Source organism: Faecalibacterium longum, from assembly GCF_040094125.1.
Lineage (GTDB): Bacteria > Bacillota > Clostridia > Oscillospirales > Ruminococcaceae > Faecalibacterium > Faecalibacterium longum.
Genome location: NZ_JBBNIH010000129.1, coordinates 1 through 57,671 on the forward strand (window position 1 = coordinate 1; position 57,671 = coordinate 57,671).

Annotated in this window: 50 protein-coding genes, 1 tRNA gene and 1 pseudogene (1 of these 52 running past the window's edge); 38 read left to right on the plus strand and 14 right to left on the minus strand. The window is 58.6% G+C overall.

The features are described from left to right. Nucleotides 1–269 precede the first annotated feature (269 nt). From AAAU26_RS06485 to AAAU26_RS06535, 11 genes are all read left to right on the plus strand, one after another. Nucleotides 270–1,268 carry a deoxyguanosinetriphosphate triphosphohydrolase gene (locus tag AAAU26_RS06485; RefSeq protein ID WP_227619084.1) on the plus strand — a complete coding sequence of 333 codons (999 nt, stop codon included), beginning with the start codon at nt 270–272 and terminating at the stop codon, nt 1,266–1,268. 21 nt (nt 1,269–1,289) lie between these two features. After that, nucleotides 1,290–3,068: a DNA primase gene (gene dnaG / locus AAAU26_RS06490; protein ID WP_227619085.1), complete on the plus strand. Its 1,779-nt coding sequence runs from the start codon at nt 1,290–1,292 to the stop codon at nt 3,066–3,068. A gap of 36 nt (nt 3,069–3,104) precedes the next feature. Further along, nucleotides 3,105–4,184 carry an RNA polymerase sigma factor RpoD gene (rpoD, locus tag AAAU26_RS06495; protein ID WP_158397028.1) on the plus strand — a complete coding sequence of 360 codons (1,080 nt, stop codon included), beginning with the start codon at nt 3,105–3,107 and terminating at the stop codon, nt 4,182–4,184. Between the two features lie 389 nt (nt 4,185–4,573). Continuing rightward, nucleotides 4,574–8,401, plus strand: a complete 3,828-nt coding sequence (gene rpoB, locus AAAU26_RS06500) for a DNA-directed RNA polymerase subunit beta (protein ID WP_227619086.1) — start codon at nt 4,574–4,576, stop codon at nt 8,399–8,401. Between the two features lie 133 nt (nt 8,402–8,534). Beyond that, nucleotides 8,535–12,110, plus strand: a complete 3,576-nt coding sequence (gene rpoC, locus AAAU26_RS06505; RefSeq protein ID WP_149794319.1) for a DNA-directed RNA polymerase subunit beta' — start codon at nt 8,535–8,537, stop codon at nt 12,108–12,110. Between the two features lie 308 nt (nt 12,111–12,418). Beyond that, on the plus strand, nt 12,419–12,847 hold the full coding sequence (gene rpsL, locus AAAU26_RS06510; RefSeq protein WP_015564943.1) for a 30S ribosomal protein S12: 429 nt from the start codon (nt 12,419–12,421) through the stop codon (nt 12,845–12,847). 163 nt (nt 12,848–13,010) lie between these two features. Next, the gene (gene rpsG / locus AAAU26_RS06515; RefSeq protein WP_005930552.1) at nt 13,011–13,481 is read left to right on the plus strand and encodes a 30S ribosomal protein S7; all 471 of its coding nucleotides are present in this window, start codon (nt 13,011–13,013) and stop codon (nt 13,479–13,481) included. A gap of 24 nt (nt 13,482–13,505) precedes the next feature. Beyond that, nucleotides 13,506–15,632: an elongation factor G gene (fusA, locus tag AAAU26_RS06520; protein WP_158397031.1), complete on the plus strand. Its 2,127-nt coding sequence runs from the start codon at nt 13,506–13,508 to the stop codon at nt 15,630–15,632. A gap of 171 nt (nt 15,633–15,803) precedes the next feature. Then, nucleotides 15,804–17,009: an elongation factor Tu gene (tuf, locus tag AAAU26_RS06525; RefSeq protein WP_149794321.1), complete on the plus strand. Its 1,206-nt coding sequence runs from the start codon at nt 15,804–15,806 to the stop codon at nt 17,007–17,009. A 275-nt stretch (nt 17,010–17,284) separates the two neighbouring features. Further along, complete coding sequence (locus AAAU26_RS06530) at nt 17,285–17,902, plus strand: GyrI-like domain-containing protein (RefSeq protein ID WP_207677185.1); 618 nt, start codon at nt 17,285–17,287, stop codon at nt 17,900–17,902. 71 nt (nt 17,903–17,973) lie between these two features. Then, nucleotides 17,974–18,318, plus strand: coding sequence for a cupin domain-containing protein (locus AAAU26_RS06535; protein ID WP_227619087.1), 345 nt, complete (start codon nt 17,974–17,976; stop codon nt 18,316–18,318). 64 nt (nt 18,319–18,382) lie between these two features. Here AAAU26_RS06535 and AAAU26_RS06540 read toward each other — a convergent pair whose 3' ends face one another. Continuing rightward, the gene (locus tag AAAU26_RS06540) at nt 18,383–18,664 is read right to left on the minus strand and encodes a hypothetical protein (protein WP_227619088.1); all 282 of its coding nucleotides are present in this window, start codon (nt 18,662–18,664) and stop codon (nt 18,383–18,385) included. A gap of 331 nt (nt 18,665–18,995) precedes the next feature. Here AAAU26_RS06540 and AAAU26_RS06545 point away from each other — a divergent pair, with 331 nt between their 5' ends. Both AAAU26_RS06545 and AAAU26_RS06550 read left to right on the plus strand, forming a co-directional pair. Beyond that, nucleotides 18,996–19,955 (plus strand): ketopantoate reductase family protein, encoded by a 960-nt coding sequence (locus AAAU26_RS06545; protein WP_227619089.1) that lies wholly within the window; start codon nt 18,996–18,998, stop codon nt 19,953–19,955. A gap of 14 nt (nt 19,956–19,969) precedes the next feature. Then, nucleotides 19,970–20,506 (plus strand): LOG family protein, encoded by a 537-nt coding sequence (locus AAAU26_RS06550; protein WP_149794325.1) that lies wholly within the window; start codon nt 19,970–19,972, stop codon nt 20,504–20,506. A 50-nt stretch (nt 20,507–20,556) separates the two neighbouring features. Here the strand turns inward: AAAU26_RS06550 and AAAU26_RS06555 are convergent, their stop codons facing one another. The 9 genes from AAAU26_RS06555 to AAAU26_RS06595 form a co-directional block, all read right to left on the minus strand. Beyond that, the gene (locus tag AAAU26_RS06555; protein ID WP_227619090.1) at nt 20,557–21,927 is read right to left on the minus strand and encodes a sodium-dependent transporter; all 1,371 of its coding nucleotides are present in this window, start codon (nt 21,925–21,927) and stop codon (nt 20,557–20,559) included. A 167-nt stretch (nt 21,928–22,094) separates the two neighbouring features. After that, nucleotides 22,095–23,027, minus strand: coding sequence for a carbohydrate kinase family protein (locus AAAU26_RS06560; protein WP_227619091.1), 933 nt, complete (start codon nt 23,025–23,027; stop codon nt 22,095–22,097). A gap of 49 nt (nt 23,028–23,076) precedes the next feature. Continuing rightward, nucleotides 23,077–24,057 (minus strand): ATP-binding protein, encoded by a 981-nt coding sequence (locus AAAU26_RS06565; RefSeq protein WP_227619092.1) that lies wholly within the window; start codon nt 24,055–24,057, stop codon nt 23,077–23,079. Between the two features lie 21 nt (nt 24,058–24,078). Beyond that, a complete protein-coding gene (locus tag AAAU26_RS06570) occupies nt 24,079–24,993 on the minus strand; it encodes a DnaD domain-containing protein (protein ID WP_149794330.1) in 915 nt (304 codons plus the stop codon). Then, nucleotides 24,990–25,370: a hypothetical protein gene (locus tag AAAU26_RS06575; protein WP_227619093.1), complete on the minus strand. Its 381-nt coding sequence runs from the start codon at nt 25,368–25,370 to the stop codon at nt 24,990–24,992. Before AAAU26_RS06575 ends, AAAU26_RS06570 begins: the two co-directional genes overlap by 4 nt. A gap of 72 nt (nt 25,371–25,442) precedes the next feature. Further along, a tRNA-Gly gene (locus AAAU26_RS06580) sits at nt 25,443–25,518 on the minus strand. 230 nt (nt 25,519–25,748) lie between these two features. Then, on the minus strand, nt 25,749–26,009 hold the full coding sequence (locus AAAU26_RS06585) for a TIGR03905 family TSCPD domain-containing protein (RefSeq protein ID WP_149794332.1): 261 nt from the start codon (nt 26,007–26,009) through the stop codon (nt 25,749–25,751). A gap of 98 nt (nt 26,010–26,107) precedes the next feature. Then, on the minus strand, nt 26,108–26,965 hold the full coding sequence (locus AAAU26_RS06590) for a PHP domain-containing protein (RefSeq protein ID WP_227619094.1): 858 nt from the start codon (nt 26,963–26,965) through the stop codon (nt 26,108–26,110). Between the two features lie 74 nt (nt 26,966–27,039). Continuing rightward, entirely contained in the window at nt 27,040–28,935 is a 1,896-nt protein-coding gene (locus AAAU26_RS06595; RefSeq protein ID WP_227619095.1) for a hypothetical protein, read from the minus strand. Between the two features lie 221 nt (nt 28,936–29,156). Between AAAU26_RS06595 and AAAU26_RS06600 the strand changes: the two genes are divergently transcribed. The 6 genes from AAAU26_RS06600 (at nt 29,157) to AAAU26_RS06625 (ending at nt 33,766) form a co-directional block, all read left to right on the plus strand. Then, nucleotides 29,157–29,957, plus strand: a complete 801-nt coding sequence (locus tag AAAU26_RS06600) for an aspartate dehydrogenase domain-containing protein (protein WP_227619096.1) — start codon at nt 29,157–29,159, stop codon at nt 29,955–29,957. Between the two features lie 15 nt (nt 29,958–29,972). Then, entirely contained in the window at nt 29,973–30,869 is an 897-nt protein-coding gene (locus tag AAAU26_RS06605; RefSeq protein ID WP_227619097.1) for an NAD(P)-dependent oxidoreductase, read from the plus strand. A gap of 10 nt (nt 30,870–30,879) precedes the next feature. Continuing rightward, nucleotides 30,880–31,035: a hypothetical protein gene (locus tag AAAU26_RS06610; RefSeq protein WP_227619098.1), complete on the plus strand. Its 156-nt coding sequence runs from the start codon at nt 30,880–30,882 to the stop codon at nt 31,033–31,035. Between the two features lie 122 nt (nt 31,036–31,157). Beyond that, nucleotides 31,158–31,898: a GNAT family N-acetyltransferase gene (locus tag AAAU26_RS06615; RefSeq protein ID WP_227619099.1), complete on the plus strand. Its 741-nt coding sequence runs from the start codon at nt 31,158–31,160 to the stop codon at nt 31,896–31,898. Nucleotides 31,899–31,980: 82 nt separating this feature from the next. Continuing rightward, nucleotides 31,981–32,679, plus strand: a complete 699-nt coding sequence (locus AAAU26_RS06620) for an alpha/beta hydrolase (protein WP_320443578.1) — start codon at nt 31,981–31,983, stop codon at nt 32,677–32,679. A 580-nt stretch (nt 32,680–33,259) separates the two neighbouring features. Next, on the plus strand, nt 33,260–33,766 hold the full coding sequence (locus AAAU26_RS06625; RefSeq protein WP_217211029.1) for an IS110 family transposase: 507 nt from the start codon (nt 33,260–33,262) through the stop codon (nt 33,764–33,766). A 53-nt stretch (nt 33,767–33,819) separates the two neighbouring features. On the opposite strand, the pseudogene AAAU26_RS06630 reads toward AAAU26_RS06625, so the two are convergent. After that, a pseudogene (locus AAAU26_RS06630) lies at nt 33,820–33,864 on the minus strand (hypothetical protein); the annotation flags it as partial. A 152-nt stretch (nt 33,865–34,016) separates the two neighbouring features. Here AAAU26_RS06630 and AAAU26_RS06635 point away from each other — a divergent pair. Further along, the gene (locus tag AAAU26_RS06635) at nt 34,017–35,351 is read left to right on the plus strand and encodes a threonine/serine exporter family protein (RefSeq protein WP_177801292.1); all 1,335 of its coding nucleotides are present in this window, start codon (nt 34,017–34,019) and stop codon (nt 35,349–35,351) included. A gap of 113 nt (nt 35,352–35,464) precedes the next feature. Here AAAU26_RS06635 and AAAU26_RS06640 read toward each other — a convergent pair whose 3' ends face one another. Continuing rightward, a complete protein-coding gene (locus tag AAAU26_RS06640) occupies nt 35,465–36,217 on the minus strand; it encodes a DUF4866 domain-containing protein (protein WP_227619100.1) in 753 nt (250 codons plus the stop codon). Between the two features lie 143 nt (nt 36,218–36,360). Between AAAU26_RS06640 and AAAU26_RS06645 the strand changes: the two genes are divergently transcribed. Beyond that, nucleotides 36,361–36,654 carry a hypothetical protein gene (locus tag AAAU26_RS06645; protein WP_349180972.1) on the plus strand — a complete coding sequence of 98 codons (294 nt, stop codon included), beginning with the start codon at nt 36,361–36,363 and terminating at the stop codon, nt 36,652–36,654. 322 nt (nt 36,655–36,976) lie between these two features. Here the strand turns inward: AAAU26_RS06645 and AAAU26_RS06650 are convergent, their stop codons facing one another. Together AAAU26_RS06650 and AAAU26_RS06655 are read right to left on the minus strand one after the other, a co-directional pair. Next, nucleotides 36,977–38,527 carry a helix-turn-helix transcriptional regulator gene (locus tag AAAU26_RS06650; RefSeq protein ID WP_227619101.1) on the minus strand — a complete coding sequence of 517 codons (1,551 nt, stop codon included), beginning with the start codon at nt 38,525–38,527 and terminating at the stop codon, nt 36,977–36,979. Nucleotides 38,528–38,559: 32 nt separating this feature from the next. Further along, nucleotides 38,560–39,891: an ABC transporter substrate-binding protein gene (locus AAAU26_RS06655; RefSeq protein ID WP_227619102.1), complete on the minus strand. Its 1,332-nt coding sequence runs from the start codon at nt 39,889–39,891 to the stop codon at nt 38,560–38,562. Nucleotides 39,892–40,306: 415 nt separating this feature from the next. Here AAAU26_RS06655 and AAAU26_RS06660 point away from each other — a divergent pair, with 415 nt between their 5' ends. From AAAU26_RS06660 to AAAU26_RS06740, 17 genes are all read left to right on the plus strand, one after another. After that, nucleotides 40,307–40,843, plus strand: coding sequence for a spore germination YkwD domain-containing protein (locus AAAU26_RS06660; RefSeq protein ID WP_349180973.1), 537 nt, complete (start codon nt 40,307–40,309; stop codon nt 40,841–40,843). Between the two features lie 87 nt (nt 40,844–40,930). Further along, entirely contained in the window at nt 40,931–42,487 is a 1,557-nt protein-coding gene (locus AAAU26_RS06665) for an acid-shock protein (RefSeq protein ID WP_227619104.1), read from the plus strand. Nucleotides 42,488–42,505: 18 nt separating this feature from the next. Beyond that, the gene (locus AAAU26_RS06670) at nt 42,506–44,056 is read left to right on the plus strand and encodes an acid-shock protein (protein ID WP_227619105.1); all 1,551 of its coding nucleotides are present in this window, start codon (nt 42,506–42,508) and stop codon (nt 44,054–44,056) included. A 21-nt stretch (nt 44,057–44,077) separates the two neighbouring features. Beyond that, nucleotides 44,078–45,634, plus strand: coding sequence for a hypothetical protein (locus AAAU26_RS06675; protein ID WP_227619106.1), 1,557 nt, complete (start codon nt 44,078–44,080; stop codon nt 45,632–45,634). Between the two features lie 70 nt (nt 45,635–45,704). After that, nucleotides 45,705–47,141: an SPFH domain-containing protein gene (locus AAAU26_RS06680; protein WP_227619107.1), complete on the plus strand. Its 1,437-nt coding sequence runs from the start codon at nt 45,705–45,707 to the stop codon at nt 47,139–47,141. Nucleotides 47,142–47,170: 29 nt separating this feature from the next. Then, entirely contained in the window at nt 47,171–48,037 is an 867-nt protein-coding gene (locus tag AAAU26_RS06685) for a DUF4428 domain-containing protein (RefSeq protein WP_227619108.1), read from the plus strand. Between the two features lie 20 nt (nt 48,038–48,057). Continuing rightward, nucleotides 48,058–49,149, plus strand: a complete 1,092-nt coding sequence (locus tag AAAU26_RS06690) for a twin-arginine translocation signal domain-containing protein (protein ID WP_227619109.1) — start codon at nt 48,058–48,060, stop codon at nt 49,147–49,149. 89 nt (nt 49,150–49,238) lie between these two features. Then, nucleotides 49,239–50,330 (plus strand): TFIIB-type zinc ribbon-containing protein, encoded by a 1,092-nt coding sequence (locus AAAU26_RS06695; protein ID WP_227619110.1) that lies wholly within the window; start codon nt 49,239–49,241, stop codon nt 50,328–50,330. Between the two features lie 14 nt (nt 50,331–50,344). Beyond that, nucleotides 50,345–51,193, plus strand: a complete 849-nt coding sequence (locus tag AAAU26_RS06700) for a TPM domain-containing protein (protein WP_217211005.1) — start codon at nt 50,345–50,347, stop codon at nt 51,191–51,193. A 13-nt stretch (nt 51,194–51,206) separates the two neighbouring features. Then, nucleotides 51,207–51,638, plus strand: a complete 432-nt coding sequence (locus AAAU26_RS06705) for a hypothetical protein (RefSeq protein ID WP_227619111.1) — start codon at nt 51,207–51,209, stop codon at nt 51,636–51,638. A gap of 34 nt (nt 51,639–51,672) precedes the next feature. Then, on the plus strand, nt 51,673–52,218 hold the full coding sequence (locus AAAU26_RS06710; protein WP_217211003.1) for a DUF6935 domain-containing protein: 546 nt from the start codon (nt 51,673–51,675) through the stop codon (nt 52,216–52,218). A 16-nt stretch (nt 52,219–52,234) separates the two neighbouring features. After that, entirely contained in the window at nt 52,235–52,840 is a 606-nt protein-coding gene (locus AAAU26_RS06715; protein WP_227619112.1) for a gamma-glutamyltranspeptidase, read from the plus strand. Nucleotides 52,841–52,875: 35 nt separating this feature from the next. Further along, nucleotides 52,876–53,940 (plus strand): hypothetical protein, encoded by a 1,065-nt coding sequence (locus AAAU26_RS06720; protein WP_227619113.1) that lies wholly within the window; start codon nt 52,876–52,878, stop codon nt 53,938–53,940. A 32-nt stretch (nt 53,941–53,972) separates the two neighbouring features. After that, on the plus strand, nt 53,973–55,460 hold the full coding sequence (locus AAAU26_RS06725) for a bifunctional metallophosphatase/5'-nucleotidase (protein ID WP_227619114.1): 1,488 nt from the start codon (nt 53,973–53,975) through the stop codon (nt 55,458–55,460). Nucleotides 55,461–56,077: 617 nt separating this feature from the next. Beyond that, entirely contained in the window at nt 56,078–56,302 is a 225-nt protein-coding gene (locus AAAU26_RS06730) for a hypothetical protein (protein ID WP_227619115.1), read from the plus strand. Then, nucleotides 56,292–56,546, plus strand: coding sequence for a hypothetical protein (locus AAAU26_RS06735; protein ID WP_227619116.1), 255 nt, complete (start codon nt 56,292–56,294; stop codon nt 56,544–56,546). Before AAAU26_RS06730 ends, AAAU26_RS06735 begins: the two co-directional genes overlap by 11 nt. Nucleotides 56,547–57,217: 671 nt before the next feature. Continuing rightward, nucleotides 57,218–57,671 carry the beginning of an AAA family ATPase gene (locus tag AAAU26_RS06740; protein WP_158401765.1) on the plus strand. The gene runs 509 nt beyond the window's last position, so 454 of the gene's 963 nt are visible here — the first part of the coding sequence; it begins with the start codon at nt 57,218–57,220; its stop codon lies off the right edge, out of view.

The following is a 57,671-nucleotide window of genomic DNA, read 5'->3' on the forward strand; positions in this document are numbered from 1 at the left end:
TTGCATCTGAGCGATGGTGCAGTGGACGTATTAAGAAATGGAAGATTCAATGCAGACGGAGAGGTTTCGCCCACGGCAGCGTCGAAGCCAGACAGAAAAATGATAAATACCAAAAATTACCATATGACAAGTCGAAACATTTTCTGACGAAGAGACATGGATTTTCCCCCTTCGACAGGGCGAATCGGTTACAATAGCCGCAGACGCGGCATTGGGATCGGCCGCGCGCGGAGAGGAGGGAAAACGAGAGAAAAAAGGAGGGACACAGGATGGATGTGCGCACACGCACCGAAGAGATCGAGCGGCTGACGCTGGCCCCGTGGGCGACGTTCAGCGATGCAAGCCGGGGCAGGCAGAGGCCGGAGGAACAGGACCCCATCCGCCCTGTGTTCCAGCGGGACCGTGACCGGGTGCTCCACTGCAAGGCGTTCCGGCGGCTCAAGCAGAAAACGCAGGTCTTCCTCTCGCCGGAGGGCGACCTCTACCGCACCCGCCTGACCCACACGCTGGAAGTCTCCCAGATCGCCCGCACCATCGCCCGGGCGCTGCGGCTCAATGAGGACCTGACCGAGGCCATCAGCCTCGCCCACGACCTTGGCCACACTCCCTTCGGCCACGCCGGAGAGCGGGCGCTGGATAAGCTCACGCCCGGCGGCTTCAAGCACTATATGCAGAGCCTGCGGGTGGTGGACAAGCTCGAGAAGGACGGGCAGGGCCTCAACCTGACCTGGGAGGTGCGCAACGGCATCGTCACTCACACAAAAGGCATTTGGGCCGCGACGCCCGAGGGCCGCATCGTGCGGATGGCCGACCAGATCGCCTACGTCAACCACGACATCGAGGACGCCGTCCGGGCCGGTGTGCTGGACCCGGCCACCCTGCCGAAGGACTGCACTGCCGTGCTGGGCCAGACGAAGTCCGCTCGCATCACCACCATGATAAACAGCATCCTCGCCCACAGCGATGGGGATGTGGGGGTCGGCGCGGAGGAGAATGAAGCCTTCCTCGCCCTGCGGGACTTCATGTATGCCACCGTGTATGTGGACAAGACCGCTAAGGCCGAGGAGCAGAAGGTGGACAAGGTCATCGGGGAGCTGTACGAGTATTATCTGGCCCATGTGGACCAGATGTCCAACTTCTACGTCCAGCTGGCCTATCAGGACAACCCCGAGCGGGCCGTCACCGACTATATCAGCGGCATGAGCGACGAATTTGCCATCCGGACCTTTGAGGACGTCTTTGTGCCGCGCAAGTGGCACGTTTTGTAAAAAGGAGCGCCGAACATCTTTATGATCCCACACGAATATATTGAAGAGCTGACCCGCCGCACCGACATCGTGGAGCTGGTGGGCGGCTATGTCCAGCTCAAGCGGAAGGGCCGGCTCTACGGCGGTCTGTGTCCCTTCCACAGCGAGAAGACCCCCTCGTTCTACGTCTATCCGGACACCCAGAGCTTCTATTGCTTTGGCTGCGGTGCAGGCGGCGATGCAGTGACCTTTACCAAAAAGATAAACAGCATCGACTACGTGGAGGCCGTCAAGCTGCTGGCCCAGCGGGCCGGTATGCCCGAGCCCACCGAGGACGACAAGACGGGCCGTCTGCGCAGCCGCATCCTCACCATGAACAAGGACGCGGCCCGCTTCTTCCACGCCTGCCTCAACTCCACCGTGGAGGAGGCCCGGCAGGCCCGTGCCTACTGGCGTCGGCGAGGCCTCGACGACAAGACCATCAACCGCTTCGGGCTGGGCTACGCCCCCGACGACGGGCAGGCGCTCTACCAGCATCTCCGGGACAAGGGCTACAACCAGCAGGAGCTGGACGCCAGCGGCCTGTTCAAGCGCAGCCAGTCGGGCCGCATCTACTGCCTGTTCTGGCGGCGGGTCATGACCCCCATCTTCGATCTGCGGGGCAACATCATCGCCTTCGGTGGCCGTGTGCTGGACGACTCCAAGCCCAAGTACGTCAACAGCCCCGAAACGCTGGTCTACCACAAGTCGGACACGGTGTTCGCGCTCCAAATCGCAAAGCGGAGCGCTTCCCATCGGTACGTCCTCTGCGAGGGCTACATGGATGTCATCTCTATGCATCAGGCGGGCATCGACACCGCTGTCTGCGCCTGCGGCACGGCCCTGACGCCCGACCAGGTCAAGCTCATCAGCCAGTATGCCGATGAGGTCATCCTCAGCTACGACTCCGACGAGGCGGGCCAGAAAGCCACCCTCCGCTCGCTGGAACTGTTCCGTAACAGCCCGGTGCGGGTGGGCGTGCTGCAGATCCCGGGCGCGAAAGACCCGGACGAGTACATCAAGAAATACGGTGCCGACCGCTTCAAAGCCCTGCTGGACGGCGTGGGCAATGCGCTGGACTTCCGGCTGGGCCGTCTGCGCAGTCAGTACGACCTCAAACAGGATGCTCAGCGTCTCGAGTACGTCAAGGAAGCGGTGGAGATGCTGGCGCAGCGCTCCAACCCCACCGAGCAGGAGGTCTACGCCGGGCGTCTGGCCGAGGAGACGAACATCTCCAAGACTGCCATCATGGCCCAGCTGGCCGACGCCGTGAAGAAAGCGGGCAGCAGGCGCCGCCGGGAGCAGAACCGCGCCCGCCTGAAAGAGGGCGAAATGGACCGGATCAAAGTCCCCTACGGCGCAGGCCGGGGCGCACTGGGCATGGCCAGCGCAGAGCAGCGGCTTCTTGCCGCCATGCTGCGGGAGCCGGGCTATATCGATAAGGTGAGCGCCCAGCTCAGGCCGGAACAGTTTTTGCAGCCCCAGCAGAAGGAGCTGTACGAAGCCATGCTCCGCTGCAAGGAGCAGGGGGTGGAGGTGAGCCTCGCCACCCTGCGGGCCTTTGTCAGCGAGGAAGCTCTGAATGAATTGAGCCGTCTTGCGGCACAATACAGCGATGTGAACTGTACGCCGGAGGACATCAAGCTCTATCTGGAACGCATTGCCCGGGGGACTCCCGTGGCCAGCCGCGCCGCCAGTATGTCAACCAACGATATTGAACAGTATCTCCAGTCGATGCGGGAACAAAAGCAGGGAACTGCTGACGCAGAAGATTCGGTCTGATCTCTCCACCGGCTGGGGCCGGAAGGAGAAGCACAGATGCAGAAAATGTCACAGACGGAAGAAATGGCGAAGATGCTGGCGGGACGCGCCCGCCGCCATGTCCTGACGCCCGAGCAGGTGAGTCGTGCCATGGAAGAGCAGGACTTCGACCCGGCGGGGCTGGACGAACTGTATGCCGCACTGGAGATGCGGGGCGTGCAGGTGGCCGAGGAAGAGACAGAGCTGCCGCTTCTGGACGAAGAGCAGATCGGAAAGCTCGAGCATGAGCTGTCTGCCGAAGGCGTGGCGCTGGACGACCCGGTGAAGACCTATCTGAAAGAGATCGGCCGGGTACCGCTGCTCTCGGCGGAAGAGGAAGCCGCCCTTGCCCGTGCTGCGCAGGCAGGGGACGAGGACGCCCGCCGCCGTCTCAGCGAAGCGAACCTCCGCCTCGTCGTCTCGGTGGCAAAGCGGTATGCCGGGCGGGGCCTGCCCTTCCTCGATTTGATCCAGGAAGGCAACCTCGGCCTGATGAAGGCGGCGGAGAAGTTCGAGCCGGACCGGGGCTTCAAGTTCTCGACCTACGCCACCTGGTGGATACGCCAGTCCATCACCCGGGCCATCGCCGACCAGGGCCGCACCATCCGCATCCCGGTGCATCTGGTGGAGAGCATCAACCGGGTGAAGAAGACGGCAGGAGAGCTGCTGCGCCGCACAGGCCGGGAGCCCACCGCCGAGGAGATCGCCGCCCAGCTGGACATGGAGCCCGCCCGGGTGCGGGAGCTGATACAGCTGGCTCAGGACCCCATCAGCCTCGAGACGCCGGTGGGGGAGGAAGAGGACGCCCACCTCGAGGACTTCATCCAGGACGATGAGGCAGGCGTCCCCGCCGACGAGGCCGGGCGGCAGCTGCTCCGCCGGGAGCTGATGAATGTGCTCAAGAGCCTGACGCCCCGGGAAGAGCGGGTCATCGCCCTCCGCTTCGGTTTGGAGGATGGCCGCGCCCGGACGCTGGAAGAGCTGGGCCGGGAGTTCAACGTCACCCGGGAGCGGGTGCGCCAGATAGAGGCCAAAGCCCTGCGCAAGCTCCGCCACCCCAGCCGGGCCAAGCGCCTGCGGGATTATCTGGATGAATAAACTGCATTGCAAGAGTAAATGGTGACAAAATGCACAAGGGTGTTTTTGTCTGGAACGTAAAAAACAAAAAAATCAACCCCAAAATCACGCAAAGCATACACGTTTCCGGGTGTCCGATAAAAGAGGGCGTCCGGGAATTTTTTTGCATCAAAACGGAAAAATGGCTTGACAACAGGGGTTTTAGGGTGTATACTGCATTAGTATCACATAATGGCCTAGTGCGCCAAAAAGGGAGTTTGCGCAGCATGAGCGGAACGGGTTCCACCGAAAAGTTTGTGCAAAACGCCGGACTTCTGCGCGCGGTGCAGGCCGAATTATGTGTGTCTGCTCAAATTCGACCTGCATTTTGCAACATCCGTAGAGTATAAAAGTAAGGAGTGGTTGATTTTATGATGAAAGTCAAGCCCGTCAAGCTCGGCAAGACCGAGCGCATGAGCTTCTCCCACATCGACGAAGTCATCAGTATGCCGAACCTCATCGAGGTCCAGAAGAACTCTTATCAGTGGTTCCTGGACGAGGGCCTGAAAGAGGTCTTCCACGACATCGGCACCATTGAGGACTACACCGGCAATCTGGCACTGAGCTTCGTGGACTTCCGTCTCGATAAAGAGCCCAAGTACAGCATCAAAGAGTGCAAAGAGCGCGACGTGACCTATGCAGCACCCCTGCGCGTCACCGCCCGTCTGCTGAACAAGGAGACCGGCGAGGTGAAGGACCAGGAGATCTTCATGGGCGACTTCCCCCTGATGACCGACGCCGGCACCTTTGTCATCAACGGTGCAGAGCGCGCCATCGTCAGCCAGCTGGTCCGTTCTCCTGGCGTATTCTACGGCCATGATCACGATAAGGTGGGCAATGACCTGTACAGCGCCACCATGAACCCCAACCGCGGCGCCTGGCTGGAGTACGAGACCGACGCTTCCAACGTGTTCTATGTCCGTATCGATAAGAACCGCAAGCTGCCCGTCACCGTGCTCTGCCGCGCACTGGGCCTGTCTTCCAACGAGGACATCCTGAACTACTTCGGCGAGGATGAGCGCATCCTTGCTACTCTGGAAAAGGATACCACCAAGAACACCGAGGAAGGCCTGCTGGAAGTCTACCGCAAGCTGCGCCCCGGTGAGCCTCCCACGGTGGAGTCCGCTACCAGCCAGCTCAATATGCTCTTCTTCGACCCCCGCCGCTACGATCTGTCCCGGTTCGGTCGTTATAAGATGAACAAGAAGCTGTCTCTGGCGCGCCGCATCACCGGCTACATCGCCGCCGAGAACGTCGTCGCTCCTCTGACCGGCGAACTGCTCATCGAGAAGGATGCCAAGATCACCCGTCAGCTGGCTGAGGCCGCTGACAACGCCGGCGTCAACATCGTCGTGCTGAACGTCGAGGGCAAGAAGGTCAAGGTCATCACCAATGGCTGTGTTGACGCTCAGGGCTTCTTCTCCTTCGATGTCAAGGAGTGCGGCATCAACGAGCGTTGCTCCTTTGAGGAGATCAAGAAGATCCTCGACACCACTTCGGACGTGGAAGAGCAGAAGGAGCTGCTGCGCCGCAACCACGACCAGCTCATCGGCCGCACCGTCACCGTGACCGACATCCTGTCTTCCATCAACTATCTGAACGGCCTGGGCCACGGCATCGGCACCACCGATGACATCGACCATCTGGGCAACCGCCGCATCCGCAGCGTCGGTGAGCTGCTGCAGAACCAGTTCCGCATCGGCTTCTCCCGCATGGAGCGCGTCATCCGTGAGCGCATGACCCTGCAGAGCCAGGACCAGAGCGTCATCACTCCGCAGGCTCTCATCAATATCCGCCCTGTGGTCGCCGCCATCAAGGAGTTCTTCGGTTCTTCTCCGCTGTCTCAGTTCATGGACCAGAACAATCCTCTGGCTGAGCTGACCCACAAGCGCCGTCTGTCTGCTCTGGGCCCCGGCGGTCTGAGCCGTGACCGCGCAGGCTTCGAAGTCCGCGACGTCCACTACAGCCACTATGGCCGTATGTGCCCCATCGAGACTCCTGAAGGCCCCAACATCGGTCTGATCTCCTATCTGGCATCCTACGCCAAGATCAATGAGTACGGCTTCGTTGAGGCTCCTTACCGCAAGGTCAAGAAGACCTACGACGAGAAGGGCCGCCTCATCGACCAGGTCGTCACCGACGAGGTCGAGTATATGACCGCTGACGTCGAGGACGAGTACGTCGTTGCTCAGGCCAACGAGCCTCTGGACGAGACCAAGCACTTCAAGCGCGCCCGCGTTTCTGCCCGCCGCCGCGACGACATTCTGGAGATCGACGCCGAGAAGGTCGATTATATGGACGTCTCGCCCCGCATGATGGTCTCTGTCGCTACCGCCTGCATCCCTTTCCTGGAGAACGATGACTGTAACCGTGCTCTGATGGGCTCCAACATGCAGCGTCAGGCAGTGCCTCTGATGGTCACCCAGCAGCCCATCGTTGCTACCGGTATGGAGTACAAGGCTGCTACCGACTCCGGCACCGCTGTTCTGGCAAAGAACGACGGTATCGTTGAGAAGGTGGACGCTGACCATGTCGAGGTGCGCAACGCTCAGGGCACCGTGGACAACTATTCTCTGGTCAAGTTTGCCCGCTCCAACGCAGGCACCTGCATCAACCAGCGCCCCATCGTCGAGGTGGGCGAGAACGTCAAGGCCGGTCAGGTGCTGGCCGACGGCCCCGCAATGCGCAACGGCGAGATCTCTCTGGGCAAGAACGCCCTCATCGGCTTCATGACCTGGGAGGGCTACAACTACGAGGACGCCGTCCTGCTGAACGAGAAGATCGTCCGTGAGGACGTTTACACCTCTATCCACATTGAGGAATATGAGACCGAGTCCCGCGACACCAAGCTGGGACCCGAAGAGATCACCCGCGACATCCCCAACGTCTCTGAGGATGCTCTGAAGGACCTGGACGAGCGCGGCATCATCCGCATTGGCGCCGAGGTCAAGAGCGGTGATATTCTGGTCGGCAAGGTCACCCCGAAGGGCGAGACCGAGCTGACCGCTGAGGAGCGCCTGCTCCGTGCCATCTTCGGCGAGAAGGCCCGCGAGGTGCGTGACACCTCTCTGCGTGTGCCTCACGGCGAGTACGGCATCATCGTGGACGTCAAGGTCTTCACCCCGGAGAACAGCGACGAGCTGCAGCCCGGTGTGCGCGAGGTCGTCCGCTGCTACATCGCTCAGAAGCGCAAGATCAGCGTCGGCGATAAGATGGCAGGCCGTCACGGCAACAAGGGTGTCGTTTCCCGCATCCTGCCGCAGGAGGATATGCCCTACCTGCCCGACGGCACTCCGCTGGACATTGTGCTGAACCCCCTGGGCGTTCCTTCCCGTATGAACATCGGTCAGGTGCTGGAAGTCAACCTGGGCTACGCTGCCAAGGCCTGCGGCATCAAGGTCATGACCCCCGTCTTCGACTCCGCCCGCGAGGCTGACATCGGCGATACCTTCGATACCGCCCGCGAGATGTGGCACGGCGAGAATGCTCCTGCATATCCCACCAAGCTCCCCAAGCTGATGGGCGAGAAGGGCCACATCATCGACTTCTCCAAGATCGAGCTGGACCGCGACGGCAAGACCACCGTTTACGATGGCCGTACCGGTGAGAAGTTCGATAACCGCGTTACCGTCGGTTATATGTACTACCTCAAGCTGCATCACCTCGTTGATGATAAGATCCATGCCCGTTCCACCGGCCCCTACTCTCTGGTCACCCAGCAGCCTCTGGGCGGCAAGGCCCAGTTCGGCGGCCAGCGCTTCGGCGAGATGGAGGTCTGGGCTCTGGAAGCTTACGGTGCTGCTTACACCCTGCAGGAGATCCTGACCGTCAAGTCCGATGACGTCGAGGGCCGTGTCAAGACCTACGAGGCCATCGTCAAGGGCGAGCCCATCCCGCAGCCGGGCATCCCCGAGTCCTTCCGCGTCATGCTCAAGGAACTGCAGTCTCTGGGTCTGGACGTCGTGGTCCAGGACAAGGAAGGCAACGAGATCGACATGCGCCAGAACTTCGACGACGAAGAGACCGGCTTCGATATGCGTGATGTTGCCGGCACCGAGACTGTCGCCAACGAGAACGAGCTGCTGAACGATTACACCATCAAGGACGCCGATGCTGGTTTCGATGATCCCTCCGTGCTGGAGGATGACAACTCTGCCGCTGCAGAGTCCGCTTCTGACGAAGTGAACATCGACGAATAATAAGGCCCCTTTGAGAAAGCTGTGTTTCCCTGCGCGGTGCGCGTGCTGCCGCCGCAGGGCAGGGGAGGGCAGCGGGTCTTCCAACGTCAACTGTTATCATCGAGACTATAAAGATTAAGAAAGGGTTCGTTTCATGGAAAACAACGTCTTCGATTCGATCAAAATCGGCCTTGCCTCTCCTGACCAGATCCGCAACTGGAGCTATGGCGAGGTGAAGAAGCCTGAGACCATCAACTACCGCACCCTGAAGCCGGAGCGCGACGGTCTGTACTGCGAGCGCATTTTTGGACCTACCAAGGACTGGGAGTGCCACTGCGGCAAGTATAAGCGCATCCGTTATAAGGGCAAGATCTGCGACCGCTGCGGCGTCGAGGTGACCAAGGCCAAGGTCCGCCGTGAGCGTATGGGCCACATCGAGCTGGCCGCTCCTGTGAGCCACATCTGGTACTTCAAGGGTATCCCCAGCCGCATCGGCCTGATGCTGGACATCAGCCCCCGCCTGCTGGAGAAGGTCCTCTACTTTGCAAGCTATATCGTCACCGACCCCGGTCTGACCCCGCTGGAAAAGAAGCAGTTGCTGACCGAGAAAGAGTACCGCGAGATGCGCGAGCGCTACGGCGACGAGTTCGAGGCTGCTATGGGTGCTGAGGCCGTTCAGGACCTGCTGAAGGAGATCGACCTCGACCAGCTCAGCGCTGAGCTGACTGCCGAGGTGGAGAAGTCCTCCGGCCAGAAGAAGGTGCGTATCCTGAAGCGTCTGGAAGTCGTCGAGGCTTTCCGCGTTTCCGGCAACCGCCCCGAGTGGATGGTCATGGACGTGCTGCCCGTGCTGCCGCCTGACCTGCGCCCCATGGTCCAGCTGGACGGCGGCCGCTTCGCCACCTCCGACCTGAATGACCTGTACCGCCGCGTCATCAACCGCAACAACCGTCTGCGCCGCCTGCTGGAGCTGGGCGCTCCTGACATCATCGTGCGCAACGAGAAGCGTATGCTGCAGGAAGCAGTTGACAGCCTCATCGATAATGGCCGCCGCGGCCGTCCCGTCACCGGCCCCAACAACCGCGCACTGAAGAGCCTTTCCGATCTGCTGAAGGGCAAGCAGGGCCGCTTCCGTCAGAACCTGCTGGGCAAGCGTGTTGACTACTCTGGCCGTTCCGTTATCGTCGTCGGCCCTGAGCTGAAGATGGACCAGTGCGGTCTGCCCAAGGAGATGGCTCTGGAGCTGTTCAAGCCCTTCGTCATGAAGGATCTGGTCGAGAAGGGTGTTGCCAACAACATCAAGTCTGCCCGCAAGATGGTCGAGCGCGCAAAGCCCGAGGTCTGGGACAGCCTTGAGACTGTCATCAAGGGCCACCCCGTCCTGCTGAACCGCGCACCTACCCTGCACCGTCTGGGCATCCAGGCATTCAACCCCGTGCTGGTCGAGGGCCGTGCCATCAAGCTGCACCCCCTGGCCTGTACCGCATTCAACGCCGACTTCGACGGCGACCAGATGGCAGTCCATCTGCCCCTGGGCGAGGATGCCTGCCGCGAGGCCAAGATGCTGATGCTGGCTTCCGGCAACCTGCTGAAGCCCTCTGACGGCGCACCTGTCACCGTTCCTACGCAGGATATGATCCTGGGCAGCTACTACCTGACCACCGTTCGTGAGAACGAAGAGGGCGCAGGCAAGGTGTTCCGCGATGAGAACGAGGCTCTGATGGCTTACGCTGAGCACATCGTCACCCTGCACGCACCCATCAAGGTGCGCCGCACCATGGTCATCGACGGCGTGGAGCGCACCGGTCTGGTGGACGCCACCGTCGGCCGCATCATCTTCAACAACCCCGTGCCTCAGAATCTGGGCTATATCGACCGCACCGACCCTGAGCACTGGCTGGAGTACGAGGTCAGCTTCCGCGTGACCAAGAAGACCCTGCCCGACATCATCTCCCGCTGCATGACCCGCAACGGCAGCCGCAAGTGTGCAAAGATGCTGGACGCCATCAAGGCACAGGGCTACAAGTACTCTACGCTGTCCGCTATCTCCGTCGCTGTCTGTGACGCTGTCATCCCGCCCCAGAAGGACGAGCTGATCGCCGACGCCGACAAGCAGGTCTCTCAGGTCAGCAAGCTGTTCAACCGCGGCCTGATCTCCGAGAACGAGCGCTACTCCCAGACCATCAACATCTGGCAGGCTACCACCGATAAGGTCTCCAAGGCTCTGGCGGCAAACCTGCCCGAGGACAACGAGATCTTCATGATGGCAGACTCCGGTGCTCGTGGTTCTATGAACCAGATCAAGCAGCTGGCCGGTATGCGCGGCCTGCTGGCAAACACTGCCGGTAAGACCATCGAGATGCCCATTCGTGCGAACTACCGCGAAGGTCTGAATATCCTGGAATACTTCGTTTCCGCTCGTGGCGCTCGTAAGGGTCTGGCCGATACCGCTCTGCGTACCGCTGACTCCGGCTACCTGACCCGTCGAATGGTCGATGTCTCTCAGGAAGTCATCGTCCGCGAGATCGACTGCGGCACCACCGACGGCCTGTGGGTCTCCGAGATCCACGAGGGCAAGGAGAAGATCGAGAGCTTCCGTGAGCGTATCATCGGCCGTTATGCCGTGGGCGATGTCCTCGACCCCGTCACCGGCAAGGTTATCGTTCCCGAAGGCAAGATGATCGACCTCTACGATGCAAACGACATCGAGGCCGCAGGCATCACCAAGCTGAAGATCCGCAGCCTGCTGACCTGCCGCGCCAAGATCGGCGTCTGCGCACACTGCTACGGCAGCGATATGGCAAACGGTGAGCCCGTCCAGCTGGGCGAGTCCATCGGCGTCATCGCTGCAGAGTCCATCGGCGAGCCCGGTACTCAGCTGACCATGCGTACCTTCCATACCGGCGGTATCGCATCTGCTGAAGATATTACTCAGGGTCTTCCCCGTGTCGAGGAGCTGTTCGAGAGCCGCCGTCCCAAGAGCATGGCCATCATGAGCGAGATCTCCGGTGTCGTCTCTCACGACGATACCAAGAAGAACGTCGTCGTCAAGGTCACTGGCAAGGACGAGAACGGCGCTGAGGTCGTCAAGAGCTACTCCATCCCGTTCACCCAGCACGCACGCGTGATGCCGGGCGACCGCGTGGAGAAGGGCGACATCATCACCCGTGAAGGCGTCCTGTATCCTCAGGACATCCTGGCCATCAAGGGTCTGAGCGATGTTCAGAACTACCTCATCAGCGAGGTCCAGAAGGTCTACCGTCTGCAGGGCGTTGAGATCAACGATAAGCATATCGAGGTCATCGTCCGTCAGATGTGCCGCAAGGTCCGTGTGACCGACTCCGGTTCTTCCGACCTCATCGGCGGTGCTCTGGCAAACCGTCTGGAAGTCGAGAACATCAACGCCGAGCTGCAGAAGCGCATCGACGCCGGTGAGCAGGGCATCAAGCTGGTCGAGTATCAGCAGGTGCTGCTGGGCATCACCAAGGCTGCTCTGGCAAACGAGTCCTTCCTGTCTGCCGCCTCCTTCCAGGAGACCACCCGCGTGCTGACCGAGGCCGCCATCAAGGGCAAGGTCGATCCGCTGGCCGGTCTGAAGGAGAACGTCATCATCGGTAAGCTCATCCCCGCAGGTACCGGTCTCCCGGAGGTGCGTGAGGACCTGAAGCGCCGTGAGGAAGAGCGCGACGCCGAGGTCGCCGCTGAGCTGGCAGCTGCCGCACGGCAGTAAGCTTCCCGTCACAGTTCTCTTAGAGTAAATATGAGAGCCGCTTTTGTGGAGAGTATCCGTGAAGGCGGCTCTTTTTATGGAAGCAGGAACGAAAGGCTCTCCCTTTGGAAGAGGCTTGAGAGAACGATTTTTTGCCCTAAAGGACAGCAAAAAACCTTTCGGCGAATAAAACAAAAAAATATTGGAAAAACTGTTGACATTCCTGATGAAAACGGGTATTATATAACTGTTGCGCGTCCCACACAGGGATAGTGCGGCAAAAAAGTCGGAAAACATCCGATGTTCATCATTAAGAAAGGAGAAAACCAATGCCTACTTTTAACCAGCTTGTACGCAAAGGCCGTCAGGTCCTGGCTACGAAGAGCACTGCTCCCGCACTGCTGAAGACTTACAACTCTCAGAAGAAACAGTATTCTGATCTGAACAGCCCCCAGAAGCGCGGTGTCTGCACTGCAGTCCGTACCATGACCCCCAAGAAGCCTAACTCTGCTCTGCGTAAGGTCGCCCGTGTCCGCCTCACGAATGGTATCGAGGTCACCTCTTACATTCCCGGTATCGGCCATAACCTGCAGGAGCACTCCGTCGTGCTGATCCGTGGTGGTCGTGTTAAGGACCTCCCCGGTGTGCGTTACCACATCATCCGTGGTACTCTGGATACCCAGGGTGTTGCAGGCCGTAATCAGGCCCGCTCCAAGTACGGCGCAAAGCGTCCTAAGGCCGGTGCTGCAAAGAAGTAATTGAGGAACGAACCGCCATAAACGGCTTTCCATTATATAAATAACAAGTCCGCAGAAACGTGCGGAGGGCAACAGTTTATGTAAGGTCAGCTCTTTGTGACACAACGGGAGTTTTATTACTTTCGAGTACCGATGATATCATTCTGTGAAGGAGGGAAGAAAGATGCCTAGAAGAGGTAACATTGCTAAGCGCGATGTCTTAGCTGATCCTATTTACAATTCCAAGATGGTCACCCGTCTGGTCAACAGCGTCATGCTGGACGGCAAGAAGGGCGTCGCTCAGAAGATCGTTTACGAGGCTTTCTCCATGATTCAGGAGAAGACTGGCAACGATCCTCTCGAGACTTTCGAGAAGGCGATGGAGAACATCATGCCCAGCCTCGAGTGCAAGACCCGCCGTGTTGGCGGCGCTAACTACCAGGTCCCCCTGGAGGTCAGCCCCGCTCGCCGCGAGACTCTGGGCCTGCGCTGGCTGACTGCTTACAGCCGCAGCCGTGGTGAGAAGACCATGGCCCAGCGCCTGGCTGCTGAGATCATGGATGCTGCCAACAACACCGGCAACGCCGTGAAGAAGCGCGAGGATACCCACAAGATGGCCGAGGCCAACAAGGCTTTCGCTCATTTCCGTTATTGATCTGTTCTGTAGGAGGTTAATTTCATGGCTACTCCCAGAGAAGTTTCTCTTCAGATGACGAGAAATATCGGCATTATGGCCCACATCGATGCTGGTAAGACCACCACTACCGAGCGTATTCTGTACTACACCGGCATCAACCACAAGATCGGCGAGGTTCACGACGGCGGCGCTACCATGGACTGGATGGTTCAGGAGCAGGAGCGTGGTATCACCATCACCTCCGCAGCTACCACTTGCTACTGGAGCCACTCTGAGACTCAGAAGGACCCTGTTGCATTCAAGAAGAATCGTCACCGCATCAATATCATCGACACCCCGGGCCACGTTGACTTCACTGTTGAGGTCCAGCGTTCTCTGCGCGTCCTGGACGGTTCTGTGACCGTTCTGGCTGCTAAGGGCGGTGTCGAGCCTCAGTCTGAGACCGTCTGGCGTCAGGCTGATGAGTACAAAGTCCCCCGTATGGTGTACGTCAACAAGATGGACACCATGGGTGCTGACTTCTTCCGCTGCATCAAGATGCTGCACGATCGTCTGCACGCCAACGGCGTGGCCATTCAGCTGCCCATCGGTCAGGAGGATACCTTCCGTGGTATCGTTGACCTGGTCGATATGAACGCTGAGGTCTACTACGACGATATGGGCAACGATATGCGCACCGAGCCTATCCCCGAGGATATGCGTGAGCAGGCTGAGGAGTATCGCAACATCCTCGTTGAGGCTGTTGCCGAGAACGACGAAGAGCTCATGGAGAAGTACCTCGAGGGTGAGGAGATCACCCGTGAGGAACTGAAGGCTGCTATCCGCAAAGAGACTATTGCGAACACTCTGGTCCCCGTTGTCTGTGGTTCTTCCTACAAGAACCGCGGCGTGCAGAAGCTGCTGGACGCTATCGTTGACTATATGCCCGCACCTACCGATGTCGAGGACATCAAGGGTGTGAATCCTGAGACCGAAGAGCAGGAGACCCGTCCGTCTTCCGACGACGCTCCCTTCGCAGCTCTGGCCTTCAAGATCGCTACCGACCCCTTCGTTGGTAAGCTGGCATACTTCCGTGTCTACTCCGGTAAGGTCGAGGCAGGTACTACTGTCTACAACTCCGTGAAGGACAGCAAGGAGCGTATGGGCCGCATCCTGCAGATGCACTCCAACCACCGCAAGGATATCGACTGCTGCTACGCAGGTGATATTGCTGCTGTCGTTGGTCTGAAGAACACCACCACTGGTGATACTCTGTGTGATGAGAATCATCCCATCATTCTGGAGTCCATGAAGTTCCCCGAGCCCGTTATCCGCGTCGCCATCGAGCCTAAGACCAAGGCCGGCAACGAGAAGATGGGCATCGCGCTGGCAAAGCTGGCCGAAGAGGATCCTACCTTCAAGACCTACACCGACGAAGAGACTGGTCAGACCATCATCGCCGGCATGGGCGAGCTCCATCTGGAGATTATCGTCGACCGTCTGCTCCGTGAGTTCAAGGTCGAGGCTAATGTCGGCGCACCTCAGGTCGCTTACCGTGAGACCATCCGCAAGGAGGCCAACCAGGAGACCAAGTACGCTCGTCAGTCTGGTGGTAAGGGCCAGTACGGTCACGTCAAGATCAAGATCGAGCCCAACGAGCCCGGTAAGGGTTATGAGTTCGTCAACGCCATCGTTGGCGGCGCTATCCCGAAGGAATACATCCCGGCTATCGACAACGGTATCCAGGGTGCTATGAAGTCCGGCGTTCTGGCAGGCTATCCTGTTGTTGACGTCAAGGTCACCCTGTGGGATGGTTCTTATCATGAGGTCGACTCCTCTGAGATGGCCTTCTCCATTGCAGGTTCTATGGCCTTCAAGGATGCTATGCGCAAGGCTGATCCTATCATCACCGAGCCCATCATGAAGGTCGCTGTCATCGTTCCCGATGAGTATCTGGGCGATGTCATCGGCGATCTGAATGCTCGCCGTGGTCAGATCCAGGGCATGGAGGCAATGGCTGGCACCCAGCGTGTCAACGCATTCGTTCCTCTGGCTCAGATGTTCGGCTACGCCACCGACCTGCGTTCCAAGACCCAGGGCCGTGGCCAGTATGTCATGGAGCCGTCTCACTACGAGCCGGTGCCTAAGAACATCGCTGATCAGATCATCGCAGGCCGCACTAAGGGCTGATCGTTGAAAAACGGATAAAGATTTTGCCGGGGTAGTGTAGCTCCGGCAAAATTTCCTGTAAAACACTTGATTTTACAGGTGGAATCTAGTAGAATAGTTTTGCAATGCAATTCTGTATTAGCAGGACTGTTGTAACCAATATCAAAACCTAATTTAAGGGAGGATATTCCAATGGCTGAAAAGGCAAAGTTCGACCGTTCTAAGCCGCATGTTAACATCGGCACCATCGGTCACGTTGACCACGGCAAGACCACTCTGACCGCTGCTATCACCAAGTACTTGGCTCTGAAGGGTGACGCAGACTTCATGGACTACGCCAACATCGATAAGGCTCCTGAGGAGCGTGCTCGTGGTATCACGATCAACTCCGCTCACGTTGAGTATCAGACCGACGCTCGTCACTATGCTCACGTTGACTGCCCGGGCCATGCTGACTACGTCAAGAACATGATCACTGGTGCTGCTCAGATGGACGGCGCTATCCTGGTCGTTGCTGCTACCGACGGTCCCATGCCCCAGACCCGTGAGCACATCCTGCTGGCTCGTCAGGTCGGCGTGCCCTATATCGTTGTCTTCATGAACAAGTGCGATATGGTCGATGACGAAGAGCTGCTGGATCTGGTCGAGATGGAGATCCGTGAGCTGCTGTCCGAGTACGACTTCCCGGGCGACGACACCCCGATCATTCGTGGTTCCGCTCTGAAGGCTCTGGAGTCTGACTCTAAGGATCCCGATGCTCCCGAGTATGCTTGCATCAAGGAGCTGATGGACGCTGTCGATACCTATATCCCCAACCCCGATCGTGAGGAGGACAAGCCCTTCCTGATGCCCATCGAGGATGTCATGACCATCTCTGGCCGTGGTACTGTTGCTACCGGTCGTGTTGAGCGTGGTATGGCCAAGGTTGGCGATGCAATGGAGATCGTCGGCATCAAGCCCGATCGTCTGAGCACCACCATCACCGGTCTGGAAATGTTCCGTAAGTCTCTGGACTTCGCTGAGGCTGGCGATAACATCGGCGCTCTGCTGCGTGGTGTTGACCGTACCCAGATCGAGCGTGGCCAGGTTCTGGCTAAGCCCGGTTCTGTCCATCCCCACAAGGTCTTCGAGTCCCAGGTCTACGTTCTGACCAAGGACGAAGGCGGCCGTCACACCCCGTTCTTCTCCAACTATCGTCCTCAGTTCTACTTCCGTACCACCGACGTGACCGGCATCATCACCCTGCCGGAAGGCACCGAGATGTGCATGCCTGGCGATAACGTCATGATGCACGTTGAGCTGCTGACCCCCGTCGCTATGGAAGAGGGCCTGCGTTTCGCTATCCGTGAGGGTGGCCGTACCGTTGGTTCCGGCGTCGTCGGCAAGATCATTGAGTGATTTTGTCCTTGAACGTCAGTTCTAAGGCGAACTAAGCACTTATAAAGACCTTCCCATTCCGGAGAGTGGGAAGGTCTTTTTTGTTTGCATCCTCTGCCTTTCCAGACAGAGGATTTTTTGCGGCGCATAGCACAACTTTATGGTTTACAAAGATTGGTTGTCGTGGTATACTGGCGCTGAAAGAACAAGCAGCATTGGAACTTGGTTTGGACCGACGTGAGCTGTCGGACACACTGACGAAGGAGCTGCTGGACAGGCAGAGGAGGTCAGCGACGATGGCGTTTGATTATAAGAAGGAATATAAGGCACTCTACCAACCACCTCGTGAGCCGCAGTTTGTCACCGTGCCAGCCATGACCTTTGCCGCAGTGCGAGGGCAGGGCGACCCCAACGACCCTACAGGCGAGTACAAAGCAGCCATCGAGCTGCTGTATGGCCTGCTCTACACCATCAAGATGAGCAAGAAGGGCAGTCACCGGGTGGACGGTTACTTTGACTTCGTAGTGCCTCCGCTGGAAGGGCTGTGGGAACAGACGGGAACCGGGAAGGAAAGCTTCCACTGGACATCCATGCTCCGCCTACCGGAGTTCGTGACCCGGGAAGAGTTCGACTGGGCGGTCCGGGAAGCGACAGCCAAAAAGAAAAAGGATTTCTCCAAGGTCGAGTTCTTCACCTACGATGAGGGCCTCTGTGTCCAGTGTATGCACCTCGGCTCTTACGACGACGAGCCGGAGACGCTGGCCCGGATGAATGCCTTTGCGGCAGAGCAGGGCTATGCGGTGGACTTCTCTGAGACGCGCTTTCACCACGAGCTCTATCTCTCCGACCCCAACCGCACCGCGCCGGAAAAGCGGAAGACCATCCTGCGACACCCGCTCAAATCAAGCTTGTAATCCAGCCCCAGGCCGCTATAATAGAAGAAAGAAAAAAGCCGCTGTCTGGCGGCGGAAAACGAGGAATGGATATGAAGCTTCCCGAGAAGAAACAGCGCTGGGTCTATCATGCAGAGGCTCTGCCGCAGACGGCAGGCGAGGGCGTCACCCGCCGGGTGCTGGCCTACACCGACGGCCTGATGTGTGTGGAGAACACCTTCGAAAAGGGGGCCGTGGGCGCACTGCATCACCACCCCCACACCCAGATCACCTATGTGGTGTCGGGTGCGTTCGATTTCACGGTGGACGGTGTGACCCGCACGGTGCGAACCGGCGATACCATCTTGAAAGAGGACGGCGTGGAGCACGGCTGCGTCTGCACCGAGGCCGGCATCCTGCTGGACATCTTCACCCCCATGCGGGAGGATTTTGTCTAAAATAAAATGAGCCGCAGCCCATCCCACCGGGGAAAGGCTGCGGCTCGTTTTTATGCACTGAAACTTAGGCGGCAGTGGAAGAAGCGGCCTCGGAGGAAGCGGCCTCAGAAGATGCAGCCTCGCTGGAGACCTCGGAAGCGGCCTCGGAAGATGCAGCCTCGCTTGCAGCCTCGGAGGAAGCGCTGTTCTCCTCGGCCACGGCAGAGGTGGAAGCAGCCTCAGACTGAGCGGCAGCAGAAGCAGCCTCGGAGGTAGAAGCAGCAGTAGAAGAAGAGCTGCCGCAGGCAGTCATGCTGACAGCCAGGACCAGAGCAGCAACGGTAACACAAACATTCTTGAGTTTCATATCGAAAATCTCCTTGCTTTTGAAAAAATAGTTTCGCGGAAGGCTGTACAGGTGAAACCTTTCCGCAAAAAGATATTCTAGTCCGTTTTCGAAAAAAATCAAGCCCTTTTTTGACAAAGATTCTATTTACCGAAGAGATTCTACACTTTTGTTATAACTTATCGCCAAAAGTCAAAGATTTTTGACGTGCAAAAATGAAACACTCCGGGCTTTTCCGGGAGAGAAAAACATGGTATAATGGAACCTATAAAAGAGAACGATGGCAGGTCTGGTTACAAAGCTGCAGAAATGAATCCCGCAAATCATGCGGACGATATTGAGGTGGAACGATATGGACATCAAAAAAGTTGCAGTTCTGGGAGCCGGTGCGGTCGGCTCTTATGTTATCTGGGGGCTTTCGGCCCGCAGGAACATTGAGCTTGGCGTGGTGGCCGATGGCCCGCGCGGCGAGCGCCTGAAGAAGGATGGCTGTGCCATCAACGGCAAAATCTACCGTCCGGCGGTCTGGACGCCGCAGGAGGCGCATGACGCTGACCTTCTCATCGTCTGCCTGAAATACGGCGCACTGCCCGGCGCACTGGACAGCATCAAAGCCGTCACCGGCCCCCATACCACCATTATGAGCCTGATGAACGGCGTGGACAGCGAGGACATCATTGCCTCTGCCGTGGGTGGGGAGCATCTGCTTTACTCCCTCATCAAAGTGGCGTCTCACAAGGAGGCGGACGGCTTCCATTTTGACCCGGCGACCACCGTTGGCATCATCTTCGGCGAGAAGGAGCCGCCCTGCGACAGCCCCCGCGTCAAGGCCGTGGAGGCTCTGTTCGGCGGCACAGAGCTGCACTTCCGGGCCACCGACTGCATCCAGGAAGAGATGTGGAGCAAGTTCCGCCTCAACGTCTGCAACAACCTGCCCCAGGCCATCCTCGGCGCAGGCGTAGGCTGCTACCGTGACAGCGTCCATATGAAGGCTGTCAGCGACGGTCTCCGCCGTGAGCTGGAAGCCATTGCCGCAGCCAAAGGCATTGACATGCAGAAGGTGGATGCCGTGTCCGGCAAGGGCTGCGCCGTCAAGCCCTCGGCCCGCTACTCGACGCTGCAAGACCTCGACGCCGGACGCCATACCGAAATCGATATGTTCTCGGGTGCGCTCATCCGGATGGGCAAAGAGCTGGGCATCCCGACGCCCTACAATGAGTTTGCTTATCACATGATAAAAGCGCTGGAAGAGAAGAACGACGGTAAGTTTGATTATACCGGCCCGAATCAGGAAATGACATGGGCAAGATAACGGAGGAAATGCCGATGAATATTACGGTCTATCTGGGGGCCAACGAGGGCAGCGACCCGGCCCTGAAACAGGCGGTGGAGGAACTGGGCCGCTGGATCGGCGAGAGCGGGAACGCGCTGGTCTACGGTGGCTCCCGCAGCGGCCTGATGGGGCGTCTTGCCCACAGCGTTCTGACGGCGGGCGGCGAAGTGACCGGCGTCGAGCCCCAGTTCTTCATCGACTCCGAGGTGCAGTATGACGGCCTGACCAGGCTCATCGTCACGCAGGACATGACCGAGCGCAAGACCAGGATGATAGAGCTGGGCGACGCCTTTATCGCCTTCCCCGGCGGCACCGGTACGCTGGAAGAGATCGCCGAGGTGATGTCCAAGGTCTCGCTGGGCCATCTGGACGCGCCCTGCATCCTCTATGACCTCGATGGCTACTACGCCGGCCTGAAAGCTCTGCTGGCCCACATGGTCGAGATGGGGCTGTCCAGCCCCGAGCGGCAGAGCGGCATTTATTTTGTAAAGAATCTGGACGAGATAAAGAGCATCCTGAAACGGGCATAAGAAAAGCGCTGGAAGCGGTGTAAAGGCTTCCAGCGCTTTTTATTATCTGCTTACATGGAGATGATGCCCAGCGCGTTTGCCACCGAGCTGATGAGGATGATGGCCGCGAAGATGGGGCAGAGGTACTTTATCATAAAGTTGAAGATGCGCTTGCGGCGGAAGGGCTTGCCTTCCAGCGTGACCTCTTCCTCGATTTTCTCCACACCGATGACCCGGGACACCAGCAGGCAGGTGGTGATGGCTGCAATGGGCATCATAACGGAGTTGGTGAGAAAATCGAAGAAGTCGAGGAACTGCATCCCGAAGACCGTGAACTGGGCCAGAGGGCCGTAGCCCAGAGCCGACAGACTGCCCAGTACCAGCATGATGATGCCGATGAGGACGGTGGCCTGCTTACGCTCCCAGCCCAGCTCGTCCTCGAAGGTGGAGACAGCGCTTTCCGTCAGGGCGATGGAGCTGGTGACAGCGGCAAACAGCACCAGCGTGAAGAAGAGGATGCCCACCACGGTGCCGAGGCCCATGCTCTCAAAGACCTTCGGGATGGTGATGAACATGAGGGCCGGGCCGGCCTGCAGGGTGTCCGGGTCGCCGCCCGAGAAGGAAAAGACTGCCGGAATGATCATCAGGCCCGCCATGATGGCAATGGCCGTGTCGAAGATCTCCACGTTCTCGGTGGACTCCTCGATGGAGACATCCTTCTTCATGTAGGAGCCGAAGGTGACGAGGATGCCCATTGCGATGGAGAGGGAGTAGAACATCTGCCCCATGGCAGTCACGACGGTCATCCAGGAGAAGTTGGAGAGATTCGGCACGAGGAAATACTTCACGCCCTCCAGCGCACCCGGGCGGGTGACGGAGTAGCCCGCGATGATGACGGACAGCACAACGAGGATGGGCATCATCACCTTGGAGACCCGCTCTACGCCGTTGCGCACGCCTGCAAAGATGATGGCGAGGGTGAAGATGGTAAAGATGACAAAGCATATCTCCGCCGAAGCGCCGCTGGAAATGAAGGCCGAGAAGTAGCCGTCTGCGGCCAGCTCACTGCCGTGGCCGCTGATGTAGTCGGCCAGATACCGGATGACCCAGCCGCCGATGACCGAGTAATAAGGCACGATGAGGATGGGGATGATGGCGTTTATCCAGCCGCCGAAGGAGCGCCCGCCCTTGCGGACGGCGGCAAATGCGCCCACCGGGCTTTTCCTGGTCATCCGGCCCAGCGCCGTCTCGGCCACGATCATGGTGTAGCCGAAGGTGAAGGCGAGGATGATGTAGATGAGCAGGAAAATGCCGCCGCCGTACTTTGCTGCGAGATAGGGGAAACGCCAGATATTGCCGAGGCCTACCGAAGCGCCTGCCGCCGAGAGGACAAAGCCGATCTTGCCCGAAAAGGCGCTTCGCTTGTGTTGATTTTGGTTCATTAGATTCTCCTCTTTTCACAAATTTGAATAAATCCAGTGTAACACTGCCACAGGTGGGATTCAACAGATTTTCCGATAAAAACCGCGAAATGCATCGAAAGAATCGAACGGCAGCATTAAAAAATAAGCACAGAGGCCCAGAGACCTCTGCGCATGAAGATACAGATTCAGTCCACTACCGGCACATCCAGCCCGAATTCCAGCGGGCGGAAACGGGGGCAGACGTTCTCCGTGATGCAGATGACCGACGCGGCCAGGCGGCTGCCGATCTCACAGGACTGAGCCAGATTCTTGCCGTAGGTCAGGCCGATGACCGTACCGGCAAAGAAGGCGTCGCCTGCGCCGGTGGTGTCGATGACGTCCACCTTCTTGGCGGGTACGACGCCGCACTCGCCGGTGTGCTTGGCGTACACGGCACCCTGACCGCCCATGGTCACCACCATGCTGGTCATGTTGGCGCTGTGGACGTTCTGGGCCAGTACCTGAGCCATCTGGCTGGGGGCGAGATGCTCGTAGTCGTCCGAGAAGAGCAGACCGGCCTCCTGCTGGTTGCAGACGAAGCAGTCGATCTGCTGCAGATAGTCGCGGCGCTCCATGGCGATGCTCATGTTGGAGACTGCGGCAAAGACCTTTTTGTTGTATTTCCTGGCATAGCGGAGCACCTGCTTGACCGTGTCTTTCTCCAGATCCAGCTCGATGGCGATGGCGTCGCAGTCCTTGAAGATCTCGTCGCCCTTCTCCTTCAGCAGGGTGGTCAGCGGGGTGGTGTCAGGGCGCTTGGAGATGGCGGCGTGGACGTCGCCGTCGTTGTCAAAGATGGCCAGCCATGTCCCCATGCCATCGGGGACCTTCTGGATGTACCTGGTGTTGACCTTGTGGTTGTCCAGTTTATCGATGACGTCCTGGCCCATGCCGGTGTCGTCCACCAGACCCACGAAGGTGGGGCGCAGCTCCACATTGGCGATGTCCTCCGCCACGTTTCGGCTCACACCGCCATGCACCTGTTCAATGCGGCCGGCGTTCCGTCCGCCGGGGATGTAGGTGGAGAGGGGATAGCCCTTGATGTCTACGAAAACTGCGCCGATGACTACGATTCCCATATTTGAAATTCCTTTCCTGAATAAGAACTCTCTTTGACTTCTATCCTATTTACGCTTCTTCTGCCTTTTGCGCCCGAATATCGTCGCCCATAAAGAGGAAGGGGACAAAAGAGGAGAGGCGGCTGGAGATTTTTTCGGTGTAGAGCTTTTCCAGCAGAGCGCCGTCGGTGATGTTGGTGGTGACGATGGTGGGCAGCTTCGCGCCCAGACGGTTGTTCAGCAGGCTGTAAAGGGTGCTGATGAGGAAGCTGGAGTTGAACTCGGAACCCAGGTCGTCGAGGATGAGCAGGTCAGCCCCGGCGGCGGTGCGCAGGAGCATCTCTTCCTCCCCGGCGGGGTCGGAGCCGAAGTGCAGGGCCTCGAGCTTCGAGAAGAAGTCGGGGCTGGACACATAGATGACGTCGAAGCCTTTTTCCAGCACCTTTCCGGCAATGGCCAGAGCGGCATGGGTCTTGCCCAGACCGGCGTTGCCGAGGAGCATCAGGCTCTCGCTGGTGGTATCGAATTCGTCGGCGTAGCCGCGCAGGTCGTCCAGAAGGGTGGACATATAACTCCGTATCGGCTCGCCGAGGGAGGCGTCCATCCGGGCGGGGTAGTAGCGCAGCTCCATGGTATCGAAGCTGGAAATGGAGAGGCTGGACAGAGCCTCAATCTCCGACCGGCGGAGCTGCTGCATCACCTTGTGGACGCAGCTGCAGGTGCGTCCGTCCACAATGCCGGTGTCTTCGCAGAGCCTGCAGGTGAAGTGCGGCTCCAGTGCGTCGGCGGGACGGCCGCTGGAGGCCAGCAGGTTGGCCAGCTTTTTGCGGGCATTGGTGAGAGCCGCAGCGGCATCGGTGCGGTCCTTGCCCGCCGCACCGGCCAGTGCGCAGCGGATGCCCCGTACCCGCACCTCTTCTTCGGCGTGGCGCAGCCCGGGGACAGCAGCCTCGGCCTCAGCGCGGGCGTCCTCCGCCTTGGCCCGTGCGGTCTGACGGCGGCGGGCGACGGTGCGCAGGGCTTCCTGATACAGTTCGTTTTTGGTACGCATAGTGTCTCCTTATGCCGGGGGTCACTCGGACTTTTTCTTGAGGGTGCGGCGGCGGGCAGCGTTCTTGAGGAAGTCGTTGCCGCTGGGAGTCTCGCGGTCTACCCGGATGTTCCGGCTGGCGCCGGCAGCGGCCACCGGAGTGCGCACATCGTGGATATTGCGCAGACCCTTGGCGTTCCAGGTCTTGAGGATGCTGTTCCAGTACCACAGGTCACGCTTCGGCCCGGCCTGCACAGCGGCCTCCTGCACCATGGCGTCATCGTAGCCGTAGACCTCATACCACCGGGCGATGGCTTTCCGCCCGCCGAGGGTGAGCTCGCTGTCCGGGATGCCCAGCAGGGAAGCAACATACTGTTCCCGGGTCTGGCGGAGGGCCAGCAGCTTGAGGTGGGCGTCAGCCTGTTCGCCGGTCTCCACGCCCTCGGCCCGCCAGACTTTCAGCTCGTGGAGGACGGCGGCCATCGTCCGCTTGCCCCGGCTGGCCACATAGGCCACGCAGAGCATGACGGTCTCGGGGGCAAAGCCCTCCTGTACGTAGAGGTTGACCAGCTTTTCCATCTCGCTGTGGGTCAGCGGGCGGGCAAAGCCGGTCTGAGCGCAGTCGATGAGGCTCGAGATCATGGGGTCGGTGCGGCTTGCGGCGGCGATCTCCGCCCAGGTCATGGGGGCAGGAGCAGAGGGCTCTGCTCCCGGCGCGGCGTTCTCGTCGTAGCGCTCGAGAAGCCCCGCACCGGCCCAGAAGGAGAGGGCGCTTTCGGCAGAGATGCGGCTGCGCAGTTTAAGGTCGGCACAAATTTTTTCGGGGTCGGTGACGCCGGTAGCCAGCACATACAGCGCTACCCGGACGTTGTATTCCTCGGCGATGCCCAGCTTGGAAAAGATGAGCTGCGGCACCGGGATGGTGTCGCCCTTGAGCTCTTTGAGACGGTATATCATTTGCTTTCCCCGCTTTCTGCGTCCTCGTCCTTCGGCGGCGGTGACCAGGGCTCACAGTCCAGGATGGAGGGCCGCTGCTTCCAGAGCGCCAGGTCAGCGCTGTAGGCAGAGGACAGATACTCTGCCGCTGCGGCCCGGCCCTCGTCCGTCAGCGGAAAGACCATCTGCCGGCGCAGGGAGGGGTCGGTGCGGTCCAGCGCCCAGGGGTCGGGCCAGATGTCCACCGTGAGGATGGCTTCCTCTTTCTGTGCGCCCTCGCCGCCGTCCGGGTCAGGCACGCTGCGCTTGCCGGGCGAGAGCAGATAGCGCATCCCGTCTTCGTTGCCGCTGTATTGATTCTTGCACTTGAAATAGTGCAGAAGGGGTACAAAAATCATGACGTCCCTCTCAGTTTTAGACTTGCTGAAATGATAAAAGCGCCAATTCTTGACGAATCAGCGCTCTTTTTGTGGAGCAGGATACGGGACTCGAACCCGCCGCCTACTGCTTGGGAAGCAGTCGCTCTACCGGATGAGCTAACCCTGCGTTTACTCATTTATTGTAGCAAAGGACACGGGTTTTGTCAACCGCTTTTTGTCTCGATTTTGGTCGGTAGCAATTCAACTTTTTAATGCAACAGCAACAGCGTTGAATTGCATATCGCAAATATGCCGTTTCGATAGGCACTATTTTTGAAAATTGCGATAAACAAAAAGACCACCGTTCTGCCCGCAGGAAATAAGGGCAGGACGGTGGTCTTTTGAACGGACTGTGAATTACAGCTCAGCCAGAGCGCGCTTGAGGTTCTGTGCGATCTGGTCAGGGCAGCTGGTGGGGCGGGGGCCGCAGGTGGTGCCTTCCATGCGGGCGATGGCGTCCTCAGCCTTCATGCCCTTGAGCAGGCGGCTGATGCCCTTCAGGTTGCCGTTGCAGCCGCCGATGACCTCGATGGACTCGATGGTGTGGTCATCGTTCAGCACGATGTGGGTCTCCTTGGAGCAGGTACCCTTGTTGGGGTAGCTGAAAGACTTGCTCATATTCAAACTTCCTCTCTTTATATCCGACTGACAGGCGAGCGGACTCGCATAGCATTTTTATTATATACTTGTCAGACGAGGAAGTCAATGTGACCCGGTCACAGAGCGCCGCCCCGGCGCTTGCGGGCCAGTGCCTCGATGCGCGCGATCTGGTCGTCCTCGGTGACGCAGGCACCCACCGGGTGGGGTTTGCCGTGGTTCGCGCCGTGGAAGTCGCTGCCGCCGGTGACGATGAGGTCATGCTTCTTGCAGAGCTCAGCGCACTCGGCCATATCCTCGGGGCTGTTGCGGGGATGATGCACCTCGATGCCGTCGATGGCCCCTTCAGCCACCAGCTCCCGCAGCAGAGGCATACTCTTGTACACCGTCGGGTGGGCGAACACCACCACGGCCCCAGCGGCCTTTGCCGTGGCCAGCACCTCCCGCACCGGAGGGTAAGTGGGGGAGTGGAGGCACTTGCCCCGCGGCTCCCAGCCGAACAACTCGTGATAAAGCCCGGTGTAGATGCCGTCGCACAGACCCAGCTGCTGCAGCGCCTGCATGATGCCGCTCTTAAAGAGGACGCCGCTGTCCTGCGCATATTCCAGTGCCTGCTCGGTGCGGAACTGGGGGTATAGCGCCTCGATCTCCCGGCAGCTCTGCAGAGCGCACTCGTTGCGGCGCTGGCGCATGATGTCGCAGTGCCGGCGCAGGGCAGGGCAGTCGAGGTCGGGCCAGAAGGTCAGCAGATGGACGCGGTGGCTGCGCTCGAAGTCGTAGCCGGTGAGCTCGGCGGCGGGGATGAGCCGCACGCCGTCCTGCACCGGGTGGTCGTAGGCGTACTGGGCGCTGAGGGTGGTGTCGTGGTCAGAAAGAGCCAGAGCGCTCAGCCCCAGCCGCGCTGCCATCAGGGGCAGGCGGTGGATGGGAACAGAGCCGTCAGAACAGGTGGAATGAGTATGAAGGTCGCCAGCCATAAGTTACTTTCCCTCGATTTTTACAGATTTCTGTGCCTAGTGTACCACAAAAATCATCGGGGAACAAGGGAGCCTTACACGGCTTTGCCGCCCACCGTGAGCGTGGAAGAACGGATGTGGTGGGTGAGAACGACTTCGGTATCCTCGCCGCCCATGGCCAGCAGCTTATCCACCGAGAGGGTGGTGGAGCAGAGGATGGTCTGGAAGGTGATGGTGTCGATGCCCTCAGCCCGCAGCTGACGCAGGGTGGCCAGCGAGGCCCGGAGGGAGGCCGTGAACCGCCCGACGCGGATAGAGAGGACGTTGTTGCCCCGGATGCTCGTGTAGGAGATGCGCTGGCCGTCCTTGTCGGTGACGACGAGGCCCGGGAAGACCGACTCCTGCACAGAGGCGTCCGCAGAGCTGCCGCCGGAAGAGGAGGGAACCGCAGGGACAGGGTCGGTGGGGAGGGTGATGTCGTTGCCCTCAGGGTCGTAGCGGGTGATGGAGCTGCCCTCAGCAAGGCCGGAGAACTCCTGCTCGATGCCGTTAGCGCCGATGGCCACGTTGTCTTTTCCGGCGGTGGCCGTAATGGTCACTTTGCCCTCGAGGGTGATGTCGGCATCTGCATTGCTTTCGCAGCCAGCACCGATGCCGGCGCCGCCAATAACGATTTTTTCCCCTTCATCTGTACCGCCGCCGACCGCATTGATGGTGGGACTGCCGTTCTCATTGCTCTTGATGGTGATTTGATTGCCATTGTTATCGCTGTTGTTTTCAGCGCCAGCACCGCCGCCTATGGCCGCGCCGCCTGCGCCTCCGGTAGCGTTGACCTTGGTGTTGCCCTCGATGGTCACATTGCTGAGACCATAAATACCACCGCCGATGCCTGCGCCATAAGCGCCGCCCTGCACATTGTCGATTTTGGCATTATCCTTGATGACCACGTTGCCGTTGCCGATTTTATCGGGGGAACTAAATGCGCCGCCGCCGATGCCTGCCGCACCGTAGCCGCCGGTCGCATTCTCGATTTTTGCATTGCCGGAGATGGTCACATTGCCATCGCTGCCATTGCCGCCGCCAATGCCTGCACCGTACTTCGTGCTAGATGCATTTTTAATAACAGCGTCGCCGGTTATCGTAACGGTCGCACCGTTATAATAACCACCGCCGATGCCCGCAGCGCCATCACTGCCTGCGGCAGTGATGGTGCCGCCGCTGATGGTCACATTGCCGCTGCCGTTGCAGCCGCCGCCGATGCCAGCGCCTAAATAACCGCCGGTTGCATTGATCTCGCCGCCGGTGATCTCTACCGTGCCGGTGCCGTAGGAACCACTGCCAATGCCTGCGCCCCAATCGTCACTGGTGGCCGTGATATTGCCGCCAGTGATTTTCACCTGAGCGTCATTGCTGCCAGCGCTGCCGATGCCAGCGCCTTTGAATCCACCGGCAGCCTCCAGACTGCCGTTATTATCTTTGTCCTGAATGGTCAGTTCGCCGCTGGTGTCAGTCTTGTTGTGCTCCAACCCGGCATGGCCAGCGCCGCTCTTCAGCTCGTTGTCGCCATCCAGCTCAATGGTGGTGTCACCTTTGCCGGTAACACTCACAGCGGCTTCGCTCCCGCTGCTGGCGTCGATGTTCACATCCTTGAGTGTGACCTCAACCTTATCGTCCTTATCTTTGGCGTCGATGGTCACGGTGTGGGAAGAAGCGCCTTCCTCACGATTTGTGATGATGGTGTCCGGGTCATTTTTGGTGGTATTCTCGTTCTGGGTGACATTGTTGCCGCTCTCGCCCGCCGAAATCGTAATGTCACCATCTTCGATGTACCATGTCCCTGCAAAGGCCGGGGCGGTAAGGGTGGTGAGCATTGCGGCGGTCAGGACAAGCGCCGCTGCCCGCTGAGAGGCCGGACGGGGTGAATTGTTACCCCCCCCCGTATTAAGAGGCCGACCCAGAACACGCATGGCAAGCTTACGATAAGAGAGCATACAAAAACCTCCTTTGGATGTTGAAAAAATATGGACTTTCGATTGATACAATTATAGCACTTCTGGGGAAGTGAGCAAGCAAACCTGCGTGAAATGCTGCTTTTCGTGCGTGAATGACAAAAAAACTATGAAAAACGCCGGGTTTTGCTTTTCTGCACATGGCATGGTATACTGGAAAAGAAAAATCCGCCAACCCGGCGGGAAAAAGGAGAAACGGAAACATGAAAACGAAATTTGGCATCGTGGGCTGTGGTTTCCTCGGCAATATCGTGGCCGATGCGTGGAAGAAGGGCCTGCTGGAAGACTACGAGCTGGTGGGTGTCACCAGCCGCACCTTCGCTTCGGCAGAGAAGACGGCGGCAAGCGTGGGTTGTGCGGCCTGCGCGGACGTGGACGCTCTGCTGGCGCTGGAGCCGGAGTACATCGTGGAAGCCGCTTCGGTGGAAGCGGTGCGCGCAATGGCCGTTCCGGTGCTGCGCAGGGGCGTGAACCTCGTGGTGCTGTCCATCGGTGCATTCGCCGACCTCGCGTTTTATGAAGAGGTCAAGCAGGCGGCCCTGGAGGGCGGCGCAAAGGTGCATCTTGCCAGCGGCGCCATCGGCGGCTTCGATGTGCTGCAGACCGTCACCCTCATGGCTGAGGCCCTGAAGCTGGACGAGAAGGCCGGCATCGAGACCCACACCGGTGCGAAGGGCTTCCGCAACACCCCTGTCTGGGCCGATCATCTGCTGACCGACACCGAGAAGACTACCGTCTTCACCGGCAGCGCCAAGGAAGCCATCGCAACCTTCCCGCGCCGGGTCAACGTCGCTGTGGCCACCTCGCTGGCCACCACCGGCCCCGACATCACCGGCGTGACCATGCACTCCGTACCCGGTTGGGTGGGCGACGACCACTGCATCACTGCCGAGATCGAGGGCGTGAAGGCCGTGGTAGACATCTGCTCGTCCACCAGCGCCATCGCCGGTTGGAGCGCCGTGGCGCTTCTGCGCAACCTCGCCTCGCCGGTCTGCTTCTATTAAAAAGGAGGGAGTCTCATGTTCAAGAAACTGGTAGCCATCGAGCCGGTCAGCCTCATCCCCACAGCAGAGGAAGCGCTGCATCAGTACGCCGAACAGGTCGAGCTTTACCGCGATATTCCTGCCGACGACGAAGAGATCGTTCGCCGCATCGGAGACGCTGACGCGGCGCTGTTGAGCTATACCTCCCGCATGGGCAAAAACGTCATCGAGCGCTGCCCGAACCTGCGCTACATCGGGATGTGCTGCAGCCTCTACTCGGAGGAAAGCGCCAATGTGGACATCGCCTTTGCCCGGGAAAAGGGCATCAAGGTGCTGGGCATCCGGGACTACGGCGACCGCGGCGTGGTGGAGTACGTCCTCCACGAGCTGACCGGCCTGCTCCACGGCTTCGGGATGCCGATGCTCCGCGACGAGCCCGTGGAAATTTACGGCCTCAAGGTGGGTATCGTGGGTCTGGGCGTTTCGGGCCGGATGATCGCCGATGCACTGACCTTCCTCGGCGCGGACATCTCCTACTACAGCCGCAGCCATAAGCCTGACGCCGAGGCCGCAGGCATGAAGTATAAGCCGTTGGACGCTCTGCTCCGGGAGAGCGAAGTGGTCTTTACCTGTTTGAACAAGAATGTTCTACTCCTGGGCGAGCCGGAGTTTGAGGCGCTGGGGGAGGGAAAAGTCCTTTTCAATACCTCCATCGGCCCCGGCTTTGACTCCGCCGCGCTGGAAAAGTGGCTGGATAAGCCCGGCACCCACTTCTTCTGTGATACCTACGCCGCCGCAGGCCCCGTCAGTGAGGGCTTTTTCCAGCGGCCCAATGTCCACAGCCCGGGTGTCTCGGCAGGCCGCACCAGGCAGGCTTTCGTTCTACTGAGCAAGAAGGTGCTGGCAAACATCGAGACGGCGCTGGGAGAATAAGCTATAACTTTTGAAAAGCCGCTGCATGGGAGACTGTGCGGCGGCAGACGACAACCCTATGAAGCTCATGAGCATTGCCATGAAGCCCCTGTGCTCTCCGCCGTTCCCTCTGGACTATATTGAGGAAATGACCGCCTTGATGGGCGGCGATGGACGGATGCGGTAAGCCGCAGCCAAAAACGAAAAGGTCGCTGTGCCGGAGAAGTGCTCTGCGGCACAGATGGAAAACTGGAAGAAACTGTGCCGGAGAAGGTATGAAAAAGTACAAAGATAGGGGAGAGTGCTTCGATGGACTATATCAGAGTTACCAAAGAAAACATCGACAGGGAACACATCTGTTGTGCCATGTCCGGCAAACAGAGCCTTGCCAAAAAAGAATGGCTCAAGCAGCGCTTTGAGGAGGGACTTGTTTTTTACCGCAGTGCAGAGCGCGGCAAATGCTTTATCGAGTACATCCCGGCAGAAAACGCATGGGTACCCATTGATGCCGCAGGCTGGCTTTATATCAACTGTCTGTGGGTCTCCGGTTCTTTGAAAGGTCACGGCTATTCCAGCGATCTGCTGGAAGAATGCCTTCGGGATGCCAAGGCGCAGGGCAAAAACGGCGTTTGCATTCTGTGTGCCGAGGGACGCAAACGGGAATTTCTCGCCGACTCCAAGTTTTTGACCCATAAGGGATTCAAGGTCTCAGACATCTCCGATTGCGGCATCAACCTCATGTATCTGCCCCTTGCAGAGAATGCCCCGCCGCCAAAATTCAAGGACTGTGCCAAGCATCCCAAGGTGGAGGAAAACGGCTTTGTCCTCTACTATACCGACCAGTGCCCCTACACCTATTATTGGGTGCCAAAGGTGCAGGAGACTGCAAAGGAACATGGGATCCCGTTCAAAGCCGTTCACATCACCGAAAAAGAGACGGCCCAGAATGTGCCTGCACCTGTCACAACATACGCGCTGTTCCGGGATGGGAAGTTTGTGACCCAGAGCATCCAGTCGGACAAGAAATTTTTGAAATTAGCGGCAGAATAATTGAATCAGGCCAGACGTCAGACGCTCAGACGCAGTGAAGCCCATAGAATTGGGGTGCGCTGCGTTTTTTGGAGGATTTTATATGGAAGAAATTGTTGTATATGTTCACGGAAAGGGCGGTTCGGCACAAGAGGCCGAGCATTATAAAGCCCTATTCCCTAATTGTGAGGTAATTGGTTTCGACTACCACGCACAATCTCCATGGGAAGCCACGGAGGAATTTTCCGGATTTTTTACGGCAGTGCGGAAACACTGCAGGAAGCTCACACTGGTGGCAAATAGCATTGGTGCGTTTTTATCTTTGTCCTCGTTGAATGAGAAATTGGTGGATGCCGCTTATTTTATTTCTCCAGTAGTCGATATGGAGCAACTGATTTGCAACATGATGCAATGGGCTGACGTCTCCGAAGCAGAACTTGCAGAGAAACTGGAAATTTCCACAACATTTGGAGAAACGCTGTCGTGGAAATATCTCTGCTATGTCCGAGAGCATCCGGTTTCATGGAAAATCCCTACCCGCATCTTGTATGGGGAAAAGGATGCTCTGACCTCCATGGAAACCATAAAAGCCTTTGCGGAAAAGAACAACGCAGAGCTGACCGTTATGCCGGGCGGAGAGCATTGGTTTCATACGAAAGAGCAGATGCAATTTTTAGATAACTGGATAAAGAATAGGAGACCCTGCAATGAAACAGAAAATAAGGACGGCTTCGCTTCTCCTGCTTATAGTTCTGGGAACCGGGCTGGTGCTGATGGCTTGCAGCACCAAAAGTCTTGCTGACAGCAGCACAGGAGGCTCGGATCCTTACGGACTGAATGTTGAAAGCATGACAGGAACAGACAGCTGCCAGATGGAACTGCAGGAGAGTGAAGTGCTGCTATCCGTGCCCATCTACCTGTGGCTGCGAAAGCAAGGCGTTGCCCGTTTTTCGGCTTTGTAATGGCAGCATTATAGGAGCTCCGATGTGCGATATTGCGCCAGCTTCCCATTATGGGAGGCTGGTATTTTTGCGCTTTTGCTGTATCAACCTACGATGGTGCAGAAATTTCCACTCAAAAGGGGCATAAAAGCGATGCGCTTGCCCTGCTTGCTACAATGGTGTTGGTTCTGAGAAGTTCACAGACAGTGAGCTATACAGATGCCCAAACCTAAGCTACAATTGAGATGTGCAGAGAGAACGATGCATTGCTTGAGCTGAACGCTCGTACGCGCAAACTGTTCTCCGCCATCTCCATTGCAGCGTTCGATTGACGCAGGTTGAGTTATCGGCAGATAAAAATGTTGCCGTACATTCGTGTCACAAAGCAAGCTGAATCGGTAATGGGCATAGGCGGAACCGGCATTAAAGGAGGTCAGAAAAATGGAAGCTGCTGTTATTACCGCCGTCGGTATCGATGTGTCTAAGAGCAAAAGCACAGTTGCGGTACGGAGACCCGGAGGCGAAATCGTACTTCGGCCTTTCGAGGTCCACCACACGAACAGTGACTTGAAAAAGCTGGCATCCACACTCAAAAAACTGGGAGGCGATATCCGTATTGTAATGGAACATACCAGTACGTACTGGAGACCGATCGCACTGACATTGAAGGAAGCGGGCTTTTTTGTTTCCGTTGTCAATGCGATGCTGATCCACGATTTTAGTGATAATACGATTCGAAAGCTAAAGACGGATCGAGCGGATGCTCTTAAAATCGCAAACTATGCGCTCACCTTTTGGGATACACTACCCCCGTTCAACAATGAAGAAGAAACCAGGCTGCTTCTTAAAATGCAATCCAGAGCAAATGAGCGAATCACTGCGACTGCAACAGCGTTGCGGAACGGTCTGATTGCACTGGCTGACCAAACATTTCCCGGGGTAGCGTAGCCTATAAAACGTTCAATGCGGGATTTATCGATCGTAAAAATCTGTTCCAGAAGAATCATGGACGGTTCTTCAAAAGCCGGGTTGGAATCCACCAGCACATGGGTGGGCTGTTTTTTCTTCTTTGAAATACCAAACGAACATTGCCGGCATATCCAAGATACGTTTTACCCGCCCTGCAAATTCCCTTATAATAGCACCGCAGTCTTGAAACGGCTGCAACATTCCCATATCACAAAGGAGGCTTTCCGGTATGGGACAACGGCAAAGTGAGATCATCAAAAATCACATGGAAGTCTACTGGCACGACTATGCGTCGGCCAGCAAGGGCGTCCCCATTACCGAGGCGGGGCTTGTGGAAAAAGCTTCCGTCATTGGACGCACCGGGCTGATGCTGCTGGAATGCGGCACCGGCGCATGGCGTGTCCGAAGCTCCATGAACACCCTTTCGCGGGAGCTGGGAGTCACAACAACAGCGGACATCGGCCTGTTGTCCATTGAGTTCACCTGCTTTGACGGTGACCAGTGTTATACCCAGTCACTCTGTCTGACAAATACGGGCGTGAATACCTCCCGACTGAACCGACTGGAGCATTTCGTCAACGACTTCGACCGGGAAGGAAAATTTATGACCGGCGAAGAACTGCACAGCCACCTCGATGAGATCGAGCGCATCCACGGCTTGTATTCGCCCATCGCACTGGGCTTTGCAGCTGCACTGGCCTGCGGCTGCTTCACCTTTCTGCTGGGCGGCGGCATTGTAGAAATGCTGTGTGCCTTCTGCGGTGCAGGCATCGGCAACTTTGTACGGTGCAAGCTGACAAAACACCATTTCACCCTGTTTCTGGGCATTACGGCGTCGGTCTGTTCAGCAAGCCTCGTGTATGCCATCCTGCTGAAGCTGGCAGAGGTGCTGTTTGCCGTATCGGCGCAGCACGAGGCGGGGTATATCTGCTCCATGCTCTTCATCATTCCGGGCTTTCCGTTCATTACCAGCGGCATCGACCTTGCCAAGCTGGATATGCGCTCCGGGCTGGAACGTCTGGCCTACGCCGTCCTCATCATTCTGGTGGCAACCATGACGGCTTGGATCATGGCACTGCTGCTGCATTTGCAGCCGGTGCAGTTCCCTGCCCTGAGCCTGACACTCCCGGAAGAGATCGTGTTCCGGCTGCTGGCAAGTTTTGGCGGTGTGTTCGGCTTTTCGCTCATGTTCAACAGTCCCCGGAACCTGGCAGTCTGCGCCGCCCTTATCGGTGCGGTAACGAACACGTTCCGGCTGGAGCTGGTGAGCCTTGCGGGCTTTCCGCCCGCTGTTGCAGCGTTTCTGGGCGCACTGCTGTCCGGGCTGCTGGCCTCCTGCCTGAAGAGCGCCGCCGGTTATCCCCGCATCTCCGTCACCGTGCCGTCCATCGTTATCATGGTACCGGGACTGTATTTCTACCGTGCCATCTATAATCTGGGCATCCTGTCTTTGATGGACTCCGCCACATGGTTTGCAGATGCCATTCTCATCATCGTGGCACTGCCGTTAGGGTTGATCTTCGCCCGTATTGTCACTGACAAGACTTTCCGTTATTGCACCTGATGTGCAGCATTTCCATTCTCCCATATAAGGCAAAACGCAGCGAATCTTTTAACGGTTCGCTGCGTTTTGTTTTGCTGTGATGCACTTATAATGGGAGTTCGTTTACAGGGCGTTTACTCGCCGTAAACGATCTTGGTAGCAGTTTCCACATGGCGTTCCAGCCGGTCGGCAAAGTGTTCCAGCGGCAGAAAAACGCCAAGTTCATCGTAGCGGGTTCCGCCGTCCTTGAGCGTATCCTGTCCATAGTAGACCACGGAACGGGGCAGTGCGTGCTGCAGCTTCATCTGGATATCCCAGACGGTGGAGTAGGCCTCCGCTTCCGTTACCTTCTGCTTCACGGTGTCCGGCAGTTCGTAGATCAGCAGCAGCCCCAAATGCTGGTTGTAGTGGTACTCCACCACATCCATCGAGCCCTCGTCGTAGCCGTGATACTTGCAGTAGCCGCTGGCAAGGTACATTTTTACCTTTTCCTGCTTCTGGAACACCCGGATGAACCGGTCGTATACTTTGCTGCTCACGGCAAATTTGTTGTTCGGCAAAAGAACGCCGGCATCATCCGTCAGAATCACCGGGTTCGGCTGACCATCGGCGTTGAATTTGAACGGGATCAGGGCAGCGTTCCGTAGCAGGTCAAACATACTGTGCTGGCAGATCGCCATCAGAAAGGCAGACAGATCCTTGTTCTCGTAGGCATTGAACAGCGCTGCGGCAAACTGCTGTGCACTCATGGTCGGCGCATCCAGTACGTCTGCCATGTCCAGCGAGTCGTTGAAGGTATCCATCAGGCGGCGGCAGGCTTCTGGATTTTTCAGAATCTCCCCGAACAGTGCCTCTGCCTTTTCTTCTCTTGGAAATATCGTTGCCATCAAAAAGACCCTCTTTCTGTTTATTTCCAACTACTATTATAGGTTCATAATGCCCCGCTGTGAAATACTGCTTTCATATTGCTGCTATATGCAGAACACTTTTTGCACATTTTCCAAGTGCCCGTATAATGAACACTGCAATCATGAAATTGCACGAGGGAAATGATGGCCAGTGGTTCAGCCCGCTGCGCAAAGCTCTGAGTGCCTTTGTCACCTCCACACAGGAGCATGTCACCGGAAAGGTGCGTCTGGAACTGTACAAGGGCAACCTCATCAATGCAGGGGTCTGGTCGCCGTTCTCTCTGTATCGTGAAGACATCGCCACCTTTGCCGCAGGCGGCGACTACAAGCAGAGCGATGCCACCGGTTTCATCAGCATCTATGGTCTGCCCACCAAGGTGCAGGCTATCGTAAGCAGCGAAAAAGAAGGGGAATGAAGTAGTTTATAGCAGTTTGTGTTTTTTAATACCAGTACGTACTGGAGACCGATCACACTGACATTGAAGGAAGCGGGCTTTTTTGTTTCCGTTGTCAATGCGATGCTGATTCACAATTTGATATTGACAATATCATTTCGTAAGAGATCAGCTTACTGTTTGTGTTGTAGTTGGTTCATTGCAGTTTCAGCTTACAACAAAAAATGAGATAGACAACCCCTCTCGGGGAAGTCTATCTCATTTTTTTCGTTGGGGCTATTTTGCAATGGCCCCTTCATTTTTGCTTGTTTCCGGTGAAAGCTGCGGCGCGGGAATGTTCCATTCAGCGGGCCTTCTTGGGGCCGCTTTCGTCCGGGGCGCTGCCGCTGCCGGAGTTCAGGATCGCCACGAACTGCTGCAGCTGCTTGAGGGAGCTGACACCCAGTTTGTCGTAGATGTTCTTGTTGTGGAAGCGCAGGGTGCTGTCCTTGATGTCCAGCTGCTGCGCGATCTCCCGGGTGCGCAGCCCGGCGGCGTAGCCGTCAAAGATGCGGCGTTCGGTCTTGGTCAGGGTGGGGATGCCCGCAACAAAGGTCTGGAAGGCATCGGGCACCGACTCGTTGCGGCACACGTCCGCCAGCCGGGACAGCTCAGTCTGCATCTGCTGGCGTTCCAGCTGCAGCTCGTCCATCCGCCGCCGGGACTCCCGCCGGTCCTCCTCGAACTGCCGGAACGCCGGCGAGAGGATGCGCCGGTGGAAGTTCATGCAGCAGAACACCACGAAAAAGGCGATGAACAGGCCGATGAGCAGCATCTGCAGATTGCCGGAAAAGACCAGTCTCCGGTAGTCTGCCATGGGGATGCACACCGCCAGCCGGTAGGACTGGCTCTCGCTCAGGCGGCACAGCTGGGAGATGCCCGCATAGTCACTGTCGGGGCCGGTCAACTGGGTCAGCCCGCCGCCCATGCTGCGCAGCATCAGTGTGTTCCGGGGGGCATGGTAGTAGCCGCCGGTGGTGCCGCTGCTGAGGGCGGCATCGGCGGCAAGGCCGTCCCCCGCCGGGGCCAGCAGGCAGCTCAGCCGGTCAAAGCCGGTGGGCTGGGCAAAGTTCTGCTTGAAGTAGCTCTCGCTGATCTCAAAGCCGCACAGCCCGTACATCGTGCCGTCCCGCCCCCGCAGGGGCAGCAAAAACAACTGCACCTCCTCCGAGGTGCCGGGCAGCTCGAACCGCTCGGTCAGCGTGTAAGACTGGTACAGCGGGGCGCTGCCGGGGGTCATCCAGCGGTCGTAGTCCGGGAACTGGTCGGTCTGGAACTCCATGCGCCACTTGCGGTGGGGCATTACGCTGTGGTCCTTGCCCACCTCCGCACTGCCCCGGTACAGCAGCAGGGGCACGGTGGGGGTGTCGGCACCGCTTTTCTGCACATACAGCCCGGCGCGGGAATGCTCTGCTCCTTCCATGCGGGTGTTGACGGTGGCATCCAGCAGCACAAAAGCACCGGAACAGCCGGTCTGGCGCAGACGGCGGCACAGCGGCTCGATCATTTTCTCCTCCAGCGCATTCAGCACCTCGGGGGAGTCGTTCAGCTGGGCAAAGGACATCTGCCGCAGAGCAAGCTCCTTGTCCACCTCTGCGCTCATGTCCTCGGACAGGTTCACGCCCATGACCGCCAGCTGGTCAAAATAGCGCTCCATATCGTTCTGGAACACCGAAAACTGGATCTGCAGACTGCGGCTGATGTCCTTTTTGGTGTTGTGCAGGCTGGCAAACAGGAACAGTGCCGCACCAAAGGTCAACACCAGCAGCACCACCAGCAGCAGGCAGGCCCACAGCAGCCGGCTGCTCATGGGGCTCTGGCGGATCTTTTCACGGTGCCGGTCAACAAAGTGCATCAAAGTCCCTCCTTTCCGGCTGAGCGGCAGGCTCAGGCATTGTCACACAGCAGCTGCCATGTTTCCTCGGCAAGGGCTTCCAGCGTTTCGCCGCCCGCAAGGCGCTGGGGGTAGTCCTTCTGGCGCTGGCGCAGGCTGTCGTACAAGGTTTTGGCCTTGGCGTGGTACCCCACGATGCCCGGTTCGGACAAGGGGGTGTTCTGGATGCGCATTTCGTTGTAGACGTCGTACAGCCGCTGATAGCTCTGCTGCTCAAAGGGATAGTCCGCAATGGCGTCAAAGGCGGCGCTGGACACCGGCATGTAGCCGGTATCGGCGGCAAATTCCAGATTGCGCTGCTGTTCGGTGAACCAGCGCAGGAACACGGCGGCGGCTTCGGCTTTCTGGTCGGTGGTCTTAAAGGCGCACAGGCCCACACCGGCCTGCGGCATCAGGGGCGTGGTGGTGCCTGCGGCGTGGGGCAGGGGAGCCAGCAGCAGGTCGGTGGGCTCGGTGGTGTTGTCCGGGTAGGTGACGAAATCATTGTAATAAAGGATGGCCGCAGAGCTGCCAAGGCCCGCCAGCGTCTCGCCGGTCATCACCTGCGTGTTGGAGTACAGGTCCGAGATCAGAATATCGCCCTGCACCAGCGCCCGGGCAAACTCCATCCACGAAGCGCGGAAGGTCTCGTTGGTCAGATCGTACCAGCTGCCCTTGTACAGCTCGCCGCTGCCCTGCTCCAGCGCGTTCAGCTCCACCAGACGCAGGGGATAGTCCAGCGCACAGAAGGGCTTGCCCTGCGACCACTGCCGGTAGGCACCCGCCATTTCAAAAAAGCCGTCCCATGTGGCAAGGGTGGAAAGCTGCGCCCCGGTGTCCGCCGCAAACCGGGCGTACTGGGAGCCGTTCAAAAAGATGAGCTGGGTGGATTTGGACACCGGGAACACCACCTGCTTCCCGTCAATGATGCCGTCCTGCACAAAGCCGGGCACATAGGCCGCCATGTCCTCGGCGGTGAACCAGTCGTTCCAGTCCACAAGGTTCTCGATGCCCAGAGCGCTGGCGTCCGCGGAGTGGGCCGAGAACAAGTCCGGCAGGTCCAGCGCGCCGGGCTTGCCGGCCTTGGCGTCCTGCAGCTGGCCGCCGATGGCGGCACTGTTGGTCATGTTGGTCACGTTGAGCAGGATGCCCTTCTCTCTGCCCACCGTGTCGTTGAACTCGGTCAGCAGGCGGTTCATGGGCGAGTCGGCCTGTTCGCCGTACACATGCCAGATGCTGAGCATGGTGGGGTCCTTGGGCGAGAGCAGGGTCTTGCTGCCGCCGCAGCCCGCAAGCGCCAGACCGGGGACGAGCGCCGCAAGCTTCAAAAATGTCCTTCGTTCCATTTTTCATGATTCCTTTCCACACATTGCAGCCAGAGGGGGAAAACCGGCACAGGCAGGGCTGCAGCTGCCTGTTTTGGTGGGAAACTCCCCCAAAATCCCCCCAATTTTGGGCTTTTTGGGGGGATTTTTTGAGGGGGAAGCCCCAAAACCCCAAAAATTTTTTTGGAATTGCCCCCCAAAAACGGCTTTTCTGAGGGGGCAATTTTTTCCCGGGTATGGTACAGTACAACCAGAAAAAGTCCTGCGCCGGTGCAGAAAGCCTGTCGCTGTGCACAAAACGTGTCAACGGGCAACTGCGGATTCTATTCATAAGGATAGCATAAGATGGAGCGGTCTGCAAGTGCAGAGAATACCAAAACCAGAGCCCCTTAAAAAGCAGAGGGGGACAAACAGAAAGGAGCACCCCATGAAAAAGATGAATCGACGCGAATTCCTCACCCTTACCGGCGCAGCCGTTGTGGCGCTCTCGCTGGCAGGCTGCGGCGGCGGGTCCTCCGCACCCGCCGCCCCCGCTACACCCAAAGACGCTAAAGTGCTGGAAGCACTCAACCTCTACCGTGGAAAGCTGTCCCCGCTTACGCTGGATAGCGGCCTGAATAAAGCAGCAGAAGAAGTGGCGAAGATCATTCTGTCGAACAAACCACTCGGTGAAAGCGAGGATGCATTTGCTGAAGCTCACAAGGCAATACTTGGCTACAAAAATGCGGAACTGTACCAGCCGATCGGCCTGTCTATGAACGAGGTGAGCGAGGGCACATATAAGGCTGCCCCGAGATACGTATGCCAGGACGATGCAAAGCTGATGGGAGAACAGCTGATGGCCCAAACGGGCGATCCTGCTCTGGAACAGCTGAAATCGCCTTTGGTCACGCTGGTGGGCATCCATGTGTTCGAGTACGGCAGTGCAACCTACTGGGTCGCAGTCGTTGCCGAGGGAGGGAAGACCGCCTGAGCACAGCGGCCCCGCTGATACGGACACCCCCTTTTGCCCCGGGCACACTCCCCCTGTGCCCGGGGCTTTATCGAAAGGAGCACCCCCATGAAACACAAATGTTTTGCTGCTGTGGTTCTGGCGGCGGCTCTCTGGCTGACCGGCTGCGGCGGCGCAGCTGCCCCCGCGGCCCCCACAGGCCCCAGCGCCGCTGCCGACCAAAGCTCCGGCGCAGCTTCCCAAAGCGCCGCAGCCGCAGCGGTGCAGACGGCCCAGAAGGAGCGCATCACCGACCAGTACACGCTGGAAAAGAACGTTTCGGGCGTGTGGGGAGAGGACACGGTGCAGTACATTTCCGTCCATGTGCCCAAGCTGGAATGCGACAGCCCGGACGCCGCCTCCATCAACGAGGAGCTGAACGCCATCTATGCAGCGGATTTCCGGGAGTTCGAGGCCTACGAGGAGGCCGGGCAGCCGGACGGCGATGCCCCGCTGATCGGCGTGGGCTGGGATGACTGGTGGTACGGCGACTGCGTCAGCCTGGTGGTGCGCAGCCGCTATGGCGGCACCGCCCCGTGGTTTTACAACGGCTGGTGCTTCGATTTTGCCACCGGCAGGCAGCTCACTGTGGCCGAGATGCTGCAGCGGATGGGTCTGGACCCGGACACCGTGCAGCAGCAGATGCAGCGGCAGGCCATGCAGACCTTTGACCGGGAGATGGCGCAGGGCGCATATTACGAGAGTTGGCGTCTCGACGGAGAACTGTCGCAAATGCGGATGGACACGCTGGAATACAATGAACTGGAAAACCTTTGCCTGCTTTTGCCGGAGCAAAATCAGCTGGTGATTCGGGGCAGATACAGCTCCGCGTCCGAAGAGAGATGGCAGCAGCTGGATATGGAGATCCCGCTGCAGACCGCTGCCCAGCCGCAGGCGCAGCCGGTGCTGACTGACACCTTCGACGGCGTGCAGGTGCAGCTGAAGGGAATGCAGGCCACCATCACCGTGAGCCCTGCACCCAAGACCGCCACCTGGAACACCGAGCTCAACCTCCGGCTGGAGCAGGCGCGCACCTACCCGATCCTTGGCTCTTACAATGAATATGTGGACGTGTGCATCGGTCAGCAGACCGACTCGGTCTTCCACCCGGTGGTCTATCTGCTGACCAAAGACGGCGTGGTGGAGTATGTAGATGTGCTGCGCTGCCTTCTGTTCGGAAACGCCATGATCTGTCAGGACCCCATCTACATTGCCAACAACGGCGTGTCGCTGGAGCGCAGCGGCAATAGCAAGGTGAACCTGCGCCGGAAGGATGGCTCTGTGTTGGAGCTGGCTGACCTGTCGTCAGAGTGGAGCGTGCAGGATATCCCTTATTCCATCACCGGCTCCTTCAACTGCACCAACGGAAACTGGCTGGAGCTTAGCAGCGACGGCAGCGTTCAGCTGGGCGTGCAGAACAACAGCCGCATCGATCAGGGCGACGCAGCGTATCTGGGCGTGGTGCCGGAGGGCATGGTGCTGGCCATCTTTACCGACACGGGGCTCGACTTTGTGGCGGCGTTCAAGATGGACCTGTACGACAACCTGACCATGACCATGATCGACGGGCAGAACCCCTTTGCCGAGGGCGAGACCCAGCTGCAAATGACCCGCAGCTACGACTGAGAATACAGGAGAACGACCATGAAACACAAACGCCTTACCGCGCTGGTGCTGGCTGCCGCGCTGGTGCTGGCCGGGTGCGGCGGCACAAAAAGCAGCTCCGGCTCTGCTGCCGCCAGCCAGAGCACCGGCAGCAGCCAGAATGCCCCGGCGATTGCCGTTCAAAAGGAACGTATCATGGAGCAATTCACGCTGGAAAAAACCGTCCGGGACGAGTACGGCATCACCCAGAAGCTGACCATCCATGTGCCGCAGCTTGTGTGCGACAGCCCGGATGCTGAATATATCAATAATGAGCTTGCCGCCATGTATGCGGCGGAATATCGGGATTATGAAAGCTACCCGCAGGCTGAGGTGTCGCAGGACGAATGGTGCCCGCAGACCTACATCGATTGGGACGCCTACTGGTACGGCGACTGCGTAAGCCTTGTGGTGAGAAGCTACTACGGCGGTACAGACCCCATCTATTCTCAGGGCTGGTGCTTCGATTTTGCCGCCGGGCATAAGCTTTCGGTCACCGAGCTGCTCATGCGCATGGGACTGGACCCGGACGAGACGCAGCTTGCAGTGTACCGCGCCGCCATACAGACCTTTGACCGCAAGATGGTGCAGCAGGAATATTACGATTCCCTGCGGGAAAGCGGCATGCTTTCCGGGATGCGCGCCGATACCCTGCGGGACAACGGGCTGGAAAACCTGACCGTGCTGCTGAAAAACGAAAATACCGTCACCCTTGTTGCCGGATACCACACTACCGCCGGCAGCGGCTGGCGGCCGCTGGAGGTGGAGCTTCCGCTGACCCCCGCCGCCCCTGCCAAAACGCCGGTGCTTACCGATACCTACGGAAGCGTTTCGGTGCTGCTGGACGGCGACATCCGCACCGTTACCATCAAACACACCCCCGAGATCATCGCATGGGCAGAGGATTATGATATCCGTCTGGACGGCGATGTCACTCTGCCCATCCGCAACGCCTATAATAATTATGTAGATGTGTGCATCGGTGAGCTGGGCGCGTCCTTCCATCCCGTAGTCTACCTGCTTACCGAGGACGGTTTTGTGGAGTACGTGGATGTGCTGCGCTGCCTGCTGTATGGGCAGATTCTGCTCTGTGCCGACCCCATCTATATTGCCAACAACGGCACTGCGCTGGCGCTGCGGGACGCCGAGGTCAGCCTGCTGTGTGCAGACGGTACGGAAACAGAGCTTGCCCCCCTGACCGCTGAGTGGAACAGCCCGCAGCAGGTAGATTCCACCGGCAGCTTCAGCCTTGGGGAAGGGGAGAACTGGTGCTGGCTGGACCTGAATTCAGGCGGCGGCTGCCAGCTGGCTACCCACAACAACCGCTATTTCTATCAGGGTGCTGTCACCTATCTGGGCGCTACCCCGGACGGCACCGCGCTGGGCTTCTCTCTTATCCGCGACACCGAAAACGGCCCGGAATGGGTTGCGTTCAGCGCTGCATTGAAGCTTGATTATCGCATTGATTGCCTGATCCTTACCCCCCTGAGCGGGCAGAACCCCTTGACGAACGAAACGGTCCCGCTGGTGCTGACCCACAGCTACGGCTGATAAACGAGCAGGAGGTGCAAGATGAAACACCTGGCACTGTGCGGCGCGCTGGCGGCTTTGCTGGCGGCGCTGCTGGCGGGCTGCGGGGCAAAGACCGCAGCCTCTGCCCGCCCGGCTGGCCGCCGGGAGCTGAAATCGCCCCCGCCTGATTCCATGCACGCCACCGCGGCGATCGCCGAGCAGTACACCCTTGAAAAGGTGGTGCAGGCAGAAAACGGCGGCAAGGTCCGACTGAACATCCATCTGCCCCGGCTGGAAAGCGACAGCGCCGATGCTGCCCGCATCAACGCCGAGGTCGCCCGGTACTACGAATACGATGTGCAGGAGTACGTAGGCTGCCCGGCGGCGGCCGACCCGGCCGTGTGGGATTTCAGCATTGAAATGAACTGGGAAGCAAGCTGGTATGACGATTGTGTCAGCCTTGTGGTCAGCAGCTGCTACGGCGGTACGGATGCGCCCTTCCACAATGGCTGGTGCTTCGACTTTGAAAGTGGAAACCAGCTGACCGTCACCCAGATGCTGCAGCGCATGGGGGCAGACCCCGCTGCGCTGGAAGAGTCGCTTTACCGCGACGTGAAGCGCCGGGATGAGCTGGACCGTCAAGCCGCCATTGAGAGAGGACTGCTGCCCACCGGCAGTCTGAAAGAGGGAAACACCGCATGGTGGACTTCGCTGGACGAGCTGCCCTTTTCGCTGGACGAATCGGGGAACATTTCCTTCGTGGTCCACAGGTTCAGCGCGTCCGGGGAAGAGTATGTGAGCGATGTCCCGGTCATCCCACTGGCCGCGCAGCCGCTGCCGCAGGACTGGGAGCAGCAGGTGCTGGCCGAGTGGATGGCAGTCACGGCGGTGACGCAGGGTGAAAGCTATGCCCCCGCCGACCGCAACGAAAGCTGCACCCTGCGGCTGGAAAAGGCCGAGATCACCGGCACGGTGACCGTCTCCTTCATCCGGGAAACATACGTCAGCCCGCAGATCCAGTCCGCTGCCGAGACCCGCACCGGAGAGCTGAATGCCGGCGCTGTGACCGGCTGGGACGGGGAAAAAAGTCAGGGCTGGAACCTGACATGCCTCAGCGAGGACGGCAGAAGCCGCTGGATCATCTCGATGATGGAGGACGGTTCGCTGCGGATGCAGTCCACCGGCCTCAAAAAGGGCAGTGAGGTCTGGTACGTTTTTCAACGCACCGAGGCATGGGACGACATCGGCTACACCGCCATTCCCCGCAGGCTGTGGGGAACATACCGCGCCGGAGACGAGTCCGCAAAGGGTATCCGCTGGATGACCTTCCTGCCGGACGGCAGCTGCTGTATGAGCGTGGAATGGGACGGGTGGAGCGGCATTCTGACCGGCACCGCAGAGGGAACACAGGGCCGCACCGAGGACGGCACCGAGCTGCATTTTACATTGACCGATCAGAACGGCAAGCCGTGCGAGTTCTGGGCCATTCTGCTGAACGATGACGGCAGCCCCAGCGGCTGCAGCCTGAAATACCGCGCCGGAGAAGTGCTGTTTGACCGGGATACGCGTCCCATTTACTGGAAAAACGACTCTCCGAATCTAACCCCTGTACCGTGATCGAAACCGAACGCAATGCGATGACAAAGCGTTGTCGCTTACACCAAACAAATAACAGGAGGAAATTACTATGGGTCTTATCAAAGCAGGTATGGGCGCACTGGGCGGAACCCTTGCAGACCAGTGGAAGGAATTTTTCTACTGCGATTCTCTGGACAAGGATGTGCTGATGGTCAAGGGCCAGAAGCGCACCTCCCGCCGCAGCTCCAACAACGGCGAGGACAACATCATCACCAACGGCAGCGGCATCGCCGTGGCAGACGGACAGTGCATGCTCATCGCGGAGCAGGGCCGCGTGGTGGAGGTGTGCGCTGAGCCGGGCGAGTTCACCTTCGATGCTTCTACCGAGCCAAGCGTTTTTACCGGCAACTTCGGCGACAGTCTGGCGGAAACATTCCAGACCGTGGCTAAGCGCTTTACTTACGGCGGCGACACCGGCAAGGATCAGCGCGTGTACTACATCAACACCAAGGAGCTGGGCGAGATCCTGTACGGCACCGCCACCCCCATCCCCTTCCGGGTGGTGGTCAGCGAGGAGCGGGGCTACAAGCTCTCGGTGAACCTGCGGTGCAACGGCAGCTTCACCTGCCGCATCTGCGACCCGCTGCTGTTCTACACCAACGTGTGCAGCAACGTCTCCACCCAGTATGACGCATCCGAGATCGCACCCCGGCTGAAGAGCGAGCTGATGAACGCCCTGCAGCCCGCTCTGGCCACCCTTTCGGCCAACAAGGTGCAGTATTACGAGATTCCCGCCCACACGCTGGAGATCTCCGAGGCGCTCAACGAGCAGCTGTCCAGCGTCTGGCGCAAAAAGCGCGGCATTGAAGTGTTCTCCTTCAACATCAACTCCCTGTCCATCCCGGAGGAGCAGCAGAAGAAGATCACCGAGTGGGAAGAGAATGCCATGACCACCGATCCCACCACCGCTGCCGCCCGTCTGGTGGGTGGTCAGATCGACGCCATGAAGACCGCCGCCGGCAACACCGCCGGTGCCATGACCGGCTTTATGGGCATGGGCATGGCAGCCGGTGCAGGCGGCATGGGCGGCATGAGCGCCCAGAACCTGTTCGCTATGGGCCAGCAGGCGCGTCCGGACAGCGTGGACGCGCCCCAGCAGGTCAGCCGTCCCGCACCCGCCCCGGCGGACAGCTGGCAGTGCAGCTGCGGCGCTACCGTTACCGGCAAATTCTGCCCGGAATGCGGCAGCAAAAAGCCGGAGCCGAAGCCCGCTGCGGACAGCTGGACCTGCAGCTGCGGTGCCACCGTCACCGGCAAGTTCTGCCCGGAGTGCAGCAAGCCCCGCCCGGCGGCAGCAGAAGGCTGGAAGTGCAGCTGCGGCGCAGTGAACAAGGGTCGCTTCTGCTCCGAGTGCGGCAAACCAAAGCCCGCCGGTACGCCCAAGTATAAGTGCGACAAGTGCGGCTGGGAGCCGGAAGACCCTGCTCACCCGCCCAAGTTCTGCCCGGAGTGCGGCGACCCCTTTGACGACAGCGACCGGACCTGATAAACAGCAAACATGGAAAGGAGCATACCATGATGGGATTCTTCTCCAATTTATTCGCAAAACAGAACTGTGCGGTCTGCGGCAAGGAGTGCGGCACCCTGCACCGCTCCAAGCTCCGGGACGGACAGTTCCTCTGCGACGACTGTGGCAACAAGTGCTCCAAATATATCCGGCTCAGTGAGCTGACGCTGGACGAAGCAAAGGAGCACATGGAGTACATGGCCCGGATGAAGCGGGTATTCGACGAGGTGTTCGACAAGACCGGGTTCCGGGTCAACGCATACCCCTCCACCCCAACGCAAATGGGGCTGGTGTTCTGCGATGAGCTTGGAATGCTGTACATCGACGACCGCACCGGCGGCCGGGGCAAGATGCCGGAGCTGATCCGCTACGACCAGATCGCCAGCTATGAGGAGTATCTGGACGAGACCCCCGCCAAGGAGCCGGGCCAGAAACCCACCCTCAACGGCGGCGGCCTGAAGCTGAAGCTGGTGCAGCCCCGCGGCATTACCGAGGCAGAGACCAGACGGGGTCTGCATCCCCACCCCTACATCAAGCAGGAACTGGTGATCTGCTTCAGCAAGCGGGACCGGCGGGAAATCGGCTATGCCCACATCGCACGGCAGCATCTGGACCACATCTTCGGGGTCCACGACAATGAGACCAGCATGTTCGGCCGCCGGATGTCCAAGGCCGAGGAACGGGAGCTGAAGGGCCAGATGGGCATGATCGGTGCCATGGGTGCCGTGGCATCTGCCGCCATGAAGGGCGGGCAGCTCTCTGAGCAGGAAAAGGCCCGGTTCGTGGAGAACATCAATCTGGCAAACGACGCCCAGACCGGCGGCATGGCATTGTACAGCCGCCGTGCTGACGAAGCCTTTGCAAAAGTGCAGTGACCCCAAAAGGAGGAACGGATATGAGAAAGATCCAGCGCAGAGATTTCCTCAAGGCCATGGGCCTTGCCACCGCCGCCCTCGGGCTGACCGCCTGCGGCGGCTCCGGTGCCGCCAGCGCTTCCAGCGTTTCCAGCGCACCGGCTTCCGGCAGCAGTGCCCCGTCCGCTTCGGCACAGCCGGAATCAGCAGAGGACAAAGCCGCCCCTGCAGGGCCCCCTGTGACCCAGTTCCAGACCGGGGAACTGAAGATCGGCGATTACACCTTCAAGGCGCAGTACATCCCCTTTGACGTCCGCCGGGAACTGGACGGAGCGCATCACTGCATCCATGCGGACAGCTACCGGGGCAATTACTTCTTCAGCTTCTACAACGAGGACGATGAAGAGCAGTCTGCCAAGATTTTCGAGTATGCCATCAAGGACGACCGGCTGACCCCGGTGGCAGAGTACAACATTGACGGCAGAAACGCCCTCAGCATCGACCGCAATGGCATCCTCTATGCCATGGACACCTTTGACGTCTACTGCTACGATCTGAACGGCAGTGACCCGGAGGAGCCCAGCGACGCGCTGGACTACATGGGCAGCTGCTATTCCTCCAAGGACCGGGACCTGACCGTGATCTACTGGACCGACTCCGCACCGGTGCTGGTGCAGGACGGCGAGTACACCGAGCTGACGCTGGAGGGCGATAACGAGATCGGCCCCTTCTGCAGCATGCCCTCCCTGAACCTCAGCGGGGACGAGCTGCTGACGGTGGGCGAGCTGGATTCCGGCGGCGATTACTACCTTGCCGCCTTTGATCTGGACGGCAATGAGCTGGCCCGCAGCACGCAGCCGGTGGGCAATTTTGACGCCGTGATGATGAAGCGCCCCAACGGCTATCTGCTGGACACGGGCTATGTATGGGAGCTGTACGCGCCGGACGGCACATTTTTGGAAAAGTCCCTCCCCGTGGGCGAGCGCGAGACCCTGTGCCAGCTGTGCGGAGAGTTCTGCACCTTTGATGTCTTCCTGCCGCTGGAGGAAAACGCTTTCCTGGCAGTGGGTCACTACGGCAAAGCCACCGAGCCGGACGAGCCGGTGGTGTTCCGCATCACCACGGACTTCTGAGCCGACCGCTTCGGCGGGGAGACCAACACAAAAACAGCGGGGCCGGGGAAGAGCCCCCGGCTCCCTTTGAAACAACAGGAGGAAACGCTATGGCAGGAATGCTGGAATACAAGTGCCCCTGCTGCGATGGCGCCATCCAGTTTGACAGCGCCACCCAGAAGATGAAATGCCCCTACTGCGACACCGAGTTTGACGTGGATACCCTCAAGGGCTACGACGAGGAGCTGAAGGACGAAAAGCCCAGCGAGATGGAGTGGGCCACCCCCGGCGGCAGCTGGGCAGAAGGGGAGACCGCCGGTCTGCATACTTACAGCTGCAAGAGTTGCGGCGGCGAGATCGTGGGCGATGACACCATGGCCGCGTCCGCCTGCCCCTTCTGCGGCAACCCCATCGTCCTCACCGGACAGTTTGCCGGGACGCTGCGGCCCGACCTCATCATCCCCTTTAAGCTGGACAAAAAGGCCGCCAAGGCAAAGCTGCAGGAGCATCTCAAGGGCAAGACCCTGCTGCCCCGGGTGTTCCGCAGCCAGAACCACATCGACGAGATCAAGGGCGTGTATGTGCCCTTCTGGCTCTTCGACAGCGACGCCGATGCTCAGCTGCGGTTCACCGCCACCCGGACCCGCTGCTGGTCGGACAGCAAATACGACTATACCGAGACCAACTACTACTCCGTCCGGCGGGACGGCACACTGGGTTTTGACGCAGTGCCGGTGGACGGCTCGTCCAAGATCGAGGACGACCTGATGGAATCCATCGAGCCCTTCGCCATGCAGGACGCCATCCCGTTCCAGACCGCCTATCTGGCCGGCTATGTGGCAGACAAATACGATGTGAGCGCCGAGGACAGCATCGAGCGGGCCAACAAGCGCATCCGCCGCTCCACCGAGGAGACGTTCCAGCAGACCGTTACCGGCTACGACTCGGTCAAGGTGGAAAGCAGCAGTATCCAGTTGCACGGCGGCAAGGCAAAGTACGCCCTGTTCCCGGTCTGGCTGCTGAGCACCAGCTGGCGGGGCGAAAACTACCTGTTTGCCATGAATGGTCAGACCGGCAGATTCGTGGGTGACCTGCCCGTGGACAAGGGCGCTGCCCGCAAGTGGATGCTGGGTCTTACGGCTGCCCTTTCCGCCGCGTCCTACGGCGTGATGTGGCTGCTGTGGCTGGCACGGATCCTGTAAAGGAGGGACGAACGATGAAAAAGACTTCCAACCGACTGCACTCCCTCTTTGCGGCGCTGGCAGCACTGGTCCTTGCGGCGGCGCTGGCTGTTCCGGCCTTTGCGGTAGAGGGCGGCTTTGCCGACCTGTACTACCGCATGTTCGACGACGCTGAGGTGCTGACCGAGGACGAGGACAACGAGCTGGAGGACGCACTGGAAGAGCTGAGCCTGCGCCAGAGCTTCGATGTGACCATTGCCACCATCGAGTCGATGGAAAGCGTTGGTGCCGACAGCATGGAGCAGTTTGCCGATGATCTGTATGACTACTGCCAGTACGGCTACGGCCCCGATATGGACGGCGTGCTTCTGCTGGTGAGCGTGGGCGACCGCAAGTGGCACATCTCCACCTGCGGCTACGGTATCACCGCCTTTACGGATGCCGGCATCCAGTACCTTGGCCAGCAGATGACCCCCTTCATGGCCGATGGAGATTACGCCGGTGCATTCCGCACCTTTGTCCAGTGGTCGGATACCTACATCGACGCTGCCCGGGAGGGCCACCCCTATGACGTGAATAACCTGCCCCGGGAGCCGCTGTCTCTCATGTACCTGTTCCTTGCGCTGGGCATCGGCCTTGTGCTGGCATGGGTCGTCGTCAGCGTAATGAAAAGCCAGCTGCGCAGCGTGGCGTTCCAGGAGAACGCCGCCAGCTATGTGCGGGAGGGCAGCATGAATCTGACCAACAGCCGGGAGCTGTTCCTGTACCGGGATGTGCAGCGCACGGAGCATGTGGAGGAAAAGGACTCCGACAGCTCCGGCGGCAGCTCCACCCACACCTCCTCCAGCGGCACGACCCACGGCGGCGGAGGCGGTTCGTTCTGAAAGGAGCATGTTTATGAACCCTTATCTTTCGGAAAAAGCCCGCGGCGAGATCCCCCGTTTCCTCAAATGGCTGCGGAACGCAGGGCTTGCCTTCTGCGTGTTCTGCTCTGTCGGCGGGCTGTATACCCTTTGCCTGAGTTTGCAGGATAAGGACTATTCCCACATCGGAGGCTATGTGTTCTGGATCGTGGTGGGCGCTGTGCCCCTCGCGCTGTTTGCCCGCGGGGAGGCCCGCCGCTACCATGCAAGAACCATCGCCCGCAGGGTGGAGAGCTACTCCGGGGCAGAAGTACCCCTGCGGTGGCTGTGCAACAGCGTTGGTATGGACACAAAGGACATTGCATGGTATTTTGAAAACGGCTATTTTGCAAACCTCAGTCTGGATCTGAACCAGAAGATCGTCCGCAGGCGGACCGTGCCCCGCCATGACCCGAACCGGAGCTGAACCCTTTACGGCTGAAACAGAAAGGAGTATTTTCATGGGACTTTTTGATAAGATGAAGCAGGCCACGGCTGCCACCGGCGGCAACCAGACCGTCACCTTTACCTTTCAGGCTCTGCCGGAAAGCCTTGCCCAGATGCAGGCGCTGCCGGAAGCAAGCCTTGACACCCCCTTCAAGACTGCAGCCCTCACCGTCTGTGCGCTGTGCGCCTACGGTGCCGACAAGAACATCGGAAAGGAAATGCTCAACTGGCTGCGCGGCCCCCGTCCGCTGAACGGGCAGGATATCTCCTTTTTGAACGACCGCTTCCGGGACGGCAAGAGCTACATCCCCTTCTCCTACTTTGTGGGTGCATCGCCGGAAAATGGCTATACCCCCCGCCAGCCCTTCACCCTGCTGGTGGGCAGTGACCACACCTCCAACACCGAGGAGGGCTACTGCAAACTGTTCATCCCCTGCGGCGGTGCCGATGACCCCCGCCCCATCAAGCTGCGCCGCAAGGGCAACGGGCAGTGGTTTCTGTGGGAGCAGTACCTGATGACCGGTATCCGCATCCCGACATCGGCCGACCCGTGGGCGTAAGATGAAGGGCGTGACCATGAAGCTGTTTGCCGCCGCGCTGGCGTTGACACTGGGGCTTGCGGGCTGCGGACCGGTGGACGGCGACCCCATCCGCTCCGGCGCGTCCGCCCCGGACAGCGTCCCCCGGCAGGACGCTGTGACCGTGGCGCAGCTGCGGCAGCAGGCAGAGCAGAACGGCAGCCTTGCCGTGGTGCTCTATCTGGGCAGTGTCCCGGAGCGCACCACCGATGTGGACGCTGCGCTGGACAGCTTACCGGAACAGCCGTGGCAGTTTGTTACGGACATCCCGGCAGACCGCTGGGTCACAGCGCCGGGCGGCGGGCGCGAGCTGTACTGCATCTTTGCCGTGCGCAGGGAGGATACGCTTTTTGTCTATGAGAAACAGGACCCCGCGTATCCCGCGCAGCTGGGGAAAGAACTTTACGGCAGGCAGGGTGGCCAGCCCATTCTGCTGCTGTGCAACGGCACCCCTGACACCCCCGATATCACGGCGGTGGTCTACTGCACCACCGGCCGCACGCTGGACTGGTCGCCCCAGTTTTCCGCCGAGACCGACAGCCCTGTGCCGGTGGAGGGCGTGGACGTTTTTTCCAACCACCCAACGCCCGGCGCTGCCCTCTGAGGTGCGCCCCGGCAGGGCATGAGAAAGGAGAACTTATGAAACGACTGAAACTTCTGGCAGCCCTGCTGGCGCTGACCATCGGTCTGGCGGGCTGCGGCAAAGGCAGCAGCGCGTCCAGCTCCAAGCCCGAAAAAATGCTGGACGGAGACAACATGATCGCATCGCCCTCCGCCAAACAGGAGTACACCGAGCCGGAGGACGTGACCTACATGCGCCTTCTGGCAGGGGAGGACGAATACCGCGCCTGCGTGCTGTATCTGGGCGGCTCCTACGAGATCACCACCGATGTGCAGCAGGTGCTGGACAGCCAGACCGACCTGCGGGAGCTGTGGGGCTTCGTCTACGACATCCCGCAGGATCACTGGGTCGTGGCACCGGATGGCGGGTGCGACCTGTACTGCATCTTCCCGCAGGAGGCGCAGGCCACCCTGTCCGTCTACGAGACGAGCCTGACAGACGATGCCGAAAAACCGCTCCAGCGCGGTAAACAGCTCTATTACAGTGAGGACGGTCAGCCCATCCTGCTGCTGTGCAACATCAGCGATATCGTCCCCAACACCGAGGTGGAGCTGTACCCCAGCACCGGCGAAGAGCTGGTATTCAGCCCCTTCCTTTCCGGCGAGAACGGCCATGTGGTGCAGGCAGACGGCGTGTGCGACTTTACCATCTACCCGGAAGGGGACGACTGGGAGACCGATACCAGCCCCTGGTCGTTAGAGGGCAACTGGCTGGAGATCTACCGCGACACCGACGAGGGCGTTTTTGACACTGACCCCGCAGACGCCGACCGGATGTGCTTTTTGCCCACCGACGCCGACACCGAAGGCAGCCAGCTGCCCTTCACCGCCAGCTACATCACCCCCTACCCGGAGCTGAACGTGGAGGAAGCCGACCTGTTCTATCAGGAAGGCACCCCGGAGGTGCCCTTCCAGTCTAATCAGGAGTGGTACGCTACCTTTACCGGGGAGGACGGCTCCCGCTACGCCGTCACCCTGGAGGACGAGAACACCCTTGCCCTGAAGTTCTATCTGGACGGCGAAGAGAGCTACATGAGCCTTGTCAATACGGTCTACTTTGCGCGGCAGGAGGCCATGGGCTGACCGCTGCCGACCCACACCGGGAGGAATGCACCATGAAACACACCAAAAAGATCACCATCCTCCACTCCAATGATCTGCACGGAGACTTTCTGGCAGAGCAGGTGGACGAAAAACTGGTGGGCGGCGTTTCCATGCTGTCCGGCTACATCGAAAAGGTGAGGGCAGAGGAGCCCAACACCATCTACGCCATTGCAGGTGATATGTTCCGGGGCTCGGTCATTGATTCCGAATACAAAGGGCTTTCCACCATCGAGATCATGAACGCCCTTGCCCCGGACGTGGTTACCATCGGCAACCACGAGGTGGATTACGGCATCGCGCATCTGCTGTTCATCGAAAAATGCGCGCGCTTTCCCATCATCAACGCCAACCTCTACATCAAAAACACCCCCACCCGGCTGTTTACTCCCTACAAGATCCTGCGGGTGGACGGCATGAACATCCTCTTCATCGGCATCATCACCCAGGACGTCATCAACCAGACCAAGTCCGAATCTCTGGTGGGGTCCTTTGTGGACACCGCCGCAGCTGCCGCCGAGGTGGGCAAGATCTGCAACGCCCACAACAGCATCGACATCGATTTTACCGTGCTGCTGACCCACATCGGCTTTGAGGAGGACCGCCATCTGGCCCGCCAGCTGGACCCGGCCTGGGGGGTGGACCTGATCATCGGCGGGCACAGCCACACCCTGCCAGAGCACGCGGTGGAGGAAAACGGCGTGGTCATTGCGCAGGCGGGCACCGGCACCGACCAGATCGGCCGCTTTGACATCATTGTGGACACGGACAACAACTGCATCGATTCCTACACATGGCACACGGTGCCCATCACCGCCGAGACTTGCCCCCGCAACCCCGCCATGGAGCAGGTGCTACACCGCTTCACCAGTCAGGTGGACGAAAAGTACAGCCACATCGTGGCGCGCTTCCGCCGGGAGCTGACCCACCCGGAGCGCACCCGGGAGACTGAGCTTGGCAACCTGTTTGCGGACATCTTCACCCGCAGCCTTGGCATCGATATTATGCTCATCGGCTCCGGCAGCATCCGGGCCGAAAAGCTGGGCCCCATTGTCACCTACGGCGACCTCATCGAGGGTTTCCCCTACGACGACGGCGTGTTTATGTTCAAGGTGACAGGCCGGCAGCTGCGCCAGATGCTCCACTACATGCTGCGAGAGGAGGCCTACACCGGCCACACCGAGTTCTACCAGCTGCCCTCCACCCTGCGGCTGCACTACGACCGCGCCAAGGGCGACTTTGATTACTTTACCTACTGCGGCAAGGAGGTGGGCAAGGAGATCGGCGACGATGCCTTGTTCACCGTGGGGCTGCAGAACTACCACTTCAAAAACATCGAGAGCTTTTTCAACATCTCCTACGATACCATCTGCAAGCTCCAGAAGCCCCGCAGCGTGGCAACCTCCTGTCAGGATGTCCTGATGGAGTATTTCCGGGAGCACGAGATGGTGGACGCCGCCGTAGACGGCAGAATGACCATTCTGCCCCCTGCCGGGCAATGACCACTTTTTTCGGGGGAAGCTGACGCTTCTCCCGAATGGGGCCCTGAAAAAAAATTTACCACAGAAAGGAGCACCCCATGAAACAACGATTCTCAAAACGAACACGCCTTGTCAGTGCCCTTTTGACGCTGGCTATGGTATTCACCTTTTTGCCCTTCAGCGCCTTTGCGGCAGGGGGGTGACGGGTGGTTATAGCATCACCTCAATAGTATTGTATCGTTCTTACAGAAAGAACAGTACAACATCATCGTTCGGGTGATTTTGTCCTATTGTGCTGATTTATGCCTTTTCCCGGTCGAGTTATAAAAAACGGTAACTCGTCCGGGCGATTTCATGCGCTATCCGATCACAGTTGCTGTTTGTGGAGGTAACTGTGATTTTTTATTGGGGTAACGCATCAAAAAAAGCCTGTCTGCTGCCGTAGACCAGACTGCAAACAAACCGGCACAATTGTTCCGCTTCACCACCCATAATCATGCCGATGTGCAATATTGCGCCAGCTTTCCACTGTGGGAGGCTGGCGTTTTTACGCTTTTAAGGGCAAGGTGTCGTGCGCCACCACGATCCTTTTTGTCCGAATGCTCACATTCTGTAAAATAACTGGAGGATTATTGATAATGAAATCGACCTATTTGCTGCCGTGGTTCAAGATGACCACATGGTACTTCCGACTGTCTCGATTGCTGAAAGTTTCCAACATCAAAAGGCGCACCAAAAATCATGGTGCTGTTGCCAACCGTATTTTCATGTTGGTGAAAAATCATGTGCTGGCCGTATCCGGCATGGGGGATGAAGCTCCGCCCTCTCATGGCGGAAGAAACGGAGGGTGTGATGTATTATGATCCTGCTGCAACGGGTGAACGAATCTGCAACGAGCTGTTTACATGGGCGGATGTGTACGACACTGCCAACCACGATGAACGCCGCGCCATTTTGCAGCAGTTCATCAAGGAGATTCGCGTCCGAAAAGACTATGAGATCTCAATCACCCTGAACGCCAGCTTCAATCAAGTGGAGCAGCTCAAGGCTGTATCGACCTACGATGGTGCGGAGATTTTTGAAGGGATTTCCGAGAAGGGGGCATAAAAGCGATGTGCTTGCCCGCAGAACTCTGCAAAATGCAAAGAAAGAAGCGTGAAACCGATGGATTTTCAAAAAGTACATTGATGACCCCGCCCGGTTCGCATCCGACTTCAGGGTTCGGAGCCTGGCACGGTCTGCCAAAGTTTTTTAGGCATAAAAAACGCCGCATCGTACAAAACGATGCGGCAAATTGGTGGACCTAGAGGGATTCGAACCCTTGACCTCTCGGATGCGAACCGAACGCTCTCCCAACAGTCTCGCTTTTGTGCACACCTTATACACTGCGAGAAAAGAAAAATCAACGTATATTCGTCCATATAAAATATTCTGCCAGCCAAACGGTCTTTTAGGGCCGCAAGTATGGTCTCCAAGCCGCTGATTTTCAAGATGATGCAGTTTGGGGCGTAGTATGGTTGGCGGACAAGTGAGCTACAGGCCCTTGAGATGTAACTCACATGGGGTTCAGATGTATCACATCCCAATTTACAATAAAATACGATATAACGTAAAAGCGTGGCTTCTATTTTGAATGAAAGCTGCGCTTTTATTTCATATTAAATGTAGATTAAGAACAAGACAAGTTCCAAGAGACAGTAATCCAGGATTGACAGACATACTTATATTGAGTAAAATAAAAATGAGTAATTATATTCTAGTGGAAGGGCGGTGATCTCTTGGCAACGGCTGATCAGGTTAAAAGTCTAATTAAGGCACATATTGAACAGGATGATGAGAGGTTTAAAACAATCACCCTTCAAATTGCAGCTAACGAAGCTAGGCATGGACATGATACTTTTGCTCGTGAGCTTAAGCAGTATGCAGAAAAAATTGGTAAAGGAAAAAAGAACCTAATCCGATTGAATAACAACGGGAATGAAATGTTCCTTGTCACCCATCCTTCTGAACGACTTTCGGATTTGGTTGTTTCCACGGAAATCCAAGAACGGATAGAACGATTGCTCATAGAGTACCGAAATCGAAACAAGCTACAAAAGTATGGATTGAGCAATCGACGTAAAATTCTAATTGAAGGGCGTCCGGGAACAGGAAAAACATTTACGGCATCTGTGATTGCAGCAGAGTTGGACTTACCCCTTTATACAATTCAGATGGACAAAGTCGTTACCA

Coding starts and splice junctions, on each gene's coding strand:
- AAAU26_RS06700 (WP_217211005.1), top strand. CDS start 50,345: ATGAAAAAGACTTCCAACCGACTGCACTCCCTCTTTGCGGCGCTGGCA.
- rpsL (WP_015564943.1), top strand. CDS start 12,419: ATGCCTACTTTTAACCAGCTTGTACGCAAAGGCCGTCAGGTCCTGGCT.
- AAAU26_RS06670 (WP_227619105.1), top strand. CDS start 42,506: ATGAAACACAAACGCCTTACCGCGCTGGTGCTGGCTGCCGCGCTGGTG.
- AAAU26_RS06600 (WP_227619096.1), top strand. CDS start 29,157: ATGAAAACGAAATTTGGCATCGTGGGCTGTGGTTTCCTCGGCAATATC.
- AAAU26_RS06650 (WP_227619101.1), bottom strand. CDS start 38,527: ATGCACTTTGTTGACCGGCACCGTGAAAAGATCCGCCAGAGCCCCATG.
- AAAU26_RS06655 (WP_227619102.1), bottom strand. CDS start 39,891: ATGGAACGAAGGACATTTTTGAAGCTTGCGGCGCTCGTCCCCGGTCTG.
- rpoD (WP_158397028.1), top strand. CDS start 3,105: ATGCAGAAAATGTCACAGACGGAAGAAATGGCGAAGATGCTGGCGGGA.
- AAAU26_RS06640 (WP_227619100.1), bottom strand. CDS start 36,217: ATGGCAACGATATTTCCAAGAGAAGAAAAGGCAGAGGCACTGTTCGGG.
- AAAU26_RS06625 (WP_217211029.1), top strand. CDS start 33,260: ATGGAAGCTGCTGTTATTACCGCCGTCGGTATCGATGTGTCTAAGAGC.
- AAAU26_RS06710 (WP_217211003.1), top strand. CDS start 51,673: ATGGGACTTTTTGATAAGATGAAGCAGGCCACGGCTGCCACCGGCGGC.
- AAAU26_RS06690 (WP_227619109.1), top strand. CDS start 48,058: ATGAGAAAGATCCAGCGCAGAGATTTCCTCAAGGCCATGGGCCTTGCC.
- AAAU26_RS06595 (WP_227619095.1), bottom strand. CDS start 28,935: ATGCTCTCTTATCGTAAGCTTGCCATGCGTGTTCTGGGTCGGCCTCTT.
- AAAU26_RS06695 (WP_227619110.1), top strand. CDS start 49,239: ATGGCAGGAATGCTGGAATACAAGTGCCCCTGCTGCGATGGCGCCATC.
- AAAU26_RS06665 (WP_227619104.1), top strand. CDS start 40,931: ATGAAACACAAATGTTTTGCTGCTGTGGTTCTGGCGGCGGCTCTCTGG.
- AAAU26_RS06605 (WP_227619097.1), top strand. CDS start 29,973: ATGTTCAAGAAACTGGTAGCCATCGAGCCGGTCAGCCTCATCCCCACA.
- rpoC (WP_149794319.1), top strand. CDS start 8,535: ATGGAAAACAACGTCTTCGATTCGATCAAAATCGGCCTTGCCTCTCCT.
- AAAU26_RS06685 (WP_227619108.1), top strand. CDS start 47,171: ATGATGGGATTCTTCTCCAATTTATTCGCAAAACAGAACTGTGCGGTC.
- AAAU26_RS06715 (WP_227619112.1), top strand. CDS start 52,235: ATGAAGCTGTTTGCCGCCGCGCTGGCGTTGACACTGGGGCTTGCGGGC.
- rpoB (WP_227619086.1), top strand. CDS start 4,574: ATGATGAAAGTCAAGCCCGTCAAGCTCGGCAAGACCGAGCGCATGAGC.
- AAAU26_RS06590 (WP_227619094.1), bottom strand. CDS start 26,965: ATGGCTGGCGACCTTCATACTCATTCCACCTGTTCTGACGGCTCTGTT.
- AAAU26_RS06720 (WP_227619113.1), top strand. CDS start 52,876: ATGAAACGACTGAAACTTCTGGCAGCCCTGCTGGCGCTGACCATCGGT.
- AAAU26_RS06550 (WP_149794325.1), top strand. CDS start 19,970: ATGAATATTACGGTCTATCTGGGGGCCAACGAGGGCAGCGACCCGGCC.
- dnaG (WP_227619085.1), top strand. CDS start 1,290: ATGATCCCACACGAATATATTGAAGAGCTGACCCGCCGCACCGACATC.
- AAAU26_RS06530 (WP_207677185.1), top strand. CDS start 17,285: ATGGCGTTTGATTATAAGAAGGAATATAAGGCACTCTACCAACCACCT.
- AAAU26_RS06565 (WP_227619092.1), bottom strand. CDS start 24,057: ATGCGTACCAAAAACGAACTGTATCAGGAAGCCCTGCGCACCGTCGCC.
- AAAU26_RS06680 (WP_227619107.1), top strand. CDS start 45,705: ATGGGTCTTATCAAAGCAGGTATGGGCGCACTGGGCGGAACCCTTGCA.
- AAAU26_RS06570 (WP_149794330.1), bottom strand. CDS start 24,993: ATGATATACCGTCTCAAAGAGCTCAAGGGCGACACCATCCCGGTGCCG.
- AAAU26_RS06575 (WP_227619093.1), bottom strand. CDS start 25,370: ATGATTTTTGTACCCCTTCTGCACTATTTCAAGTGCAAGAATCAATAC.
- AAAU26_RS06615 (WP_227619099.1), top strand. CDS start 31,158: ATGGACTATATCAGAGTTACCAAAGAAAACATCGACAGGGAACACATC.
- rpsG (WP_005930552.1), top strand. CDS start 13,011: ATGCCTAGAAGAGGTAACATTGCTAAGCGCGATGTCTTAGCTGATCCT.
- AAAU26_RS06730 (WP_227619115.1), top strand. CDS start 56,078: ATGAAATCGACCTATTTGCTGCCGTGGTTCAAGATGACCACATGGTAC.
- fusA (WP_158397031.1), top strand. CDS start 13,506: ATGGCTACTCCCAGAGAAGTTTCTCTTCAGATGACGAGAAATATCGGC.
- AAAU26_RS06735 (WP_227619116.1), top strand. CDS start 56,292: ATGTATTATGATCCTGCTGCAACGGGTGAACGAATCTGCAACGAGCTG.
- AAAU26_RS06635 (WP_177801292.1), top strand. CDS start 34,017: ATGGGACAACGGCAAAGTGAGATCATCAAAAATCACATGGAAGTCTAC.
- AAAU26_RS06545 (WP_227619089.1), top strand. CDS start 18,996: ATGGACATCAAAAAAGTTGCAGTTCTGGGAGCCGGTGCGGTCGGCTCT.
- AAAU26_RS06705 (WP_227619111.1), top strand. CDS start 51,207: ATGAACCCTTATCTTTCGGAAAAAGCCCGCGGCGAGATCCCCCGTTTC.
- AAAU26_RS06485 (WP_227619084.1), top strand. CDS start 270: ATGGATGTGCGCACACGCACCGAAGAGATCGAGCGGCTGACGCTGGCC.
- AAAU26_RS06535 (WP_227619087.1), top strand. CDS start 17,974: ATGAAGCTTCCCGAGAAGAAACAGCGCTGGGTCTATCATGCAGAGGCT.
- AAAU26_RS06660 (WP_349180973.1), top strand. CDS start 40,307: ATGAATCGACGCGAATTCCTCACCCTTACCGGCGCAGCCGTTGTGGCG.
- AAAU26_RS06540 (WP_227619088.1), bottom strand. CDS start 18,664: ATGAAACTCAAGAATGTTTGTGTTACCGTTGCTGCTCTGGTCCTGGCT.
- AAAU26_RS06555 (WP_227619090.1), bottom strand. CDS start 21,927: ATGAACCAAAATCAACACAAGCGAAGCGCCTTTTCGGGCAAGATCGGC.
- AAAU26_RS06560 (WP_227619091.1), bottom strand. CDS start 23,027: ATGGGAATCGTAGTCATCGGCGCAGTTTTCGTAGACATCAAGGGCTAT.
- AAAU26_RS06620 (WP_320443578.1), top strand. CDS start 31,981: ATGGAAGAAATTGTTGTATATGTTCACGGAAAGGGCGGTTCGGCACAA.
- AAAU26_RS06585 (WP_149794332.1), bottom strand. CDS start 26,009: ATGAGCAAGTCTTTCAGCTACCCCAACAAGGGTACCTGCTCCAAGGAG.
- AAAU26_RS06675 (WP_227619106.1), top strand. CDS start 44,078: ATGAAACACCTGGCACTGTGCGGCGCGCTGGCGGCTTTGCTGGCGGCG.
- AAAU26_RS06645 (WP_349180972.1), top strand. CDS start 36,361: ATGAAATTGCACGAGGGAAATGATGGCCAGTGGTTCAGCCCGCTGCGC.
- AAAU26_RS06725 (WP_227619114.1), top strand. CDS start 53,973: ATGAAACACACCAAAAAGATCACCATCCTCCACTCCAATGATCTGCAC.
- tuf (WP_149794321.1), top strand. CDS start 15,804: ATGGCTGAAAAGGCAAAGTTCGACCGTTCTAAGCCGCATGTTAACATC.